Source organism: Moorella sp. E306M, from assembly GCF_006538385.1.
In the GTDB taxonomy this organism is placed as follows: Bacteria; Bacillota; DSM-521; order Neomoorellales; family Neomoorellaceae; genus Neomoorella.
Window position 1 is genome coordinate 285564 of the sequence record NZ_BJKO01000001.1, and the last position, 56821, is coordinate 342384.

Annotated in this window: 64 protein-coding genes, 5 pseudogenes and 1 riboswitch (2 of these 70 only partly in view); of the genes and pseudogenes, 9 read left to right on the forward strand and 60 right to left on the reverse strand. The window is 52.1% G+C overall.

The window, feature by feature from the left end; all coding sequences use genetic code 11:
- The 9 genes from FLZ89_RS01460 to flgB all read right to left on the reverse strand — a co-directional run.
- Window positions 1-764, reverse strand: the beginning of a protein-coding gene (locus FLZ89_RS01460) for a flagellar hook-length control protein FliK (RefSeq protein ID WP_141304183.1). It extends 778 nt beyond the left edge of the window; only the first 764 of its 1542 coding nucleotides appear in the window; it begins with the start codon at window positions 762-764; its stop codon lies off the left edge, out of view.
- 39 nt (window positions 765-803) lie between these two features.
- Window positions 804-1238, reverse strand: coding sequence for a flagellar export protein FliJ (gene fliJ / locus FLZ89_RS01465; protein ID WP_141304184.1), 435 nt, complete (start codon window positions 1236-1238; stop codon window positions 804-806).
- Between the two features lie 61 nt (window positions 1239-1299).
- Complete coding sequence (fliI, locus tag FLZ89_RS01470) at window positions 1300-2610, reverse strand: flagellar protein export ATPase FliI (protein ID WP_141304185.1); 1311 nt, start codon at window positions 2608-2610, stop codon at window positions 1300-1302.
- Window positions 2607-3431: a FliH/SctL family protein gene (locus FLZ89_RS01475; protein WP_172613388.1), complete on the reverse strand. Its 825-nt coding sequence runs from the start codon at window positions 3429-3431 to the stop codon at window positions 2607-2609. The genes fliI and FLZ89_RS01475 overlap by 4 nt, the downstream gene beginning before the upstream one ends.
- Window positions 3421-4431, reverse strand: coding sequence for a flagellar motor switch protein FliG (gene fliG / locus FLZ89_RS01480; RefSeq protein ID WP_141265624.1), 1011 nt, complete (start codon window positions 4429-4431; stop codon window positions 3421-3423). The genes FLZ89_RS01475 and fliG overlap by 11 nt, the downstream gene beginning before the upstream one ends.
- Window positions 4432-4442: 11 nt before the next feature.
- Window positions 4443-6020, reverse strand: coding sequence for a flagellar basal-body MS-ring/collar protein FliF (gene fliF / locus FLZ89_RS01485; protein ID WP_141265623.1), 1578 nt, complete (start codon window positions 6018-6020; stop codon window positions 4443-4445).
- Between the two features lie 178 nt (window positions 6021-6198).
- The gene (gene fliE / locus FLZ89_RS01490; RefSeq protein ID WP_141304186.1) at window positions 6199-6510 is read right to left on the reverse strand and encodes a flagellar hook-basal body complex protein FliE; all 312 of its coding nucleotides are present in this window, start codon (window positions 6508-6510) and stop codon (window positions 6199-6201) included.
- A gap of 338 nt (window positions 6511-6848) precedes the next feature.
- The gene (flgC, locus tag FLZ89_RS01495) at window positions 6849-7274 is read right to left on the reverse strand and encodes a flagellar basal body rod protein FlgC (protein WP_141265621.1); all 426 of its coding nucleotides are present in this window, start codon (window positions 7272-7274) and stop codon (window positions 6849-6851) included.
- Between the two features lie 2 nt (window positions 7275-7276).
- On the reverse strand, window positions 7277-7675 hold the full coding sequence (flgB, locus tag FLZ89_RS01500; RefSeq protein WP_141265620.1) for a flagellar basal body rod protein FlgB: 399 nt from the start codon (window positions 7673-7675) through the stop codon (window positions 7277-7279).
- 161 nt (window positions 7676-7836) lie between these two features.
- Window positions 7837-7972, reverse strand: a riboswitch (cyclic di-GMP riboswitch).
- Window positions 7973-8255: 283 nt separating this feature from the next.
- On the opposite strand from flgB, the gene FLZ89_RS01505 reads away from it, so the two are divergent.
- On the forward strand, window positions 8256-8825 hold the full coding sequence (locus FLZ89_RS01505; RefSeq protein ID WP_141265619.1) for a Uma2 family endonuclease: 570 nt from the start codon (window positions 8256-8258) through the stop codon (window positions 8823-8825).
- A 40-nt stretch (window positions 8826-8865) separates the two neighbouring features.
- Here FLZ89_RS01505 and FLZ89_RS01510 read toward each other — a convergent pair whose 3' ends face one another.
- The 5 genes from FLZ89_RS01510 to FLZ89_RS01530 all read right to left on the reverse strand — a co-directional run bounded on the left by FLZ89_RS01510 (window position 8866) and on the right by FLZ89_RS01530 (window position 11960).
- On the reverse strand, window positions 8866-9069 hold the full coding sequence (locus FLZ89_RS01510) for an AbrB/MazE/SpoVT family DNA-binding domain-containing protein (protein ID WP_141265618.1): 204 nt from the start codon (window positions 9067-9069) through the stop codon (window positions 8866-8868).
- A gap of 41 nt (window positions 9070-9110) precedes the next feature.
- Entirely contained in the window at window positions 9111-9599 is a 489-nt protein-coding gene (flgN, locus tag FLZ89_RS01515; protein WP_141265617.1) for a flagellar export chaperone FlgN, read from the reverse strand.
- Between the two features lie 2 nt (window positions 9600-9601).
- Complete coding sequence (gene fliS, locus FLZ89_RS01520; protein ID WP_253256373.1) at window positions 9602-10045, reverse strand: flagellar export chaperone FliS; 444 nt, start codon at window positions 10043-10045, stop codon at window positions 9602-9604.
- Between the two features lie 90 nt (window positions 10046-10135).
- A complete protein-coding gene (fliD, locus tag FLZ89_RS01525; RefSeq protein WP_141265615.1) occupies window positions 10136-11584 on the reverse strand; it encodes a flagellar filament capping protein FliD in 1449 nt (482 codons plus the stop codon).
- Window positions 11585-11597: 13 nt separating this feature from the next.
- Window positions 11598-11960: a flagellar protein FlaG gene (locus FLZ89_RS01530; RefSeq protein WP_141265614.1), complete on the reverse strand. Its 363-nt coding sequence runs from the start codon at window positions 11958-11960 to the stop codon at window positions 11598-11600.
- 150 nt (window positions 11961-12110) lie between these two features.
- Between FLZ89_RS01530 and FLZ89_RS01535 the strand changes: the two genes are divergently transcribed.
- The 3 genes from FLZ89_RS01535 (at window position 12111) to FLZ89_RS01545 (ending at window position 13897) form a co-directional block, all read left to right on the forward strand.
- Window positions 12111-12365, forward strand: a complete 255-nt coding sequence (locus FLZ89_RS01535; protein WP_141265613.1) for a type II toxin-antitoxin system Phd/YefM family antitoxin — start codon at window positions 12111-12113, stop codon at window positions 12363-12365.
- A gap of 173 nt (window positions 12366-12538) precedes the next feature.
- The gene (locus FLZ89_RS01540) at window positions 12539-12796 is read left to right on the forward strand and encodes a type II toxin-antitoxin system VapC family toxin (RefSeq protein ID WP_141265612.1); all 258 of its coding nucleotides are present in this window, start codon (window positions 12539-12541) and stop codon (window positions 12794-12796) included.
- Between the two features lie 210 nt (window positions 12797-13006).
- On the forward strand, window positions 13007-13897 hold the full coding sequence (locus FLZ89_RS01545) for an endonuclease (protein WP_141265611.1): 891 nt from the start codon (window positions 13007-13009) through the stop codon (window positions 13895-13897).
- Here the strand turns inward: FLZ89_RS01545 and FLZ89_RS01550 are convergent.
- The 26 genes from FLZ89_RS01550 to FLZ89_RS01685 all read right to left on the reverse strand — a co-directional run bounded on the left by FLZ89_RS01550 (window position 13878) and on the right by FLZ89_RS01685 (window position 44459).
- Window positions 13878-15794, reverse strand: coding sequence for a motility associated factor glycosyltransferase family protein (locus FLZ89_RS01550; protein WP_141265610.1), 1917 nt, complete (start codon window positions 15792-15794; stop codon window positions 13878-13880). The genes FLZ89_RS01545 and FLZ89_RS01550 overlap by 20 nt on opposite strands.
- The gene (locus tag FLZ89_RS01555) at window positions 15791-16390 is read right to left on the reverse strand and encodes a hypothetical protein (RefSeq protein WP_141265609.1); all 600 of its coding nucleotides are present in this window, start codon (window positions 16388-16390) and stop codon (window positions 15791-15793) included. Before FLZ89_RS01555 ends, FLZ89_RS01550 begins: the two co-directional genes overlap by 4 nt.
- A gap of 71 nt (window positions 16391-16461) precedes the next feature.
- On the reverse strand, window positions 16462-17574 hold the full coding sequence (locus tag FLZ89_RS01560; RefSeq protein ID WP_141304187.1) for a flagellin: 1113 nt from the start codon (window positions 17572-17574) through the stop codon (window positions 16462-16464).
- A gap of 357 nt (window positions 17575-17931) precedes the next feature.
- On the reverse strand, window positions 17932-18984 hold the full coding sequence (pseI, locus tag FLZ89_RS01565) for a pseudaminic acid synthase (RefSeq protein ID WP_141265607.1): 1053 nt from the start codon (window positions 18982-18984) through the stop codon (window positions 17932-17934).
- Between the two features lie 34 nt (window positions 18985-19018).
- Window positions 19019-20617 carry a UDP-2,4-diacetamido-2,4,6-trideoxy-beta-L-altropyranose hydrolase gene (gene pseG / locus FLZ89_RS01570; RefSeq protein ID WP_307722598.1) on the reverse strand — a complete coding sequence of 533 codons (1599 nt, stop codon included), beginning with the start codon at window positions 20615-20617 and terminating at the stop codon, window positions 19019-19021.
- On the reverse strand, window positions 20572-21303 hold the full coding sequence (locus FLZ89_RS01575) for a cytidylyltransferase domain-containing protein (protein ID WP_141265606.1): 732 nt from the start codon (window positions 21301-21303) through the stop codon (window positions 20572-20574). Before FLZ89_RS01575 ends, pseG begins: the two co-directional genes overlap by 46 nt.
- Window positions 21294-22523, reverse strand: a complete 1230-nt coding sequence (gene pseC / locus FLZ89_RS01580; protein ID WP_141265605.1) for a UDP-4-amino-4,6-dideoxy-N-acetyl-beta-L-altrosamine transaminase — start codon at window positions 22521-22523, stop codon at window positions 21294-21296. The genes FLZ89_RS01575 and pseC overlap by 10 nt, the downstream gene beginning before the upstream one ends.
- Window positions 22520-23551 (reverse strand): UDP-N-acetylglucosamine 4,6-dehydratase (inverting), encoded by a 1032-nt coding sequence (gene pseB, locus FLZ89_RS01585; RefSeq protein WP_141265604.1) that lies wholly within the window; start codon window positions 23549-23551, stop codon window positions 22520-22522. The genes pseC and pseB overlap by 4 nt, the downstream gene beginning before the upstream one ends.
- A gap of 282 nt (window positions 23552-23833) precedes the next feature.
- Entirely contained in the window at window positions 23834-24805 is a 972-nt protein-coding gene (locus FLZ89_RS01595) for an NAD-dependent 4,6-dehydratase LegB (protein ID WP_141265603.1), read from the reverse strand.
- 277 nt (window positions 24806-25082) lie between these two features.
- Window positions 25083-25709, reverse strand: coding sequence for a Uma2 family endonuclease (locus FLZ89_RS01600; protein ID WP_141265602.1), 627 nt, complete (start codon window positions 25707-25709; stop codon window positions 25083-25085).
- Between the two features lie 97 nt (window positions 25710-25806).
- Complete coding sequence (gene csrA / locus FLZ89_RS01605) at window positions 25807-26046, reverse strand: carbon storage regulator CsrA (RefSeq protein WP_141265601.1); 240 nt, start codon at window positions 26044-26046, stop codon at window positions 25807-25809.
- A gap of 159 nt (window positions 26047-26205) precedes the next feature.
- On the reverse strand, window positions 26206-26631 hold the full coding sequence (gene fliW, locus FLZ89_RS01610) for a flagellar assembly protein FliW (protein ID WP_141265600.1): 426 nt from the start codon (window positions 26629-26631) through the stop codon (window positions 26206-26208).
- 18 nt (window positions 26632-26649) lie between these two features.
- Window positions 26650-28299 (reverse strand): S-layer homology domain-containing protein, encoded by a 1650-nt coding sequence (locus FLZ89_RS01615; RefSeq protein WP_172613389.1) that lies wholly within the window; start codon window positions 28297-28299, stop codon window positions 26650-26652.
- Between the two features lie 83 nt (window positions 28300-28382).
- Window positions 28383-30911, reverse strand: coding sequence for an S-layer homology domain-containing protein (locus FLZ89_RS01620; RefSeq protein WP_141265598.1), 2529 nt, complete (start codon window positions 30909-30911; stop codon window positions 28383-28385).
- Between the two features lie 3 nt (window positions 30912-30914).
- On the reverse strand, window positions 30915-36950 hold the full coding sequence (locus FLZ89_RS01625; protein ID WP_141304189.1) for an IPT/TIG domain-containing protein: 6036 nt from the start codon (window positions 36948-36950) through the stop codon (window positions 30915-30917).
- A 54-nt stretch (window positions 36951-37004) separates the two neighbouring features.
- The gene (gene flgL / locus FLZ89_RS01630) at window positions 37005-37883 is read right to left on the reverse strand and encodes a flagellar hook-associated protein FlgL (RefSeq protein ID WP_141265596.1); all 879 of its coding nucleotides are present in this window, start codon (window positions 37881-37883) and stop codon (window positions 37005-37007) included.
- Window positions 37884-37983: 100 nt separating this feature from the next.
- Window positions 37984-39252, reverse strand: a complete 1269-nt coding sequence (locus FLZ89_RS01635) for a uridine kinase family protein (RefSeq protein ID WP_253256376.1) — start codon at window positions 39250-39252, stop codon at window positions 37984-37986.
- The gene (locus FLZ89_RS01640) at window positions 39242-40294 is read right to left on the reverse strand and encodes a GNVR domain-containing protein (RefSeq protein ID WP_141265594.1); all 1053 of its coding nucleotides are present in this window, start codon (window positions 40292-40294) and stop codon (window positions 39242-39244) included. The genes FLZ89_RS01635 and FLZ89_RS01640 overlap by 11 nt, the downstream gene beginning before the upstream one ends.
- A 127-nt stretch (window positions 40295-40421) precedes the next feature.
- Complete coding sequence (locus FLZ89_RS01645) at window positions 40422-41669, reverse strand: SEC-C domain-containing protein (protein ID WP_172613390.1); 1248 nt, start codon at window positions 41667-41669, stop codon at window positions 40422-40424.
- Window positions 41670-41760: 91 nt separating this feature from the next.
- The gene (locus FLZ89_RS01650) at window positions 41761-42204 is read right to left on the reverse strand and encodes a type II toxin-antitoxin system VapC family toxin (protein WP_141265592.1); all 444 of its coding nucleotides are present in this window, start codon (window positions 42202-42204) and stop codon (window positions 41761-41763) included.
- The gene (locus FLZ89_RS01655; protein WP_141265591.1) at window positions 42201-42437 is read right to left on the reverse strand and encodes a FitA-like ribbon-helix-helix domain-containing protein; all 237 of its coding nucleotides are present in this window, start codon (window positions 42435-42437) and stop codon (window positions 42201-42203) included. The genes FLZ89_RS01650 and FLZ89_RS01655 overlap by 4 nt, the downstream gene beginning before the upstream one ends.
- 126 nt (window positions 42438-42563) lie before the next feature.
- Window positions 42564-42941, reverse strand: coding sequence for a hypothetical protein (locus tag FLZ89_RS01660; RefSeq protein WP_141265590.1), 378 nt, complete (start codon window positions 42939-42941; stop codon window positions 42564-42566).
- A 174-nt stretch (window positions 42942-43115) separates the two neighbouring features.
- The gene (locus tag FLZ89_RS01665) at window positions 43116-43313 is read right to left on the reverse strand and encodes a hypothetical protein (protein WP_141304191.1); all 198 of its coding nucleotides are present in this window, start codon (window positions 43311-43313) and stop codon (window positions 43116-43118) included.
- A complete protein-coding gene (locus tag FLZ89_RS01670; protein WP_141265589.1) occupies window positions 43303-43701 on the reverse strand; it encodes a type II toxin-antitoxin system VapC family toxin in 399 nt (132 codons plus the stop codon). Before FLZ89_RS01670 ends, FLZ89_RS01665 begins: the two co-directional genes overlap by 11 nt.
- Window positions 43689-43961: an AbrB/MazE/SpoVT family DNA-binding domain-containing protein gene (locus FLZ89_RS01675; RefSeq protein ID WP_141265588.1), complete on the reverse strand. Its 273-nt coding sequence runs from the start codon at window positions 43959-43961 to the stop codon at window positions 43689-43691. The genes FLZ89_RS01670 and FLZ89_RS01675 overlap by 13 nt, the downstream gene beginning before the upstream one ends.
- Before the next feature lie 309 nt (window positions 43962-44270).
- Window positions 44271-44459 carry a hypothetical protein gene (locus tag FLZ89_RS01685; protein ID WP_141265587.1) on the reverse strand — a complete coding sequence of 63 codons (189 nt, stop codon included), beginning with the start codon at window positions 44457-44459 and terminating at the stop codon, window positions 44271-44273.
- A 131-nt stretch (window positions 44460-44590) separates the two neighbouring features.
- Here FLZ89_RS01685 and FLZ89_RS01690 point away from each other — a divergent pair, with 131 nt between their 5' ends.
- From FLZ89_RS01690 to FLZ89_RS16260, 4 genes are read left to right on the forward strand one after another with little or no spacing between them, the layout of a single operon-like run.
- Window positions 44591-44863: a YlcI/YnfO family protein gene (locus tag FLZ89_RS01690; protein WP_141265586.1), complete on the forward strand. Its 273-nt coding sequence runs from the start codon at window positions 44591-44593 to the stop codon at window positions 44861-44863.
- On the forward strand, window positions 44851-45075 hold the full coding sequence (locus tag FLZ89_RS15830; protein WP_216363809.1) for a PIN domain-containing protein: 225 nt from the start codon (window positions 44851-44853) through the stop codon (window positions 45073-45075). The genes FLZ89_RS01690 and FLZ89_RS15830 overlap by 13 nt, the downstream gene beginning before the upstream one ends.
- A gap of 46 nt (window positions 45076-45121) precedes the next feature.
- Entirely contained in the window at window positions 45122-45262 is a 141-nt protein-coding gene (locus tag FLZ89_RS15835; protein ID WP_146127160.1) for a type II toxin-antitoxin system VapC family toxin, read from the forward strand.
- A gap of 35 nt (window positions 45263-45297) precedes the next feature.
- Complete coding sequence (locus FLZ89_RS16260; protein WP_256369482.1) at window positions 45298-45420, forward strand: hypothetical protein; 123 nt, start codon at window positions 45298-45300, stop codon at window positions 45418-45420.
- A gap of 128 nt (window positions 45421-45548) precedes the next feature.
- Here the strand turns inward: FLZ89_RS16260 and FLZ89_RS01700 are convergent, their stop codons facing one another.
- Genes FLZ89_RS01700 through FLZ89_RS01710 form a run of 3 tightly spaced genes read right to left on the reverse strand, consistent with a single transcriptional unit; the run spans window position 45549 to window position 46510 of the window.
- On the reverse strand, window positions 45549-45938 hold the full coding sequence (locus FLZ89_RS01700) for a putative toxin-antitoxin system toxin component, PIN family (protein WP_216363920.1): 390 nt from the start codon (window positions 45936-45938) through the stop codon (window positions 45549-45551).
- Between the two features lie 28 nt (window positions 45939-45966).
- Window positions 45967-46314: a type II toxin-antitoxin system Phd/YefM family antitoxin gene (locus tag FLZ89_RS01705; RefSeq protein WP_253256377.1), complete on the reverse strand. Its 348-nt coding sequence runs from the start codon at window positions 46312-46314 to the stop codon at window positions 45967-45969.
- Window positions 46289-46510: a hypothetical protein gene (locus FLZ89_RS01710; protein WP_172613391.1), complete on the reverse strand. Its 222-nt coding sequence runs from the start codon at window positions 46508-46510 to the stop codon at window positions 46289-46291. The genes FLZ89_RS01705 and FLZ89_RS01710 overlap by 26 nt, the downstream gene beginning before the upstream one ends.
- Before the next feature lie 144 nt (window positions 46511-46654).
- Between FLZ89_RS01710 and FLZ89_RS01715 the strand changes: the two genes are divergently transcribed.
- Window positions 46655-47611, forward strand: coding sequence for a DUF4351 domain-containing protein (locus tag FLZ89_RS01715; RefSeq protein WP_141265584.1), 957 nt, complete (start codon window positions 46655-46657; stop codon window positions 47609-47611).
- Between the two features lie 133 nt (window positions 47612-47744).
- Here FLZ89_RS01715 and FLZ89_RS01720 read toward each other — a convergent pair whose 3' ends face one another.
- The 17 genes and pseudogenes from FLZ89_RS01720 to FLZ89_RS01795 all read right to left on the reverse strand — a co-directional run.
- Window positions 47745-48371 (reverse strand): hypothetical protein, encoded by a 627-nt coding sequence (locus FLZ89_RS01720; protein ID WP_141304193.1) that lies wholly within the window; start codon window positions 48369-48371, stop codon window positions 47745-47747.
- Between the two features lie 256 nt (window positions 48372-48627).
- Window positions 48628-48972 carry a hypothetical protein gene (locus FLZ89_RS01725; RefSeq protein WP_141265581.1) on the reverse strand — a complete coding sequence of 115 codons (345 nt, stop codon included), beginning with the start codon at window positions 48970-48972 and terminating at the stop codon, window positions 48628-48630.
- A gap of 371 nt (window positions 48973-49343) precedes the next feature.
- Window positions 49344-49445: pseudogene (locus FLZ89_RS16465) on the reverse strand (NAD-dependent epimerase/dehydratase family protein); the annotation flags it as partial.
- An 82-nt stretch (window positions 49446-49527) separates the two neighbouring features.
- Window positions 49528-49878 (reverse strand): annotated as a pseudogene (locus FLZ89_RS16025) (YdcF family protein); the annotation flags it as partial.
- Window positions 49879-49900: 22 nt separating this feature from the next.
- Window positions 49901-50422: pseudogene (locus FLZ89_RS01735) on the reverse strand (polysaccharide biosynthesis protein); the annotation flags it as partial.
- A gap of 166 nt (window positions 50423-50588) precedes the next feature.
- Window positions 50589-51020, reverse strand: coding sequence for a protein-export chaperone SecB (locus FLZ89_RS01740; protein WP_141265578.1), 432 nt, complete (start codon window positions 51018-51020; stop codon window positions 50589-50591).
- Entirely contained in the window at window positions 51017-51250 is a 234-nt protein-coding gene (locus FLZ89_RS01745) for a hypothetical protein (RefSeq protein ID WP_106005760.1), read from the reverse strand. The genes FLZ89_RS01740 and FLZ89_RS01745 overlap by 4 nt, the downstream gene beginning before the upstream one ends.
- Window positions 51240-51755: a hypothetical protein gene (locus FLZ89_RS01750; protein ID WP_062283222.1), complete on the reverse strand. Its 516-nt coding sequence runs from the start codon at window positions 51753-51755 to the stop codon at window positions 51240-51242. The genes FLZ89_RS01745 and FLZ89_RS01750 overlap by 11 nt, the downstream gene beginning before the upstream one ends.
- Window positions 51756-51940: 185 nt before the next feature.
- Complete coding sequence (locus FLZ89_RS01755; RefSeq protein ID WP_141265577.1) at window positions 51941-52189, reverse strand: hypothetical protein; 249 nt, start codon at window positions 52187-52189, stop codon at window positions 51941-51943.
- 66 nt (window positions 52190-52255) lie between these two features.
- Window positions 52256-52480, reverse strand: a complete 225-nt coding sequence (locus FLZ89_RS01760) for an HD domain-containing protein (RefSeq protein ID WP_256369483.1) — start codon at window positions 52478-52480, stop codon at window positions 52256-52258.
- Between the two features lie 342 nt (window positions 52481-52822).
- The gene (locus FLZ89_RS01765) at window positions 52823-54109 is read right to left on the reverse strand and encodes a GumC family protein (RefSeq protein ID WP_141265575.1); all 1287 of its coding nucleotides are present in this window, start codon (window positions 54107-54109) and stop codon (window positions 52823-52825) included.
- Window positions 54110-54138: 29 nt separating this feature from the next.
- Window positions 54139-54300 (reverse strand): annotated as a pseudogene (locus FLZ89_RS01770) (polysaccharide biosynthesis protein); the annotation flags it as partial.
- Between the two features lie 62 nt (window positions 54301-54362).
- Window positions 54363-55109, reverse strand: a complete 747-nt coding sequence (locus tag FLZ89_RS01775) for a hypothetical protein (protein ID WP_141304196.1) — start codon at window positions 55107-55109, stop codon at window positions 54363-54365.
- 37 nt (window positions 55110-55146) lie between these two features.
- A complete protein-coding gene (locus FLZ89_RS01780) occupies window positions 55147-55725 on the reverse strand; it encodes an HD domain-containing protein (protein ID WP_141304197.1) in 579 nt (192 codons plus the stop codon).
- Entirely contained in the window at window positions 55700-56143 is a 444-nt protein-coding gene (locus FLZ89_RS01785) for a hypothetical protein (protein WP_141265572.1), read from the reverse strand. The genes FLZ89_RS01780 and FLZ89_RS01785 overlap by 26 nt, the downstream gene beginning before the upstream one ends.
- A 134-nt stretch (window positions 56144-56277) precedes the next feature.
- Window positions 56278-56640: pseudogene (locus tag FLZ89_RS16265) on the reverse strand (polysaccharide biosynthesis protein); the annotation flags it as partial.
- A gap of 133 nt (window positions 56641-56773) precedes the next feature.
- A protein-coding gene (locus FLZ89_RS01795) for a hypothetical protein (protein WP_141304198.1) crosses the window boundary here: on the reverse strand, window positions 56774-56821 show its end. Its footprint extends 138 nt past the window's final position; the window shows 48 of its 186 coding nt (coding positions 139-186); its start codon lies beyond the right edge, outside the window — the gene reads right to left on this strand; its stop codon occupies window positions 56774-56776.

The following is a 56821-nucleotide window of genomic DNA, read 5'->3' on the forward strand; positions in this document are numbered from 1 at the left end:
CCCCTGGCCATGAGTACACCTTCCGGCGCAAGGCTTGCCTCTTCCCCCGCTGCTCCGGAGGTACCGGCGGCAGCCAAGACCGCCGCTCCTTCCCCGGCCGCCAGCGCAGCCACTTTTTTGCCCTGGGCAGCTGTGGCCGCCGACGCAGCGAACTTGCCGGTGACAGCCTCAGAGCCGGCTGCTTTCCGGCCGGGAAAAAGGATACCGGGTCCCTCTTTGCTTAAGAGATTAACCTCACCTGCCGGTGCCCCGTTACCCGCCGGCATGTTGCTCCGGTGCGAGTTGCCGGCCCTGGCGGTGGCAGCGGACGCTTTACCAGCAGCTGCATCAGGCTCGCCTGACGCGACAGGATCTCCTGCCGCCTTTTTAGCTCCCTGCTGTCCCGCCGGGGCTTCCTCCTGCTTCAAAGCAACAGACTGGTTTTCGCCTTGCCGGGATTTCACCCCGGACGGTGTCCGGTCTTCACCGGCACCCTCCGGTCCTGTTTCGCAAACCTTGTGGCCCGCCCGGTCCTCCGGCATGGTAGCGGCTTTGCCCCTGCCGGCGCCCCCGGGTCTTACAGCATCGACCTCTTTACCGGCCGTTTCTAGCCAGCCCTCATCTTGCCCGGACAGTTCCTGCCTGCCGGCAAACTGGGTTAAGCCAGGCCGGTGCAGCACGCCGGCCAGGTAAAGGGCAAAATCGCTTCCTGCGCCTGAACGCCAATCCCGTTCCCGGACCGGGGCTTCCCAGCCGGCAGTTCTTGTTACAGCCTGTACGGTCATTTTTTTCACCCCCTTCCGGCGATGTATATTATTGAAAGGTTATTCACCCGAGCAGCGATGGCAGCGGCTGCCTGCCACCTCATCTATTTGTTTTTGTTCCTCCCGGGCCAGGTCGTAGCGGTAGATAGCCAGCTGGCGGTCGCGCAGGCGGTCCAGGACTTTCCTCTCCCGCATGGCCACCTGCACCTGGTCGCATTTCTCCCTCACTGCCAGCCGAGCCCGGGCCACCTTTTCCTGCTGGCCGGCAATGCGGCTGTCCAGGGCTTCCAGCAGCGCTGCTTCCTGGAGTAAATCACCTGCCGTTAACTCCCCCTGAAGGGCCTGGCGGCAGGCCCGCAGCCGGCGGTAATGTTCCAGGCGCTTCTCTTCTTCTTCCTGGCGGCGGCGGGCCGCGGCCAGCTGCAGTTTTAGCTGTTCCTCCAGGGATGCCTTGTAGGAATGTACCCTTTCCAGGGAAAAGCGAAAACCGGCCACCGGGTAACGCCTCCGAAAATGAAATGGAGAAAATGAGAAGTTAGAGCTGGGATATTATTCTTTAAGTAAATATAGATGACAGCCCGGCCAGGGTGGCGTTAAAATCATAGTATTCATCTACGTCCTGGCGCAGAAAAGACTGGATGGCATCATAATATTGCAGCGCCGCGTCTACCTTCGGGTTTGACCCGTGCTGGTAAGCCCCTATCTCAATTAAATCCTCCGCCTCCTGGTAGGCAGCCAGCAACTCCCGCAGGTATCCCGCCTTATCCTGTTGTTCCCTGGAAGTAATTTCCGGCATAAGGCGGCTGATGCTCTGCAGGACGTCAATGGCCGGGTAGTGGTTCCTGGCCGCCAGCTTCCGGGAAAGGACGATGTGGCCGTCCAGGAGGCCGCGCACAGCATCAGCCACCGGCTCGTTCATATCATCGCCTTCCACCAGCACCGTGTACAGGCCGGTAATGGAACCTTTGGCCCCGTTGCCGGCCCTTTCCACCAGCCGGGGCAGGGAAGCAAAGACGGAAGGGGTATATCCCCTGGTGGCTGGCGGCTCGCCAATGGCCAGCCCCACCTCCCGCTGGGCAATGGCAAAGCGGGTGAGAGAGTCCATCATCAAGAGGACGTTTTGCCCCTGGTCGCGGAAATACTCGGCAATGGCCGTCGCTGTAAAGGCACCTTTAATGCGTACCAGGGCCGGCTGGTCGGAAGTAGCGACCACTACCACAGAACGGGACAGGCCTTCCGATCCCAGGTCGCCTTCGATAAAGTCCCGTACCTCCCGGCCCCGCTCGCCGATAAGGGCAATGACATTGATATCGGCAGTGCTGTGGCGAGCAATCATCCCCAGGAGGGTGCTCTTGCCCACCCCGCTGCCGGCAAAGATGCCCACCCGCTGGCCGCAGCCGCAGGTGAGGAGGCCGTCGATAGCCTTGATCCCGGTGGCCAGGACCTCTTTAATCCGCCGCCGCGCCAGGGGATGGGGAGGAGAATTGTTGACCGGCTGGAGAGCGTCCCCTGCAAGGGGCCTCCCATCCATCGGCCGTCCGAGGCCGTCCAGGACCCGGCCCATCAGCTCCCTTCCCGCCGGGATGAGGTGACCGTGGCCGGCAGCCATCACCCGACAGCCGGGTCCAATGCCCTCCAGCTCCCCCAGGGGCATGAGGAGGGTTACTTCTTCCCGGAAGCCGACCACCTCGGCCACGACAGGGGCCGCACCGTTGTTATAAATATAGCAAAGCTCGCCTACGGCAGCCTTGAGGCCCCGGGCTTCGATGGTGAGGCCCGTCACCCGGGTAACTTTGCCTCCCCGGCGCCAGAGGCTGGCTGATGCCAGGCGCTGCCGGTAGGTAGTGAGGTCGATGGCCAGGCTCACGGCCGACCACCCGCCCGGAAAAAGGCCTCTCCTGCAGGTGCTGCATGAGCAGCACGGGCGTCCAACCGGAAGATCTTTTTCAGTTCTTCCAGCTGGCTGTCGACGCCGGCGTCGATAAAGCCGTTTTCCGTCTCTACCCGGCATCCCCCAGCCTTAAAGCTCGGGTCGGCAATTACCTGGAGCCGCGCCCCCGGCGCTGCTTCCGCCAGGAGTTCGGCCCGGCGCTGCCGGATAGTCCCGGCTGCCTCCGGGGAGGCGTAAATTATGTAATTCTGCCCCTCGGCCACCTGGCGGATTGCCTGGCGGGCCATTTCTACCACCAGGTCCGGCCGCAGTTCTATTTCCTGGCCTATTATTTTACTGGCAATGGCCAGGGCCAGTTCGATAATGTCACCCTCAGCGGCGCTGATTGTTTCCTGATAAGCCCTCTGCGCTTCTGCCAGAACCTGCCGGGCTTCTTCCCGGGCGGCTTCGGCCTCCCGGCGGATACTAAGAGCTTCCTCCTCCGCCCGGGACAGACCCTCCTGATAGCCCTTGGCCTCCCCGGCAGCACGCCCCTCTTCCAGGGCTTTCTGCCTCTCCTCCAAGGCTGCCTCCCTAATGGCCGCCGCCTCCCGGCGGGCCTGCTCCAGGATGGCGGCCGCCTTTTCCCGGGCAGCAGTCACTTCCCGGGCGGCAGCTTCCACTACGGTCCGGTCTTCGGGGCTACCTGTCTCTTGCTCTCCGGTTAAATCTGTAGCTGAATCCACCTGCAGGGTGCGCAGGGGGATCTCTCTTTCACCCCCATCAGTTCCAGCTTTTTTGAGTATCCTAGACAACAATGGCGTCTTCGCCTCCCCGGGCGATGATAATCTCGCCGGCTTCGTCTAGACGCCGGATAATCTGGACAATACGCTGCTGGGCTTCTTCCACATCCCGCAGGCGCGCCGGCCCCATGTACTCGATATCCTCTCTGAGCATCTCGCCGGCCCGCTTGGAGAGGTTGCGGTAAATGCGGTTGGCCACTTCTTCGCTGGCCGCCTTGAGGGCCAGGGCCAGGTCTTTGAGATCGACTTCCCTGAGAACCCTGCGGATTGAGGTATCATCCAGGGTCAGGATGTCTTCAAAGACAAACATGCGCTTGCGGATCTCGTCGGCCAGTTCAGGGTCATCCTGTTCCAGAGCTTCCAGGATGGTCCGCTCAGTGCTGCGGTCGGCCCGGTTCAAGATGTCCACCAGGCTTTTTAAACCGCCGGCCACGGCAAAGTCCTGCTCCACCAGGGAGGACAAACGCTGTTCCATGATGCTCTCCAGCTCCCGCAGCGTTTCCGGGGAAGCCCGCTCCATGAGGGCAATCCTTTTGGCCACGTCGGCCTGTACCTGGTCCGGCAGGGCACCCAACACTATCGCTGCCTGCTCGGGTTCCAGGTAGGCCAGGATCAGGGCTATAGTCTGGGGATGCTCGTTGTAAATAAAGTTTACCAGCTGCTTGGGGTCGGCCTTGCGGATCATATTGAAAGGCCGGATTTTGGAAGTGGCCATAAGTTTTTTTATAATTTCCGAAGCCCGCGCCGGCCCCAGGGTTTTTTCCAGCACCTCGCGGGCATATTTCATCCCTCCCTGGAGGATGAACGTATGGGCATCGCTTAGCTGCAGGAACTCATCGACAATCTGCTGCATGGTTGCCGGGTCGATAGAGGTAGTGTTGGCAATCTGGTAAGTAATGCGCTCAATATCTTCCTGGGCCATTTGTTTTAAAATTAAAGATGATAACTCCGGCCCGATGGTAATCAAAAAAATCGCTGCCTTTTCCAGGCCGGAAAGAGCTTTCTGCTTCGCCAATCAAGCCACCCCTAGTCCTCCGCCAGCCAGGCCCTGATAAGTAAGGCTGCATCCTCCGGCCGCTGGCGGATGATTTCCCGTAAGCGCTCCAGTTTGGCCTTGCGTTCGGCTTCCTGGCGTTCTTTTTCCACATCCACCGGTTCTACCGGCTCAACTACCAGGGGTTCTACCGGTACACCAGCCTGCATGCCAGCTGTTAATGCCGCGCCGGGGAGCCCCGCTTGTAAAGTCTTCTGTCGCCGGCGGCGTAACAGAAGCATGACCAGCACCACCAGTAAGAGCAAGCCCCCCAGCCCTGCCGCTCCCCAGAGAAGGTACTGCTGGAGCAGTTGCTGGCGCTGCTGCCGGGCCTCCATCTCCGCCGCCATCTGCTGCTGCAGGGAGTTGTCAAAGGGTATTGGTTCAACGTTAATCTGATCGCCCCGGGCCTGGTCGAAGCCTATAGCAGCGGCGACGATATTTTGTATTTGGGTTCTCAGGGCCGGGGTCACCGGGCCGTTGACAGCCACCGCCGTAGAAAGCCGCCTTACCTGGCCGGGAGCCACGATGGTATGGGTCTGGGTCTGGTCAAGCTCATAGTTATGAACAGTATCGGATTTATTATAATTCCCCGTTGCCGGGTTAAGGGCCTGGTATACCGGAGGCTGGGTGTTGGCCGGCGTCCCCGCCGGCCCACCGGTGCCGCCGGTACTGCCCTGCTCCGTTTTAACTTGCTCGCTCCTCAAAGCGCCTTCCTTGCCCCACACCGTCTGCTTAATTTCCTGCTGGTCGAAGTTCAGGTCGGCGGTGACCATGGCCACAGCTTTACCTGGACCCAGGATCTGGGTCAGCATGGCTTGCAATCGCTGTTCCAGGTCCCTTTCATACTGTCTCTTCAGTTCCATCTGGATTTGTTGCTTCTGGCTTAAGGGCGCCGCGTCGCTGCCGGCCAGGCCGTCACTCAAGACGTTGCCGTACATATCAATAACGCGGATATTCTCGAGCTTGAGGCCCGCTACGCTGGCCGCCACCAGCTCCATGATGCCCTTGACCTGTTCCGGTTTTAAACGGGCCAGGGGTTTAAGTTTTAGCATTACCGCCGCCGAAGGCGGCTGCTGTTCCTGTAGAAAGACGCTGGGCTGGGGAATGACCAGGTGCACCCTGGCGTCTTCCACTTCGTCCAGGGCAACGATGGTCCGCCGCAGCTCTTCCTGGAGGGCGCGCTGGTAATCTAGATTGCGCTCAAAATCGGTCATCCCCAGCTTGTTCTGGTCAAAGAGTTCAAACCCCTGGCCGCTGTTTAAAACCCCGGCACTGGCCAGGTCCAGGCGCAGCTGGTAGAGCTGGTCCTTGGGCACCAGGATGGTCGTCCCCTCGCCGGCCAGCCGGTAGGGCACCTTCATTTCTTTCAACTTTTCCACTACCGCCGCCGCATCACGCTGCTGCAAATTGGTAAACAGTGGTGCGTACTGGGGCTTCAGCAGCCACTGCAGCAAAAAGGCGCCACCCAGCAGAGCGGCTATACTGATGGCCAGGAGGGCCGAACGCCGCCCGGGAGTTAAACCCTGCCAGAAATTTTTTATCCTGTCCAGAATTTGTTTAAGCTTCATTTTGAGCTCCCGGAAGGCAATATTGCTTTGCTAACCATAATTAATATCACTACCAGGAAAAAATGCCTCCCCTGCACCTAACTTTCACCGCCTGCCGCACCGCCCCCTGCCGGTCCAGGGCAAGCAACTGCTCTCCCCTCAAGTGCCGCGCTGCTACCGACCCGGCTCAAGGACGGCACTAGAACTGCATGCGGGAGATTTCCTGGTAAGCCTCCACGACCTTATTGCGCACCTGCACGGCCAGCTGGAGGGAAAGGTTGGCCTGTTCCAGGGCCAGCATGACCTGGTGAACGTCCTCGATTTTACCGGCCAGGTACTCCTGGGTGAGGGCATCGGCCTGCTGCTGCAGGGTATTGATTTCCCCCAGTTTTTCCATCAGGATTTCTGCAAAAGACCCGGCTACGGCTCCTGTACCCTGGGGAACGGGCCGGGACTGCTGGCTCTCCTGAAGGGGAGCCGGCATTAAAAGGGATACAGGTGAATAGAGCATGTGCATTTTCCTCCTGAAAGTTATAACCCAGCTTCCTTCAGGCTGGAGGGTACAGCCTCCGGGCTCCGGTGGTTCTCAGCTAGCAAACTTAGCGCTCAGCCTTGCTCGGCGGCGGGGGTGGCTAAACTTTTGGCGTTTCAATCATGCATCACGGGGTGTGCTACTTCTTATTCCTAAGCCACGTTACGATCCCCATCCCGTTCACCGCCGCCTCGCTACGGCTTCGCTGAGTTTGCTGACGCCTCGAACCAAGTCGCCCTCCGCCTGTACCCTCCAGCCCCTTTTCCCAGCCATATATTTTCATACTTCATGGCTGGGGCGGCAGCCATACCATACCTCTAACGCCCGATCTCCAGGGCCTTCATGGTCATGGCCTTGGCCGCATTAAGGACGGTGACGTTGGCCTCATAGGCCCTGGTGGCGGTGATCATGTCCACCATTTCGTTAACGATATTGATATTGGGCAATGCCACATAACCGTCAGGGTCGGCATCCGGGTGCGACGGGTCGTATACCAGGCGGGGCGGCGTGTTATCCTCAACAATAGCCGCGACCTCCACTCCCCTGCCCGGAGCCTGGTCCGGCGACTGTCCCAGCGCTTCCCGCAGTTTCTCCGCAAAAACCGGCACCTGCCGCCGGTAGGGGCCGCCCCGGGGTGTCCTGGTGGTATTGATATTGGCTAGATTGTTGGCAATGAGATCCAGGCGCAGGCGCTCGGCCGTAAGGCCGGAAGCGCTGATAGCCAGGGCCGGCAATAATTCCACCCCTACCGCCTCCCTTCGTTAATCACATAGCGCAGCATGGCCAGCCGGCCGTTTAGCTGCTGGACGGCAAAGTTAAAGTTCAAGCTGTTCTGGGCCAGGTCGACCATCTCCCGGTCGATATCTACGTTATTGCCGTCCTGACGCATCGTGGTGCTGTTATCCTGATTAACCTCCGGGGTAAGATCCAGACTGGCTGACGGCAGATGATAGGGGTTCGTACGGTACAGGGTTAGACCCGGCTCCAGTCCCAGGGCCTGGCCGAGTTTCTCTTCAAAGGAGACATCATAGCGCTTGAAGCCCGGGGTATTGACGTTGGCGATGTTGTGGGCGATGACCCGCTGGCGTAAAGCCGCCGTGTCCAGGGCCTTTTCCAGGACATATAAAGCCGGCGTCATAAACATCCAGGTTTCCCCCTCTTTCCCGGAAAAACGATATTTTTCTCCAGCGGTTACCACTTTAGCATTTCTATGGGAATTTGGGTATCGGGCTTAAGGCCCAAATTAGTCTGGGACTTTAGTCCTAAAAGAAAAGCCCGTTTACCGGGCGTCTCAAAGGAACCGGGAACGGCGGCCTGGCAGTCATAGTCCTTCACCCCGGGGCTAGAAACAAGAAGCGTACAAGCCCTGCCCCGGAAGACACGGACCTTAGACCCATGGCTTTGCGCGCATCCCCTTTCGGAGAGCTTGCCCTTGACGCCCGGAGTAAGAAAATTTTACCGTTGTATTTTCGATATTTATTCAACACGATTTGCCAAATTCCTGCATGTCGGGAGAAAATCAACCAAAAAAATGAGCCGTTCCACCCCTCCGGGAACAGCTTCCTATTTTTCTTTCCTCTAAAGATTTCGCTTCCAACTGTGGTATAATATAGCCATCCCAACCGGCCTGGGATTCGGTATAGATACGACAATCATCCTGGAAAGGATATAGGGCTATAATATATAACATTAAGGGAAGGACAGAAGAAAGGGGGGTCTAAAGAATGGCGGCAGTCGAGGTTCCTCGCCGACGTTTTACTGTTGAGGAGTTTTACCAGATGGCCCGGGCAGGCATCCTGGGAGAAGACGACCGGGTAGAGCTGATCGAGGGGGAGATTATAGAGATGGTGCCGATAGGGACCAGGCACGCCGCGTGTGTCAGACGGCTGCTTCATATCTTTAGCACCAAAATAGGCGATAATGCCCTGGTAGACACCAACAACCCTTTACGCCTGGACCAACACTCGGAACCCCAGCCTGACTTGATGTTGCTTAAGGCCCGTGATGATTATTATGCTTCTTTCCACCCCCGGCCGGAGGACGTATTGTTGTTAGTCGAGGTGTCCGACACTTCGATGGCTTATGACCGCGAAGTAAAGGCAAACCTCTATGCAAAGGGTGGGGTTAAGGAAGTATGGCTGGTTAACCTGCAGGCGCAGCAGGTGACTGCCTATCGCCTGCCTTCGCCCTCCGGGTATAGAGAGGTTAAAGAATACGGGCGCGGCGACCATATTTCACCGCTGGCTTTCCCGGGGCTAAACATTCCCGTCCAGGATATTTTACCGGGAGATTAGCCCCGGGCTTTTACCGCTTTCCCCGCACCCGTTTCTTCATCTACTTGATTAAACTCATCCTCACCTGCTGGTGCCTTTCTTGCCGGCAGCTTTCCAGCTGCAGGCGCCGCAGGATTACCATATCCCCCTGCACTTCCACAGCCACGTGATCGCCCGTTTCCCATCCCAGCTGCTGCCGGATCTCTTTCGGGATAACTACCTGCCCCCGGCTTGATAGTTTTGTTATTTCAATCTGCTTGCTCATGGTCTTCCTTCTCCTGCCCCCGCTCGCTGCCCCTTCTTAACTCATAGCCGCCGGTCCAGACACCGGGGTACAGCGGTTTTATTTTCCCGTCTGTAGGCCCGGGCCATTTGCCGGGCTGTTTGTACCTGCTCCAATTCCAACTTAATCGCTGCCATAGCTTTTTGTATATTTTTTAGATTAGCTTCCTGCAAATGCCGGCATTCCTCCCAAAGGGATCGCACCTGCCGGGTAGCCCCGGCCAGCTCCTGGCGGGTTGCCTCTGGCAGGAACTCAATCTTTTCCCACTCCAGAGCTTCACACCCTGAAACTAATACCAGGAATTCTTCAAGCTGCCGGGTAGCCTGCCGCGCCCGGGTCAGCCTTTCCCTCCAGGAAGCGGCTTCTGCTATGAGATTATTTAATTCATCCCAGACGCCGGCTTGAATGGCTTGCTGTTGTTGCTCTAAGTTTTGCTGCCATACCTGCATCAGTTCTATTTCCTGATAATACGCCTGCAAAAGCCGCCTGGCCACTATTTCTATCTCGCTCATTATCAGCCCTGCCAGTTCATCCCAACTCTGGTGCGATAATCGTGGGACTGGTATTTTTTTGTCGCTTCTTCCCAGGTGTCGCGCAGCTGCTGTAACAGGTCGATTACTTCATTAATCATAGTTGCGCTCTTTTTTACGTTAGCCTGGACCAGGTGACGATACATGAAGTCGTAAAGCTTATAGAGGTTCTCTGCAATTTCTCCTACATCCCTGTTTAAGGTCGCCATCAGTTCGCTCAGGATATCCTGGGCCCGGCCCAGGCTATTGCTTACTCCGGCATAATCCTTTTTTTCCATAGCAACCAGCCCCTGGCGGCAAAAGCGCAAGGCTCCATCATAAAGCATCAGCACCAGCTTTTCCTGGGACAAGGTTTGGACAAGGTTTTGTTGATAAGTCTGGTACGGATTATTTACAGCCATAAGTTGCACCTCGTTCTCTATCCGCATTTCGGCGTATACTGCTGTTCAAGCCTGTCATCTCTGCGGGCAGGGTTGCAGAGCCTTCTCTTATCCGTATCTTTTACTTCAATAAAAACACTACCTTACCTGGTAAGCGCTCAGGGACGCAATCTGCCCGGCCAGCCAGTTCCCCTGGCTCTGCAAAGCCGCCAGGGCCTGCTCCATAGCCGTAAACTGCCGCCGGAGCTGCTCTTCCTTTATAGCAAGCCGGTCTTCCATGCGGGCGATCTGGTCGTCAAGGTCGTCCATAATATCTTGCAAAGACTTTTCCCGAGAGGGAATAATGCCATCTCCGGAGCGGACAAGGGAAGTAAGATAATCATCCAGCCTGTCAACCAGCCCGGTGCCGCTGTCATTGGTAAAGACAGCCATGACGGCTGCCGGGTCATCTTCCAGAGCGGCCGTCAGTTTTTCCGTATCCAGGGTTAATTTACCGCTGCGGTCGAATGTTAACGAAGCACTGCCCACCGTGGCCCCGGTGGAAATGCCGATGCTCCAGGGGGTCTGGTAAGGACCCGTTATGCCTGCTATTTCAGCTGTCATCAGTTGCCATAAATAACTCTGCACCCGCGCCAGGGTAGGATCACCCTGTAAATCGCCTTCATCCCCGGCTTTGGTACTGATAAAATCCATAACCGAGTTATATTGATCCACCATAGCTTTAACAGCATCGACGGCTTTTTGGGTATCTTTGCCTATATCCAAACTCAAAGTTTCCGCCGCTTCAATGGTACCATTACCATCGGTGTCAGTTACAGCCAGGAGGTTCAGGGTAACCCCCTGGATGACATCAGTAATGGTATTGGAGGAGCGGGTTATAGTGAGGCCATCGATGGTAAATTCGGCATCCTGGGCGCGTGCAATCTCTGCACCTGCCAGGAGCTTGGTAGTATCGGTTGCATCTATTATTTTAAGGCTATTCAATATATGGGTCGTAGCATCATCATTAAACTGTATTCCCCCATTAGCGCCGCTTGTTTTACTCGCAATGACAAGCCGGTGGTCAATGACGCTGGCCGTCACAATGTCCCCCGCTCCCCCTTCATCAGGGCTCTTATTGATTTTAGCGCTGATAGAGTTCAGGCTATCACCGGCATCGACGGTAATCGTCCTTACAATTCCATTTACTTTAATGGTAAAGGTACCACTAAAACCCAGGCTGTTATTATCGTCCGCCGTTAACTGCTCCACGCTCGCCACTTTATGGGCCTGGGCTAACCGGATAATACCTACTTTATAACTTCCGGCCACAGCGTTGCTGGCTGCAGAAGCCGTCAATGCAGAGGTATTGCTGGAGGTGGCTTTCATGCCAGTAAAGGTGGAGGCAAGTTTAAGATCGGTGAGTTTGCTCTGCAAGTTGCTTAACCGTGTATAAATATCGTGCCAGGCGTTTTTCTCCACGTTATACTGGTCTTTGCGCTGCTGCAGCCTGGTCAGGGGTATTCTTTCGATGTCCATTAACTGGTTGATGATAGAGTCTGTATCCAGCCCCGAAGCCAGGCCGGAAATATAAAGGCTTCCCACCATATTAGAACACCCCTTATATCAGCTCATCCAGGAGCAGTCCCACCAGCTGTTGCATCTGGCTGGCTACTTTCAGAACGTTTTCCGGTGGAATGCGGCGGATAATCTTGCCTTCTTTGGCATCTATCACCAAAACATATATTTCGCCCTTCTCGTGGTCAAGCTTAAAGCGCAGTTTAATGTTGAAAAGCTCCGTGGCAGCGTTTAGCTTTTCTACTGCCTGCTCTAAATTACCCTGGGAATACCCGGCCTGCCCCTCTTGCCGGCGCTTTTCCTGCTCGCTGTCTACATTAATCTTTTTAGCATCCTGCACTGCCGGTTTCTGTGTCTGGCTCTGGACCTGGTTTAGGATTAAAGGATCGACTCCTTCGATCCGCAATACTGCCACCCCCGCGGGTAAAAATAACTCCTAGAGGATTATATCGACAGATAAGTGTCCTGCTTGAGGTTTAAATTTGAACTAAAACTAATTACAGCTTGATTTCATTTTCTAATAGTCACATAATATGGTTAGTGGAGGTGTCCAATCATGCTGACTATGAATGTGAGCCAGGCTAAAGAACAGTTTCTTGAAGTAATACGTCAAGTGGAAGATCGGGAAAACGTGGTATTGGAAAAAAGTGGTAAGCCGGTAGCTGCCCTCCTTCCTTACGAAGAATATGCCAGCCTGCGCCGCATTAAAAATTTTCTTGCTATGCAGGAACTCTACGCGGCCATGGAGGATGCGGGTATAACAGCTAGAGAAATATATCAAGACTCGCGCAAAGAGTTGGAAACGAGGTAGGAACATTGGACATCGTAGCAGATGCCAGCGCTATTCTCTGCGCCTATTTTCCTGACGAGCTTTCCCCAGGGCCAAGAAATTAATGCTGGACTACGCTTTAGGCCGGATCAGCCTTTGCGAGCCAAGATTGCTGGTCCTCGAGCTAATCAATGCTTGTTTGGTAGCTGCCAGACGTGGCAGGATTAGCGAGGAAATTTTATTTAAAACAGCAAAGGAATTTTTTTTCCTTGCAAATCATATGGATAGATATTGAAAAAGAGGCGGAAAAAGTTTTTTCTTTAAGCCGCAAATATCAGATTACCGCCTATGATGCCGCTTATATCGTTGCGGCCCAGTTGAAAGGATGCGAGTTTTTTACTGCTGATCAGCGTTTGTACAATGCCGTAAAGCATGACCTTAATTTTGTACGCTTATTGAGTGAGTACCAATAATGAATCTTCCATAATATAAGCAATACAATTAAGCTGCCTTTTCATCTGCAAAAGCTAGTCTTACCTTGCGGAACTTTAACCCGCCTCGATGCTGGTCAAGCTGTGAGATGATTATTACGTTTTTTCTAGACTACAAGAGTATTGACGCACATTAGTTCGTATGGTATATTAAAAATAGCCTTTCTCTACCTGATAAAAGTAGGTGCGAGGATGTCAAATGAAGACTTGCAAGCCTATTTAGCCCAACATTACCCCGATACCGATAATAAGCTCTTGGCAGAAAAGCTGGGAATAACCGAAAATAAGTTGCGCAAACTCGCCTCTCGTTATGGTATTAAAAAAAGCGATAGCTATAAGAAAGAGCTACATAAAAAACTGATGCAAGCCAAGGAAGAAAAATATTTAAATAATCTACCGGACCTTGAGCTAAACTCGTATGAACTAAATATCATCGTCGGTAGCTTAATGGGCGATGGCTGCCTAAGTTTCGCACCGCGTAGCCGCCAGGCATTTTATCGCGAACATTTTGCCCCATCCCAACGGGACTACCGGGTTTGGAAAGCCAGACAGCTGAAAGGACTGGGTTTTAAAATTTCAAAGGACAACCATTTGCGTAGCCCATCCCTGCCTGTTCTTACCCGGTTATACAACATCTTCTACATCAATAATCGCAAATGCCTCACACCAGAAAATATAAAATTACTTACCCATCCAGTAGGCCTGGCCTGCCTTTTTATGGATGATGGCAGCCTGGTTATAAACTATAGCCGTAAAAAAGACGGCTTTTATATCTTCCCGCGCCTTACTTTTTATACCTTTGCCTTTACAGCACAAGAAAACGATTTACTACGCCAGCATCTGGAAAAGATATTTGGCCTGACTTTACGCTTAAAACCCTTCCCTTACGGCCATGGATACGGCCTTGACAGCGGGCGGCAGGCGACGATTAAACAATTAATCGCTTTGATTAAACCTTATACCGATATGATACCCTCCAAAGCAAAGCGGCTGGACATAACCCGGCGGCTCTTAGCCAAGGACGCGGAACTGCGCAGGCGTTTTGGGGCAAACTGCCAGAACACTATCGCTGATTTTGATTAACCCGGTCCCCCGTCTCACCCTCTGACAGTCTTGGTTCCCGTTCTTCAAGTCCTGCTGCTATTTCTTTTAACAAAGCCTCAGTATAGCCGGCGTAACGTTCGACCTCGGTGAAGAATGTTAAATATAAAGAAGCTAACTTTCCTCCTTTGGCGGGCAAATCCTTTTCTTCGTTCAGCCTTTCACTAAGGACCCGGTTAATGGCATCGATACGGGCGGCCAGGCCCTGGATAATAAATAAGCGGTAAAAAGTATTTTGCGTTATGCGTCGGTCTAAGCTCGCAAATTTTCTCCTTGCCCTCTCATAATTGGCTGGTTTTACCGTTCTCTTCTGGCATTTTTCCAGCAAGCTTTGGGCTACCTTTATCCCCTCTTCAAAACAGGACCGCAGGTCTTTCCGGGAGGTCCCGAGTTCATCCAGCGCCTCCCGTAACCGGCGCATTTGATCAGGCCCGGGCGGCGAGTAACCGGCAATCCTTTCCGCGATTATTTTTGCTGGGGCAAACTCCTGTTGCAAGTAACGACCGGCAACCTCCTGGAGGGGCATAACTTCTGTCCCTCGGATGCGGGCGCCCCCTTCGGTAGCATCAATCACCAGCCTTTTCCCCTCTAGAGCCCGCAAATACTGCTCAAACCAAACCAGCATAGAATAAAAAGCCGTAGTGGTAGGCACCTTGCCACCGTAAATATCTTCTACCCAGATATACTTACCCTTTTCAGGATCGATGCTCTTTTGATGCCTGGCGCCGTCGGCATGGGTTTTATTATTGGTAAAGGCCAGGTCCTGCCCCACAAGGATAATAGGGTTGGCTCCCAGTTTCACTGCCAGGTCGAGGCAAACGTTGGCTACCGAAGGCCCGCTGATGAGGATGCCTTTTCTGTCGCCTATTTTCTCGTCAAACCACTCAATAAAAGGGGATACATTTAGTTCGCAGCTTAAAAGCGGCCCCGGGTACTCCTGGATAATACGGGGGTAGATGACCGGCGCGTAAACCAGGGGTATATCGCTCCCATCGAAACCGGCAAAGTGCTGGTAATTAGCTTCTCCTGGATCAAAAGAAACCAGGAGGTGGGGCTTAATACCGTTTTTCTCCAGAACCCTGATAGCTGACCCGGCTGCCAGGATAAGGGCTTTTTCCTTGAGTGACGGCAGGAGGTGGATATTTTTTTCCAGCGATGGCCCGGCAGCAACGATTATCGCCGGCCTGCCGGCAAAAGAATCAAAAAGGCGGTTCACTCCCGGTGCATTTATATAGGAGAAAAAATTATGGCGATAATTATACAACCACTGGTACATAAAGTTTTCCGTAGTGGCCCAGTTGACCCGACGCTGCCGCAGCCTGTCGGTGACCTCCTGGCAAACACGGTGCCAGTATTCTTTATAAATCCTCTGGTAAGCCGGCAGGGCCTCTAAAGATATCTTTTTACCGGCGTTTTCAGCCAGGATGGCGGCTAGTTGGGCCGCTGCATCCCCCGGGTCAGGTACAACCAAGAGATAGAACTGGCCGCTTTTAAGAAGGCTGCTCATATCTCGGGTGGCAAAAGCGAGCTTGACAGCCTCCAGCTGCGGTTCCAGCACCAGAATGGTTTTCCGGGGATGCAACCGCCGCAATGCCTCCAGGTGATAGCCCAGGCCAAGGCCCAGGATGACCAGCATCTCAGCATCGGCGTTAATACTCCCGGCCCAGGTTTCAGCCTCCCGTTTCGGATCATAGCGGCTATGCAGGGCGAATTCCTGGTCCGGGGTAATAACTATCACCGTGGGTTCCCCGCTGCGGGACAGAATGACTTGCCATTTGTCAGGTAAACTTGCCTTTTCAAGGTCGCGAAACAGCTCCGGGCTATACCTTTGTAACAGGCGAGCGTTTTTGCGATAAATCAGGCTGGCTGTTGGATTCACCGGCGCTCCCCCTCGCTGCTTAATGAGGTAAAAAATGCCAGGCAGTCATCTATTAATGGTGCCAGCCGGTACTCCAGCGCATCAGCCAACCCTACCACATCCCCCTGTTCCCAGGCAGCCGCCATTTCCCTTAGAGACTGCCGCAATTCTTCCGCCAGGAAAGAAACTTCTTTCTTTTTCGGCTCACTTAAATGATGGTGCTGCAGCACGCCAGCAAGCAAAGAGTTCAGCCAGTCCAGCCCCTCCAGGAATCGCGCCCAGGAATCGCCGCCGATATTTTGCCCTTGAACTAGTTTTGTGGCCTTCTGCAGTATATCCTCGTGCAGAGACGGAAGAAATGTAAGGGCAGTATTTATCGCCTCGCTTACCAGGGCGGTGGGGGTAAGGGTGGTAATCTTAATAACTTCCGGCGGCGGGTATATGCGCCCCCGGAGGAAAGCCTCCAGATCGGCTACTTCCTGGCCGTCCACCAGGGTACGGGCCACAACACGGCCCCCTTCATTAGCCTGGCGAGTAAGAAGGGCCACCTCTTGTAACACTTCTTCAATGGTCGCTTCTGTTAGGGTTATTTCCGCATCATCAAATATTAACCGCATCTTTCCCCCGGCTTTCAAAGAAAGCCGGCCCTGCAGGCCGGCTTTCTTTATTATATAATTTTGCTTCAAGATTACCGTAACAGTTGCAGTACGGTCTGCGGCTGGGCGTTGGCCTGGGCCAGCATAGCCGTACCAGCCTGGGAGAGGATCTGGTTCCTAGTGAAAGCCATCATTTCCTGGGCCATATCTAGATCGCGGATGCGGGACTCGGCCGCCGTCAGGTTTTCCGCGGCTACACTAAGATTGGCGATGGTATGCTCCAGGCGGTTCTGATAGGCACCAAGTTTGGCACGCTCGGCAGAGACAGCTTCGATGGCGTTATTTATAATTGTAATAGCATCATTGGCATTTTCCTGGGTGATGACACTGATTCCTTTATTCTTCCCTACAACATATACTTTTGCTGTACCTTCAGCAATTCCGGCATTACTAAATCCGCCGGAGGCTTTAATAGTTAAAGTTGCACCACTAACAACTAAATTAACTGAACTGGCAGTGCCAGTGACATTCGCGCTTGTCTTAAGAGTTCCTTCGCTATCCAACAACTTAAAAGTATAGGTCCCGGAAGTTCCGATACTTACTTCTAACTGATAGGCACCATCAGCGAAGCCACTAGCAACTGTAGCGCTTGCTAGCTTGGTTACGCCGCCGTCCAGAGCTAATGCAGCCGCTCTATTCTGTGTATTTAGTTTTTCTGACGTCATCCCGTTGATCTGAAGCGTTATACTCTGCCCTTGATTGGCCCCAATTTGGAATGTACCATTAAAATTGCCGCCTAAAAGGTTCTTGGTGTTGAATTCAGTCGTATTGGCAATACGGGTCAATTCTTCGGAAAGTTGGTTTATCTCCTTCTGGATCTCCCAGCGGTCAGTAGCAGTGTTGGTATCGTTGGCCGACTGCACCGCCAGTTCCCGCATACGTTGTAAAATACTATGGGTCTCATTTAATGCCCCTTCAGCCGTCTGGATCAAGGAGATACCATCCTGGGCATTGCGCACCGCCTGGTTTAGGCCCCTTATCTGGCCGCACATCTTCTCGCTGATGGCCAGCCCGGCGGCATCGTCGGCGGCCCGGTTGATCCGCAGGCCCGAAGACAACTTCTCCATGGATTTGGTTAGGGCGTTATTGGTAACTGTCAAGTTCCGGTAAGCATTGAGGGCCGAAATGTTTTGGTTGATACGCACCTAAAGTCATCCTCCTTGACATTAATTTTGGCATCCCTGCCGTTACCTTAGTTCAGCAATAACTTCTGGATACATGATAAAAAATGCTCTAACAATAAGTATCCTTTTGCTTTTGGTCACCTACCACCCCCTAAAAAGGATCTTTCATGACTTCCGTTCTCGCATCTTTTAATATCGTCAATCGGACAAAATTATTTAGTTCCTTTCAGAGTTTTAGATGTTCACTCATATGTCTATATAAAATTTAAATAGTTATGCATTTTTTGCATGCCAAAACCAAATGGTTAATAAATCTAAACAATAGCCAAAATATGCGTAAATAATGAAAAATGGTTAGCACCCACGGTTGACCACCGTTCAACCCACCATACTCCAGGTTAGCGGGGTGCCCGCAGGAATATCTTGTGTGGCCCTACGTCCCAGTACATCTTTTAAGTACCGCGGATGCAGGCCATGTCCTGGACGAATGGAACGTATATTTTCCTCGGTAAATACTTCGCCAGCCTTCATGTCTTTCACCACAAAAAGCGAGCGTCTGAAAACTCTGCTCCTGGCTTCTCGTTCGCTCACGCCGTAGTGAACTTTACCCAGGGCCTTCTCTGCTGTACGGATAGCCTCCACCATTGCCTTGAACTCGTGCGGTCCTAGTGAAAAAGCGCTGTCAGGCCCCGGTATGTTCCTCGAGAGCGTAAAGTGTTTCTCCACGATGCAAGCACCCAGGGCTACCGCAGCCACGGGTACGGCCATCCCAAGAGTGTGATCGGAAAGACCTACAGGAACACCGAAAGACTCAGCTAAATGCGGAATGGTACGCAGGTTCATTTCTTCAGGCGGAGAAGGATAGGCACTGGTACATTTAAGCAAAGCAATCTGGACCGCCCCGGCATTACGGGCAGCTTGGACAGCTTCTTTGATCTCTCCCAGGGTGGCCATGCCTGTAGAGATAATCAGGGGCTTGCCGGTACGAGCCATCTTTTCTATGAGGGGGATATCCACAATCTCAAAAGAGGCGATCTTATGCACTAGTACTCCTATTTCTTCTAGAAAGTCTACAGCCGTGGGATCAAAAGCGGTAGAAAAGAAATCAAGCCCCAGGTTTGCGGCCACTTCCTTGAGTTTAGGTTGCCATTCCCAGGGAGTGTACGCTTCGGCGTAGAGGTCGTAGAGGGTTTTGCCATCCCATAACGTTCCGCCCCCAATGCGGAATTCCGGCCTGTCGCTCTTGATGGTCATGGTATCAGGTGTATATGTTTGGAACTTGACCGCATCCGCACCGGCTTCCTTAGCAGCTTTGATGAGTTCGACAGCCTGATCGAATTTTTGGTTGTGGTTGGCAGATATCTCCGCCACAATATATACCGGATGATCAGTACCAATCTTTCGGCTATTAATCTCAATGTAGGATTTCAAAAAATATCTCCCCTAAGTTATTGACAATGCATGTTTAATGCGTAACATTATTGTCTATTGCTAAACTCAGATGTATCGCCACGTGTCCACCACGGACTACCTCTACACCATGTATCTTAAATCCAGCCTTTTCAAAGGCACGAATAGATGCCTGATTTGTAGGTTTTACGTAGGCATGAACAGTTACCACAGACGGGGTGATTCGAAAAAGCTCGCCAACAGCTAAACGGATCAATTTGGTTCCAAAGCCTCGTCCCCGAAAAGATTCACATAAACTCAATGAAATCTCAGCTTCTGTTCCATGTATATCGAATCTTACTTGCCCAATAGGGCAAGATTCCTCATTTGTGGCGATAAAATGCACGGTATTAGGATCTTTCCTTCTACTTTGGAACCATTTGAGATGCTGAATCCAGGGTATAGGCTCAGACGAGAAAGAACAGGTACGTACTACAGGATCATTTGCCCACTCCCATAAAAGAGAACAATCCTCAGGAAAGACCGGACGAAGATGGATATCTTCTACTGCTTGCCCCAAAAGAACATTTGCAATGCGCAGTACACCACACCCATCTACTAGTTGTCTACCACGCAGTGACAGGAGAATACGAATATCATTATCCAAAATAATGCGTTGCAGTCTTTCGTAAATTAGGCGACCTACGTCTATACCGATTGCATCTTGAAACCAATTTAAACCCTTTAAACTCTCCACGAAACCCCACTCGTTCAATACCCTCGTAATTTCCCGTTGATTATTAGCGATTGGCAAAGTAAGTGTAGGAACACCCAAAAACAAGAGTTCCCATACAGTAGTTCCCCCTGCCGAAATAGCTATATCTGCCCACGCCATCAGTTCAGGCATATTTGCAGCATTCTCAATCAGACTGATCGAGAGCGGGCTGGATTCGGCCGCCCGGTGCAGCGTCTCCCTGTGTAGGTTGGACGGGCCGACGACAACCACCGCTTCCAAATCGGGTATATCTATCTGAGCTAGAGCCCGGATGACCTTCAGGGTGATATTATCAGGGTCACTTCCGCCCATTGTCACCAGAACCTTTTTCGCTACTTCGGGAACCTCTCTCTTGTAATTCCGCCATGGCCAAAACTCTCGCCGTAACAGCACGTACTTCGTACCCAAAAGCAGCCGGGTGTAAGGTTCGCAGATATAATGCAGTTTATGAGCATGAATGTTCTGATTCAGAACGATGTCAGCATAATAACGGTCAAGATGGGCCATGTCATCAATGACCAGCAACCGATGGCCTGCTTCTTTAACCAGTCGCTGATAGGTAGAATCAAAGTGATAGCCGTCCAGCACCAGCCAGGCTTCGGGATGCGCTGCCAGCACGCTCATTGTTGTTTTTAGGTCTGCAGGATCCGGATGCGCGCACTGCAATTCCACTACGTCAAACCCTTCATTCCGAAGCCGCTGCTTCAAAGCAGAGCTGTTACAAGCAGTAATAAAGACTGCCTTCCCGCCATGCTCCTGCCAGGCTTGCGCTAGAGCCAGGCAGCGCATTAGATGGCCGGTGCCAATCCGGGTATTAGCGTCGGCACGAATTATTAGCGTTCGGTTCTCAGTGCTCACGGCACCACCTTCTGTTGAACGTGCCTGTTGATTTTTAACCACTCCGGATGTTCATTGAGCACATAGAGCACATCTCGCCAGGTAAACCCATTGTTCCCGAAATACTCGAAAATCTTGCGAACAAAAGTCAAATCCTCTAGAGTATCCACCGTCCAGCGCATATACGAATAATCTACATTATTGGTTATACCTTGAAGCTGGAATTTCTCCGGATGGCGATAAACGTAGGGAGTTACGTGTTCTCTCGTGGCCGGGTTGGCATCTTCCCTCCACGCGCGTTCAAGAGTAGATAGAGAAAAAACCTCTGTATCCAAGCCGCGCGGGAAAGTTCGCGGGGGCAATGTATTGCTGGAGTAATCCAGCTTTGGTTGTCCTTCTATGAACGTCTTTATAACCTGATCGATCACTTCGGAATCGATTAACGGGCAATCCGAGGTGATGCGCACAATAACATCAGCGTGATATTGCTTTGCGGTTTGATAATACCGGTCTAAAACATCTCCTTCACTGCCCCGGAAATAAAGCCAGCCTTGCGCCTGGCATAAGGAAACGATGGCTTGATCCGCCTCGTTCGTGGTCGTAGCGACAACCACTTCCTCTACTAGCTTGGATTGGGAAGTTCTTTGAACTACATGCCAAAGCACTGGCTTGTCTAAAATATTCATTAGTACCTTTCCAGGGAGCCGGGTTGATCCTACCCGAGCCTGGATAATGGCCACTATTCGCATTCCACTTTCTCTCCAGCACGTTTATTAATTACTTCCACCAAACATCTAACTACAGTATTGACATCGTCTTCAATCATCTGCGGAAATAGGGGCAGTGAAAGAATTTCTTCATACGCGGCTTCTGCCACCGGGCAAAGGCCCGGGCCCGTACCGAATTTTTCCCGGTAAAATGGGTGTAAGTGAACCGGGATGTAATGCACGTTTACTCCGATACCTCGCTCTCGCAGGGCCCTGAAAACTCCGGCGCGCTCGACGCGGAGATACTCGCGATCTAAACGCACAACATATAGGTGGTAAGCATGCGAAACTTCCGGGCGTACTTTAAGCGGGCTAACGCCTTGTATAGCGGCGAGGGCTTCGTCGTACTGGCGCGCCAATTCCCGCCGCCTGGCAAGCCAGGCCGGAAGTTTGCGCAACTGGCTTATGCCAAGAGCACACTGAAAATCCGTGATGCGGTAGTTATAACCCAGGTCGACCACTTCGTAGTACCAGGTGCCCCGGGTTGCTCGCTGGTGGTGATCGGCGGTTATGCCGTGGTTACGGAAAATACGCATCCGCCGCGCCATAGCGGCGTCGCTGGTGACAATCATGCCCCCCTCGCCTGTGGTTATGTGCTTTGCAGGGTGGAAGCTAAACACTGTGAGGTCAGCCAGTGTTCCAACCTTTCGGCCCTTATAGGTGGCTCCCAAAGCATGACAGGCGTCGGCCACCAGGGCCAGCCCATATTTATCGCATACCTGCCGCAGAGCATCGTAATCACACGGCTGTCCCGCATAATCCACCGCTATCACGGCCTTGGTACGTGGCGTAATTTTGGCGCGGACCTGCTCGGGATCAAGCAACAGGGTTTCCGGGTTCACATCGGCAAACACCGGGGTCCCACCCTGGAAAACGACGCAGTTAGCGGTAGCCGCAAAAGTCATCGGAGGGACAATAACCTCATCTCCCGGCCCTATGCCAAGGGCGTACATTGCCGCGTGAAGCGCCGCCGTTCCACTCGACACCGCTACGGCTTCTCTCGCACCTACAAAATCTGCAACCGCTTCCTCAAAACGCCCCACCATTGGTCCCGTAGTCAACCACTCGGAGGATAACACCTCTAATACAGCCTCTATGTCTTGTGCGTCTACCCAATGCCGCGCATAGGGAAGAAAGCGATCTCCTTGAAGCTTCCCATCATTTACTTTTGTTCCGTCAAATTGCTGTAAACCGTCTTTCATTCCAGTTTGCCTCCGTGAGGCGTTCTTTCAACATCTGGTGCAAATCCATATGTTGCGATTAAGTCTTGCAGCTGTTCCACCCTAAGCCACCACTCATTCTTATCACTCGAGAAACGGAAACCATCTGGTAAGGGTGTGCCTTCCGACCAGTTGCCTGTTTGCCACCATGGGTGTAGTGGTTTAATTACGTACATATCGCCCACATCTACAGTATGGCGGGCCTCATCTTCGGAAATCAACACTTCGTGCAATTTTTCTCCCGGCCTTATCCCGATATACTCAACTCGACACCCAGGGGCCACTGCCTCTACAAGATCCATGATGTTCATGCTCGGGATCTTGGGCACAAAAATCTCCCCGCCACGCATTAGCTCTAGACAGCGCAAAACAAAGCGTACACCCTGTTCCAGCGTGATCCAAAAGCGTGTCATACGGGGGTCCGTGACGGTAACCACACCGTTTTCACGCTGGCGTGCAAAAAGCGGAATAACACTACCCCTGCTGGCTACCACGTTGCCGTATCGACAAACCGCAAATCGTGTCCCACCTGCCCCGGCATATGCATTCGCCTGAATAAACATTTTTTCCGCACAAAGCTTGGTTGCTCCATATAGATTAACTGGGTTTACAGCCTTATCGGTACTGATGGCTATAACTTTCTTTACGCCCCTGTCTATAGCCGCTTCGATAACATTCTGGGCACCTAAAACATTTGTTTTTACCGCTTCAAATGGGTTATATTCACAGGCGGGAACCTGTTTCAGCGCTGCGGCGTGTACAACAATATCTACTCCAGCAAAAGCTCTGTATAGTCGCTCCCGGTCCCGCACGTCTCCAATGAAGTACCTGATCGGGGAACCGGCTGCCTTGTCATCATAAATCTGACGCATTTCGTGTTGCTTTAGCTCATCGCGACTAAAAATGATTAACCGCCTAGGTTTATACTCCCTTAAAACAATTTCTACAAATTTCCGTCCAAAAGAGCCTGTAGCGCCAGTGACTAAAACGCTTAAGCCATGCCACTCCACCTATAACTCACGTCCTTTAGTAAAAAGATTACAATTTTTCTAGCACTATTTTTCTCCAACAGTTAAGGATAGATGGGTAAATATCGTTTTCAGAGGATAAGTAGGAAACAGATTTCTCCTCTAAAAATTCCCAGCACAACTTCGCTCAAATTCCCTCACCATGGGCCCGGCCGAAGAGACATAGCCGCTTGCTAAAACTTTTAAGATATAGTCACGCTCTAACTCACTGATATTAGGCCAGTCCAACGGTATCTTAATTTCCTGCATCAAAAAGGCGCCGCCTTATACGTTATATTGTCCGGCTTTATATAAAGCCAGGTGATTTTTAAACCAATCGATTGTTATTGCCAGTCCTTCCCTCAACGAGTATTCCGGCCGCCAGCCTGCCAGCCGGTTCGCTTTGCGGTTATCACAGCATAAACGCTCTACTTCGCTCGCTTCAGGGCGGTAACGTTCCGCATCAACCCGGTCTTTCACCTTTATCCCGATCAATTGTCCTATCAGCTCAACCAGCTCGCCGATGCTTATTTCCCGGCCGCTGCCGATATTTACCACTTCACCCACGGTATGGGGGGAAAGGCCGGCTGCGATAAAGCCGCTCACCGTATCTTCAATATAATTAAAGTCCCGCGTCGGTGCCAAATTGCCCAGCCGTATCTCCTCCCGGCCACTTAACAGCTGGGTGATAATCGTAGGGATAACGGCCCGGGCTGACTGGCGTGGCCCGTAGGTGTTAAAGGGCCGGATTATAGTTACCGGTAAATCAAAAGACCGGTAAAAACTCAGGGCCAGCTGGTCGGCGCCAATCTTGCTGGCAGCGTAAGGTGACTGGGCTTGTAGGGGATGGTTTTCATCGATAGGGACATACCGGGCCGTTCCGTAAACTTCGGACGTAGAAGTATGAACTACCCTTCTCAGACCCTCTTCCCTCGCTGCCTGGCAAATATTATACGTGCCTTCGATGTTCGTCCTGATGTAAGCAACCGGCGTGATATAAGAATAGGGAATCCCTATTAAGGCCGCCAGGTGGAATACTACCTCTATCCCCCTTAAGGAGGCCCTGACGCTGTCATAATCGCGGATATCACCCGCAAAGACTTCAACATCGTCTTTGACTTCACTCTCCTCCAGCCAACCCCATGTATTGCGAGCATCATAATGGACAAAGGCCCGGACTTTATGTCCCTCTCTAACCAACCTCTCCGTAAGATGCGAACCGATAAAACCGCCGGCACCGGTTACTAAAATGTGCAATGGGATATACCTTCCTTTGATCCATATTAAGTTATTTTGGGTGCCTTATATATTATTTCTTCACTTCTATTTACTTTCCATGACATTATATCGACATTTTACCGCCAGGCTGGAGGGGTTAAAGTAAGATTTTCTTTCAAGATTATGACCCTTTAACTTCGTCTAAAATGCTTTTAACAGCATTAGAGGGCCGGCAATAATGACCCTGGGATTTCCGATAGACACAAAAATACCCCCGTTTGTAGCAGGGAGAAGTGAACAGGGTCACGAACACTGGTCACTGTACCTCTTCCCACAATTTGTTTAAGTTAAGCCTCAAACCCGGCAGCACCCGGGAGGTATAAATCCCGTCTTCATCCGGCCGTATCTGTTGATACCGGCCATCCTGGAGCTGGAAAAACTCGGCCTGGCGAGTATCGGGGTGAATAAGCCAGTATTCTTTCACGCCTGCTTGTTCGTATTCCTTAAATTTAATGTTCCGGTCGCGTTCAAGGCTTTCCGGTGAGGTTATCTCGATTATTAAATCAGGCGCCCCGTTCAGGTAAGCAGGCTTAAGCAAGTGCAGGCGCTCCCTGGCTACAAAGATTAAGTCAGGTTCACGTGCACTTTTTAATGGGTCCGGCAGGCGTACTAAGAAAGGTGCAAAAAGCACTTCCCCCAAATCATGTTGGATGACAAATTCCCTGATAAGCATATAAAGAAAGCCCGCCAACCTTTGGTGGTTCAGTGATGCCGGCGTCATCAGGACGACCTCTCCCTCTACCCATTCGGCCAGGGTGTCTTCATCGGCCCAGGTAAGGAATTGTTCAAAGGTCATTTTGCCGGGCGGGAGAGGGCGGGCATCGGCGACGGCGTACCGGGTACAGGCCTCTTTGAGCAGGTTATGGTTATCCTGTCGGCTCATTTCAGTTTCACCTGCCGTCATTACGTAGTTGACATGACTGCCGCTTTACACCAATTTGCTGAATTGATCATATCATACAAAAGGTTGGTTCTCAATGTTACTGCTGCTCACCCGGCTTTGTTTTCATGGGCAGCTCCCCGATCGCTATGGCCGGCATCCTGGCGGCGGCTTTATTCTCATCGCGGACGGCAGCAAGCAGCTCCTCGCGGACAATGGGCACCTCCGGCGGGGCGTCGATGCCGATGCGGATTTTATCGTCTTCAATGCCAACAACGGTTATTTTGATCCTGTTGTCGATAACGATGGTTTCGTTAACCCGCCGGGTCAAGACAAGCACGGCTTACCCGCTCCTTCGCCGGGGCCAGTCAGGGATAATGGCTCCCGGCCCCCGTCTTTATTATTTCCCTTAAAAGACGAACTCCTTTCCACCGGCGCGCCCGCCACAGCACCTGCTTTGTTCCGTCTTGCCTTCCCGGCAACGTTACCTGGCCGCAGCTCACCGGAACAGAGGGTGCCGGGTGGTATATCTGGTGCCCTCCATGACAAACTGCCGGCCCAGGCGGGCGGCCCTGTTGATGATCATTGGAGCCACCAGGTTGGCCGTCATGCGCCGGACGTCGCCGTTGGGGACGGTCACTACGGCCAGGACCAGGACGTCGGCAGCGGCTTTAATCTCCAGCTCTCTCTGCAGGCCATCCGGGATCTCCACTTCATAGCCGGGGAAAAAGAGAAAGGGGTCGACCAGCAGGAAGGCTACTTCCGGATCCCTTACGGCCTGGAGCCAGGTAAAGGCCGGGTTTTCCGGGATGGGGTGAAAGAAAAACTCTCTCAGGTGTTCAAAGGCCGGGATGCCGTTAGGAAAGGTCAACACTTCCGCCGGATCGATCTCTACTACCCCAAAACGTGACGTCTGTACCCTCACAGGTAAACCCGCCTTTCACTAGTTAAAATTCAGCACCCGCTCCCGGTAATCGGCGGTCATTTCCTCCTGGAGATAGTGGATAAAACGGTTGAGAAATACTGCCGCTTCGGCCCGGGTAAGGGTTTCGTTGGGCTTCAGGAAGCCGTACTCGTCACCCTGGATCAGGCCGATTTTACTGGCCACGTAGACGGCAGCTCGTGCCCAGGCAGGTATATCCCAGTCATCCTGGAAGGGAGTCCGCACATAGCCTGCCGGCGCCAGGCCTTCCAGGCCCAGGGCCCGTACCAGGATGACCAGGGCTTCGGCCCTGGTCAGGGGCTCGGTAGGGCCAAAAAGGCCCGGCCCCGTACCGGTCATTACTCCGGCTTCATAGACGGCTTTGTAATACTTATAGGCCGGATCAGTCGTGGCGACATCGGCAAAGAGGGGTTTTTCCTGGGGCTGGGCGGCCTGGCCCAGCCTGCCGGCTAACAGGGACGATTGCCCGGCCCGGCCCGTAAGGTTCGGCCGGGTGTAAGTCGTGCCGCCCTGACCCGTCAGGATGCGGCCGGTGGTCAACCCCCTGGCACCCGGCAGCCGGGCTGCTCCCGAATCTTCGTCCGGCAGGGGCAGGTCCAGCACTGCGACCAGGGCCCGGGCAAACTGGCCGCGGAAGAAGGGCAGCGACGGCCGGAAATAATCCCCTTCTTCCTCAAAGGCGCCTAAACCGTAGATCTGGCGAATATCCGCCTCGGCCCAGTGGCCGCGGATGTCGGCCAGGTCCGCCACCCACAACCAGTTTTTGCCGGCAAGGCCATTTAATTCGTAACTGCCCTCTTTCTTCAGCCAGCGGCTGCTGGCCAGTACGCCGTTCTCCAGGTCGGGAAAACTGCCCCGGTAATGCAGGGTTTCGGTGGTCCGGGTATTCTCGACGTAGCCCCCCGCAAAGCTGATGGCCAGGGGCTCGTTGGCCTGGTATTCCAGGTAGCGGGTGCGCCGGTAAGAAAGGTCCTGGTGGAAACTGCTGCTCCACGTAGTGGAAACAAGGGTTTCCTTATCCAGAGCCACCTTGCCGCTGAAAAACACCGTGCCTTCTTCCTGGCTGGTCTCGGTGCTTCCCCAGGCATGGCTGTAACCTACTGTTTGCCCCCAGGTTTCCACAGTCACCCTGGCCTGGTCGTTATTAAGGCTGTAGACTTTCCGGGCCGTCCAGTTGCCGCTTTTATAATCAACCGCCGGCTGGTGGTCCAAAAGCTCTGACCGGGAGAATTGAAAGTCATGCAGGGTGTACCTGTCCTTTCCCACAGTGATTGTTTCGTTGAAGCGTTCCAGGGTGGTAGTGTTTACTTCCTGCCTTCCATTTTTTTCTACTTCCGTAGCAAAGTTCAAGCTCCGGTTCAGCTTGATGCCCTTTTCTTTGTTTTCCAGTTTAAAGGTAACCCTGCTGGTGATTTTACCGTTCCTGGCCGGGCTGGTATTTTCCTGCACCGTACCCTTCAGGAGTACCGGCTCGCCGGTAAGGTAAAGGACTTCGGCATATTCCTTTTCGTTCTTGATGCCGCCCTGGAAACGGTAAAAATCGACGGCAGCGGCCGGGAGGGCATGCAGTAAATATATAGTGAAGAATGCACCCCAAAAGATGAGCCAGCAAAATTTGTCCCTCAGCCGGTTTTCAACCACACCAACCACCTCTACCCTCACCTGAAAATATTACGGCTGGTACCTTCTTTTTCCCAGGAAGTCGCCGGACGCATAGACGGCTATTTCCATACCTAATCCATTGCCACTACCACCAGGGCCTGCTTCTGGTCGTGGATGACATAGACGTTATCGCCGGGGAGCAAGTCTTCCAGGGCCGCCATGGCCCTCCCCTTCACTACCAGGGCCGTCCGGGCATCCAGCTCCAGGGAATAATCACGATCCTGCCACTGGCTGTAGCCCGGGCTCCAATCCCGGACGGCCGTCAAGGTCAAAGTTCCATTATCCGGGTCTATTTCCTGCAGGCGGCCCAGGCTGGTCATGGTGGGGCCTACGGCACTCCGGGGCAGGACCAGGAGACCCCGGGCCTCTTCTTCCCGGACCAGGGTATAGGCCTGGTAGCCATCATACTTCCCGGTAAATCGGGCCTCAACAAACTCGTCCAGGCTCAAAGTCCCGCTTTCGTCCATGATAACCGGTTCCCAGTCCAGCTGGAACTCCATGCTGTAATCCTCGGTTTCTTCCCAGTCGTAAAGCCGGTCGTCCTGGCCGCCCATCTCTTCCACGTCTTCCAGCTCAAAGCCCTCTTTGGATACGGCTTCTACCCGCCCACGGTAGAGCCGCCAGGAGGAAGGTAAAATATCTTCACTGAAGATCAGCACTGCCTGGCGACCGCCGGGAACCGCTGCCGCTACCGTAAACAGGTAATCGCCAAGCTCCAAGTCGGCTGCCTCAACCTGCCGGCCGTTTTTAATGATTATACTCTCCCGGGTAAAGGCAACAGGGTCTACGGCACCGGCCAGCAGCATTTCCCTGCCCCCCAGGGAAAGATAATCCAGATAGCCTTCCAATAACCTGGTAGAAGCATCCACCTTTACGGCCTTAACGCCAACCTCACCCTGGGGACCTCCCGCCAGGACTACAATCACTTCACCGGTATAGGGGCCGTAGGGTACCAGCAGGTCGCGGGAAGTCCCGGCCAGGGAAGCTGCCGCTTCCCGGGTCAGGCTCACCACCCGTAGGGGCTCACCGGGCAGCCAGGCACCGTAGTAAAACTCACTGGTATCCCGGAGGACAATCTTGTTGTCAAAGGAATTTATCCGGTCCAGTTTTCCTTTCAATATCTTACCCAGACGGCCGGTACTGTTCCCTACCTGGATCCCAAGAGCCTGCCCGGCGGCATCAACCTGCACTTTGACCGGGTCACCGGTCTTCAGGTCGGCGAGCATTATCGCGCGCCCGGCCCGGCTAATGGTCGTAGACCCCGTTATTTTGAACGTTTCTTCGTTTCCGGTCGCATCGACTATTACTATCGCACCGGCCTCTGCTTCCCGCACGTAACCGGTAACAACCCTGGTGTCGCCCGGGATGTATGCCGGTGTACCTGTTCCATCCAGGGGGACTATCCGGGTAACGGTGCCGTCCTGGACCGTGAGGCTGACTACCTGGCCCGGCAGGGGGAGGTCGCTGCTGTACCCCCTGCTTTCTACCGCCAGGTGGGGGCTGACGGCATAGCGGTACTGCCGGCCCTGGTCGTCCACCAGGAGCAGTTCTTTTTCCCCGGCTGCCAGGACCATACCCCGCAGGGACCCGGCCATGGCAGTGCTTTCCGCCAGGAGGACGTATTCCCCCTGGAGGATGAGCCGGACGGCCTCGCCCCCGGACAGCTCTTGCCCCAGGGTTAAACGTCCGGCTTTATAGAGTATAAAATCTGACAGGGAGTTCCCGCCGGCATCTTTTTTGATCTCCAGGTTGATGACGGGGCCGGCAAAGGTAGCTACCCGCAGGGTGATGATCTTCTCCCCGTTGCCCGACCAGGTTTCCACCCGGTCCATTACCTGGCCTTCTACCCGCCGGGAACCCCTGCCGGCAGCCAGCTCGTTGTCGAGGCGGTCCAGGAGGGCTGCCATTTCCCCCCTGGTCATTGCCTGCCGGGGGGCAAAGGCACCTGCCCGTACACCCGTCATCAGGCCCCGCTGCAGGACGGCTTCCACCATGGGAGCTAGCTCATCGTCGACTTCATCCCCGTCGCTAAAGGCGCCCAGGCAGGGATATAATCCAGATGCTGCCGGGCTCACGCCCAGGGCCCGTCCCACCCAGGCCGCCACCTCCTGGCGTGGGGCCGGCTGCTGCCATTCTTCCGCCGTAAAGGCCTTTTCCCGGTCCGTTAACAGGTTCCAGGTCGCGGCCGGGACCACGGCGGCAACTGCCTGACCTGCCGCCGTGGCGGCCGAACCTTCCCACCCCGCCGCCCGCGCCAGCAGTATCAGAGCCTCCGCGCGGGTCACCGCCGCCTCGGGGGCAAACAGCCCGCCGCCGCGGCCGTGGACAATGCCCTGGGCCGCCAGGCGTAAAATGGGCAAAAAGGCCCAGTGGCCCCGGGTATCGGTAAAGCGCACCGCCGCCAGCCGCTTTTGCGGGTAGGGTAGGCCGCGAAAGGTCTGGCCGGTAACCAATTCCGCCGTTACATCTGAGCCCTGTCCCGTTAAATATGTCCCCTGGGAACCTGCCCCGGTTATTTCCTGGGCCGCGGCCGCCGGCACGGCGGCGGCAAACAATATCAGCAGGCATAGGACTGCGGCAAGATATTTATGGTATGGCATCGTTTACTCCCCCAAATCAACCAGGGCATATTTCCCCGGTAAATGCAGCCGGGCAACGCGCGGCGCATACAAAGTGCTCACGGGCTGCCAGTTGACGTTATAGGGAGTACAGAAATACATGACGGGTTTGCCGGCTGCCGCCGGCAGTAACGTAAAGGAGAGAAGGGTTCCCGCCGGGAAATAAAGCAGAGGATAAAGGTGGCGCCCGACCCGCCCCTGGAGCTTGATGCTCCAGACGCGGGACACAACCCGCGCTCCCGGCGGCAATCCTTTCAGGAGGGCTTCGGCTTCTCCCTGACCCTTGTCCTCCAGGATAATTTCCACCCAAGCATCCTGTTCATCGGAGCCTGCCAGGGTGCTCCGGTAGACCTCAGTGAGGGCCGTACCCGGCAAAGCCATGCTAATCTCCCCGGTGTTAATGCTCAAACTGCCCCTGGCCTCCCCGGCCACCGCGGCAGCTACCCTGACGATGTACAGCCGGCTGTTCCTTGACCCGTCAGCAGCCAGGTCCAGCCGGTAGTCCCGGGATAAAAGCCCCTCCCGGTTTAAAGTGGCTTCCACGGTGCCCCGGCCGGTAATAATTTTTACGCTGTCTACCTCTCCGGGGTACGATTGTTCGCCATCATTTTCTTCGTCGGCATCATCTTCTTCCTCAGCCTCGGCGTACTCTTCTTCGGTAAAATCCGAATAGCCGAGCTCATTGACCGCCCTCACCCGGAAGAAATAGCCGGCTTCCTCCGGCAGGGCCTCGCTATAAAAGGTCGTCTCCCTGGTGCGGGTTAAAAATTCATAGGGGCCGCCTGGTGTCTTGCTGGCCCAGATCTCATAGTAGTCGGCAAATTCCACCTCGCTCCAGGTCAGTTTTATGGTCTTCCCGCCGTCAACCTCCCTGGCCCTGAACCCCGAGGGCGCGTCCGGCACCCCCCTGGGTTTGAGGTAGCGAAAGCCCTGCTCCAGGGCACCCCAGCCCCCGTCGGAATTAACCACCCGCACCTCCTGCCACCCGGCGTTTCCAGGAGGGGTGGTGGCTTTAATCAGGGTATCGCTCACCCATTCAACAACCAGGGCCGCAGTACCGCCGATGAGGACGGTGGCCCCCCGGGCGAACTTGCTCCCGCTGATGCTAATGACCGTCCCGCCGGTGGCCGGCCCTTCGCTGGGGGTAATGGAGTCAATAACCGGGGCTTCCACGTGATAATAGGTAAAGCCTTTCGGCAGGGTATAGGTGCCTGCATCGGGATTGACAACCGTCACGTCGGCCGGTCCTTCGGTCCCGGGCGGGGTCACCGCCGTGATGGTTTTGTAGTCCACCAGGCGTACTTCCTGGGCCGGCGCCCCGCCGATATAAAGCTTTAATCCCTCGCGGAAATCCAGGCCGGTAACGGTGATGGCCGTGCCGCCCATCTGAGGCCCCCGGTTGGGCTCCACCTTTTTAATCACCGGCTGGCTTTCCGGCACTTTGTAGGTATAAGCCGCCGCCAGGGTAGCAGTACCGCCGTCATAATTGGTTACGGTAACATCTTTGGGTCCTTCGCTGTGAGGCGGCGTTTTCACCCGCAGGGTCTGCCCGTCAACAAGCTTTACCTCCAGGGCCGGCTGGCCGCCGATGAAAACTTCCGGGTCCTCGCGGAAGTCCTCGCCGGTAATAGTGACCCAGTTGCCGCCCAGGGTGCTGCCGCTGGCAGGTTCAATGCCGGTAATGACCGGCCGGCTGTCTGGAACTACATAAGTAAAGGCTTCCGGCAGCACTACCTCGGCGCCGTCGCCGTTTACGACCCTGACATCTACTGAACCCAGCCGCCCCTGGGCCGCCGGCGGCAGGGTCGCCGCAATCATGCTGCCGCCTTCGCTTACCACGGCATCTGCCGCCGCTACCGTGCCAAAATAGACCTGCACCGGCGCTATAAAATCGGCGCCGCGGATGACTACTCTAATGCCGCCTTCCCTCGGGCCGCGCTCCGGCACCACGGCATCGATCCGGGGTACCGAACTCTGGTAGGTAAAGGCCTGACGCAGGGTATATGAACCGGCATCGGGATTGACCACCGTAACGTCCACAGTCCCGGCGGCGGAAGGCGGGGTGACGGCCGTAATGGTCTGGTAATCAACCCGCATAACGCTGGCAGCTTCAACGCCGCCAAAGAAGACTCTGACCCCGTTACGAAAATCCTCGCCCCTGATGGTCACCGCCGTGCCGCCCAGGACGCTGCCGGCCTGGGGTTCTACGCTTTTTATCACCGGCTCACTGCCCGGTACAAGGTACTCAAAAGCCCTGTAAGCCACGGCCACGCCGCCGTCCTTGTTGACCACCGTCACGTCCACGGCGCCGGGATCATGGGCCGGTGTCACCACCTCGATGGTGCCGGCGGTAATCTTTTTGACAGTAGCGACGGCACCCCCAAAATATACCTGCAGGCCCTCCCGGAAATCGCTGCCGCTGATGGTCACCGGGGTGCCTCCCTTAGTCGTCCCTGCTGCCGGGCTGACGCCGGTTATGACCGGCTGGCTATCGGGGAGTTTGTAGGTAAACCCGCCCCGCAGGGTAGCGCTACCCCCGTCGGGATTGACAATAGTTACGTCTACTGGCCCGACAAGGTAGTTATCCCCTGCTTTCGGTCCTTCAGGGGTGTGGACATAAATGGCCTTGCCGCCGGAAGCCACCAGGGGACTAATAATTTGTGTCCCCATCTCTTTTGGTACTATCTGCCCTTCGTTATTTACATAAAGGAAGGCTTCGTTAGTCCCGACAAACACCCGCACTCCCGGCCAGAAATATTCCCCGCTGATGGTCAAAAGGGTCCCGCCCTGGGCCGGCCCCTGGGATGGAAAAACTCCGGTAATCCTGGGTGAGGTCAGGGGCTGGCGGTATTCGTAGGCATCTTCTTTGATAAAAATACCTGTATCGTAAACATTGACTACCGTGACATCGTATAAGCCCGGGGCGTTGGCCGGGGCGATGACCCGGACCTGATTGGGAGTCACCTCCAGGACCCGGGCTTCTTCCCAGCCGAAATAGACTTTTACATCCGGCTGGAAACCGCTGCCTGTAAGCAGGACTTCGTTGCCGCCCTGGGCAGGACCAAAATTGGGCGTAACCTGGTCCACCCGGGGGGAGGTTAAGGGCTGGAAGTAAGTGAAGATATCCCCGGCTATAAAGCTCCCGCCGTCGCTGCTCAAACTGGCATCGCTGTTAACTACTGCTATGTCTACCTTTAAGCCGTCTTGCGGATCGACGCCCTCCGGCCATGCCGGGAGGCGGACCTTTGCCGTTTGTTGGTCGATAACCTGGACGTCCGCCTCCGGCACCTGGCGGAAAACATCACCGTTTACCGTACCGTAAACCACTTCGGTGATGCTGCCGAAATACACCTGCATGCCGGGATAAAAATCGGCGCCGTGCAGGGTGACAATGGTGCCGCCGGCGACACTGCCGCGGCCGGGTGAGACGCCGTCCAGCACCGGATGGCTGATATATGTAAATCCTTCAGGCAGGGTAGCCTCCCCGCCGTCGGGGTTGGTGACAACAACATCTTGTTTCCCGGGCAGGCCTGGTGGCGCCAGAGCGCGAATTTCCATAGGACTGACTACCTCTACCCCGGTTGCCGCCTGCCCGCCGATAGTAACGGTAGCCTTCGCCTGGAATCTATCGCCATAGATGGTGATGGGCGTTCCCCCGGTGGTCGGCCCCAGGGATGGATTTATTCCTGCTATCACCGGCGTACTGGGCGACACATAATAAGTAAAGGATTGGGGCAGGGTGGCGCTGCCAAAACGGTTGCGCACCACCACGTCCTTGGTGCCGGCGGTGGCAATGGGCGTCTCTGCCGTGATGGTAGAGCCGTCCTGGCTGACGTTGATATTGGTAGCAGGTAAAAAGCCTTCTTCCTGGGTACCTATTTCTACCACTATGTTAATATTGCCCAGCTCGTCCTTATCCTGATTGAAGTTGGCGCCGGTAATAGTAATCAAAGTCGGTCTGTCTACCGGCCCCCTGTCGGGGGTAACGCTGACAATCGTCATGGCGTTAGCGACGTAGGTAAAGCCGTTGAGTAAAACCGCTGTGGCTAAATCCGGGTTGATTACGGTAACATTTCTGATGCCCGTTGCCGGTGATGCCGGTGTGACAGCGGTAATCCGGGTATTATCGATCACCTGGACATTGGTGGCCGGCAGATTGCCGATATAAACCTGGACCGTTTCCCCTGCCTGCGGCGCCCGGAAATCACTGCCGTAAATGGTAATCAAGGTGCCGCCCGACAGGGGGCCCCCGGCAGGTTCTACTTTAGTAATACGCGGGTGGCTTTCCGGCACCTTATAGGTAAAGCCGCCGGGCAAAACAGCCTTTTCTGTTATTAAATTGGCGTCCTGCCAGCGTTTGATTATTAAAATAACGTCCTGGGTACCATAGCCTGGAGGAGTAACGGCTTGATACGCTTTGTTTTCCGGGTCCCAGGTCAGACTTTTTACCGCGTTGCCGCCAATAGTGAGCTCAATGCTTTCGACGGCAGGATCGGCGGGATCGATAAAGTTGGCTCCGTTAACGATAACCGGTGTATTACCTTCCATGGAACCCTGGTTCGGCGTTATGCTGGTTATCAGCAGCACCCGTTCCGGCGCCAGGTAGGTAAACCCGTCGGGCTGGGTGAACTTTCCTCCATCAGGGTTCTCTACCGTAACATCTACGGGCCCGGTTACCGGGCTGGGAGGGGCAATAACCAGAAGTTCGGTAGTACTTTTTACCGTCACCTGTTCCGCATAGATATTGCCGAACTTAACCTTCAGGGGGACGTCAACGCCGGCGCGAAAGTCGCTGCCGGTAATGGTAACCGCCGTACCCCCGTCTTTACTGCCCGCGCTGGGAGTGATGCCGGTAATAACCGGGCTGCTCGTTTCCGTCACATAGGTAAAACCCTGGAATACCCTGTAAGCCTTATCTATATCCGCCGTGTCATATACCACTACATCCACCGCACCCGGGGCGCCGGCGGGGGTGGTCACTTTAATATATCCATCAGCCACCTCGGTTACCGTGGCCTCTATGCCTCCGAAGGTAACGCCGACCTGCCCTGCCGGCGGGAAATTGCTGCCGGTAATGGTTACTTCCGTCCCCCCCAGGGGGCTGCCGTAGTTTGGTGTAATTGCGTCAACAACCGGGGTGATGATAAATTCGAATTTTGTATCGCCGGTAACGGCACTTGTCTGGCCGTCGGGATTGGTAACAGTGACATCCTGGATGCCCACCGAACCGCGAGGCGTCACCACCACCAGCTCTGTAATGCCGTTGGCCTGTTTAACAACAGCCGGTGTGCCGCCAAAACGGACAACACCTGCCGGGCTTAATTCCTGGCCCCGGATAATTACCTCCGTACCGCCCATCCAGGTGCCCCTGCCGGGAGAAACACTGGTGACGGCCGGCTGGCTCAAGCGGTAGGCGAAGGTTTTCTCGTCGGTTTCCGGTAAAATCCCGGTACCGCCGTCAGGATTGACCACTTTAACTGCTACTTTCCCCACCGTTCCCGGCGGCGTCAGGGCGGTGATGGTTGTGCCGTCGGAAGAAACAGTCACTTCCGTTGCCTGGTTGTTACCAATGTAAAGGGCCAGGTTATTTTGAAAACCGCTGCCCTTGACGGTAACTGCCTGGCCGCCGACGGTACTGCCTGTGCGGCCTTCCGCTGTTGTTACTTCGGTTATAACCGGGTCGTAGCGAAAACCTGCCACTTTTATATTTTCCTGGCCGTCAGGATTGACTACCTTGACATCTACCGGGCCGGAGGTTGGACTGGAAGGGGTCTTAACATCGAGTTTGCTTGAGCTGCGAAAAATTACTTCCGCAGCCGGGTTGGAGCCGAAATAAACATAAGCGCCAACGGCAAAATCGGATCCGCTGACGCTAATCCAGGTGCCGCCAGTAATAGGTCCGTTGGCCGGGGAAATAGCGGTTATCTGTGGTGCTGCGGCAGCCATGGCCCTCCCGCAGGAAAAAAATATTGCTACCGCTGCCAGCAGCAATATAAGACCGGTCCTTCGTCTATAATTCAACGCCGGTTCTCCTTCCCGTTTTACGCGACTAAAAGCAAGGGCTAAAGGCAGGTTTTACCGCAGGTAATCAATCAAGCTTGGCTGCAGGACCATGGCGCCTGTGGCCAGGGAAGCCAGGTAGACGTTTTCCTGGTTTTTATAATTCATAACGGTTTCGGCCAGGTCGATATCTGCCAGCTTGGACATGGTTTTGGTAAGGTTGATCTGGGTATCATCCAGGCGCGCAGTGGCCATCTCCAGGCGGTTGCTTTTGGCACCCAGGACGGCGCGGATGTCCAGGATGTGGTCGATGGCCCTGTCGAAGCGGTCGAGGGTATCGGAGACGGCATTATTATCGTTAGCCTTCAGGTAATCGCGTAAATCTGCCAGCAACTGGAAGACATCGTTGCCGTTTTGCTTGAAGACTGCCGCACCGTTTTCATTTACCGTCAACACCACCTGGGGGGCAACTTCCCACTCAAGGGCGTCAGTATTCCCCTTATAACTGCCCGCGCTATCAAAGGGTGCCTCCGTTGTCACGCTACCGCCGAAAAGGAAACGACCACCGTAGGAAGTGTTGGCTATCTGCACCATCTCACCGATGAGCTGATCTACTTCTTCTGCCAGGGCTTTCATGGATTCTTCCGGCATGGTCCCGTTGGCACCATAGACGGCCAGCTCACGGGCGCGCTGAAGGGTCGAAGTGGCCATGTCCAGAGCCCTTTCCGAGGCATCAAGCCACCCCCTGGCGTCTTCCATATTCTTTTTATACTGCTCATTGGCGGCGATAGCGGTTTTAAAGGCCAGTACCCGGGCGACGACGATGGGGTCATCGGAGGGGCGGTTAACCCTCTTACCGGAAGCCATCTGTTCCTGGGTGCGGGACATGATCTCCAGGTTGCGGTTGATGTTGCGGATGACGTTCTGCCCGAGCATGCGGTTGGTGATGCGCACCTAATTCACCCCATAAAATATCCTCATCCCAATATATCGGCACCAAGGGGGTGAACTTTACCGGCCGTGCAATGAACCGTTACGCACAAAGCCCCTTACGTTACTCAAAACAGCTTCCACCGATAAACTCCCTTATAATTGAGTTGTTAGGTATCGCATTTTCTTCGGCTTCCAGGAAATAACTTAAAAAAGTCAATAACCTTTTAGCCTCCAGATAGGCCGGGCTGCTCACGGGTATCTCCCTCAGGAGAGGTGCAGCATATTTCTTTAAAATACACATTTCATATACCAGGGCAGAATTAAACATAATGTCGGCTTCTTCCTGGTAAGGAAAAATATTTTTCTCTTCCCCTGCCCTGACCTGCGGCCAGGTAAGGATGGTTGTTGCGGCATCACGGCCCCGGTACAGGTAATCCCTAACAATTCTCCTCATCAGCCTGCTGTCAGTAGTGGGTATGCGGTTATGGTTATCTATATTTAACTGGGTCAGGGCGCTGATATAGATTTTATATTTGTTTTCGCGCGGCACGGATGAAGTCAAAATTTCATTTAGCCCGTGAATGCCTTCAATCACAAGTACGGCATCCTTTTCCATTTTATATTTCCTGCCGATCCATTCCCTCAATCCCGTGCGAAAATTAAACCGCGGTATTTCTACTTCTTCGCCATTTAAAAGGGCCGCAAGGTGCTGGTTAAAGAGCTCCAGGTGCAGCGCCCTGATAGACTCAAAATCGTAATTCCCGCTTTCATCTTTTGGCGTATGTTCCCTGTCGACAAAGTAATCGTCCAAAGACAGCGGGTAAGGTTTTAATCCTAAAACTCTTAGCTGTATTGACAACCTCCTGGCAAAAGTAGTCTTACCTGAAGAAGACGGGCCGGCAATAAGCACAATTTTTATTTTATCTTTGCCCGCGTATATCATGTCGGCGATATTGGCAATCTTTTTTTCATGCAGGCCTTCATTTACCAGGATTATTTCATTGATTTCTCCCGACACAACTTTATCGTTCAACGCTCCAACATCGCCAACGTCTAGGATGTTAGCCCATTCCTCGGCCTCTTTAAAAATCCTGGCGAGCTTGGGGAGGTCATGAAAGGGTGGTATGTGAAAAGGGTCTCCGGCCTGGGGATACATCAAAATAAAGCCGGGGTCATAATAAAGCAGGTCGAATACTTTTAAATAACCCATGGACGGCACCATAGGCCCGTAAAAATAATCATATAAATCGCCGCATCGATAAAGATTGATGCGGGGAAGATTTATATACTTTAATAACCTGAGCTTATCGGTCATGCCCTGCAAAGTAAATATCCTTACACTAAAGCAATTCTCAGTATCTACCATCACACGGGCGGCTTTATTCAACAATTTCCCCTTTCCTGTAGACCGGTGCATTCCACGCTTCCAAGAAAAAGGCGGTAAAAACTCCTACCATAAGGCCCAATACTACGGCTATTGCTGTATTCAACAATTTTCTCGGCTTTACAGGACTTGTGGGTGCGACCGCGGGAGCAATTAAACGTGTTTGGACGCTGGTATCCAAAGAACCGGCTACACGTGCATCTTCACTGCGAACCATTAGGGAACGATAATTTTCCTGCAAGTTTTTGATTTGAACCTGGTACTTATCATCTATCAATTGTTTTTCGGCCAATTCGCCATGCAGTTCTTGTAACTCCTTTTCCGTTTTTCTGATTTGTTCCTGCAGCGAAGCAATTTTTTCCTGTAATTGGGCTACCTGCATCCTATATGTATTGGCCTGCGTCGCCAAAGAGAGATAAATTGGATTGGGTTCTTCATCTTCCAGCTTAAGACCGGCTACTTCTTGAGACGGACGGCCGGTTTTACTTTCAGTTATATTCAACAGTAACGGATCATCACCTACCACCTTTACGGTCTTCAAAGTGGTAGGCGTTTCTGCCAACTCCTTTTCTGCAGCTTCCAGGGCACGGCGTGTGCCTTCCAGCTCCACCTGGGTTTTGCTCAGATTTGTTTTGAAATCTGTCAACAACTGGACTTTTGCTTCCAGCTCGGCATTTAACTGTTTTACGCTACGCGGCTGGGCCAGAAACTGCCTGTATTCCTCCATGACTTGATTTAGCTTTTCTTCTTCTTTATTTTGCTGGGCTTCAATGGTGGAACTCACCTGGTTTAGCCTCTGAGCTTGCATATTTTGCTTCCCAGGTATAGGCAATTCTTCTAATTCATGTTTTAAAGTTGCTAGAATAGATCCCTGTACAGGCATATTGGTATTATACCCTACATCATAATCAGAGTAAGGATCGGCAGCGCCACTTACTTGAGAGCCAAAAAGAAAAACGTCCGCGTCGATGTTTTTAAAAGCTTCCAGCACCAGCCGACGGATAGCCTCTTTTTCATGGAAGATGGTAATTCCGTCGGGTTCAGCCACCCGGTACCCCAGCTTTTTCCACTGGCGCCACTCAGCCCGGCGTTCCTGGGCTGTTTTTCCTTGCAACTGGATAAAAGGCTTGAGACTCACCCGCTTGTCCTCACCCCTGTACAAGGGTCCTGCCTGATTATAAATAAGTCCTAAACTGGGCCAACACGTAATCCGCTTCCTTTTCTAATCCCCTCGCTTTTAGGGCTTCCGCGTAGCGGATAACCTTTTCTTCCTGGTACAAATCTTCAATACTGGTAAATACCCCGCCTGTATCCGGAGCTGTTTCAAGGGGATTCTTGAGGAAATTATACACGCACAGATGATAAAGTTTTTCGATTAATTCCGGATTATTTATGACCACGCCAACCTGCGAAGCAAAGATGAATTTTTCTAGAGATTCCGCTAGGGCTTCATCTTTTAAACTCGCCCTGTTTTCTTCTAATACCTGGTAAATAGCGGGCAAAAAGTGTTCGGCCTCATTCTCTTCCCACAGGCACTCTGCTATCCAATCGTTTTCAAACAGGCCAGGAATCTTTTTTAGAGTATAGACACCGCGGGCCAGAGCATAAAAAGGAACGTTTAACTTTATCTCTTTTTTTATAATGGCCTCCATGGCCGTTATGGAACCCCTGAGGAGTTTGGTGTAAAAATAATCGCCAAAGGCTATATGATCTTCTAAAATCTCCATCAGTTTCTTTATAAACTCCGGATCTTCTTCGCTGGTAGAATCCTGCAGGGCCTTTATTTTCTCCATAGTTGCATCAAATTCTTCCATAGTGACGCTCATGATAGCCTCGATAAATCCCTCACGGGTATCTTTGTTAATAATCATGCCTAAACCGGAAAGGAGGGTTTTCATTTCCTCGTCCGTATAACTGTCGTAGTGCAGCGAATAGGCTATGTCGATGATGCAACCGCTTATAAAATCATCGTCATTAACCATTTCCGCTACGACTTGCGCCAAACACTCCTTTAGTTCTTCCTCCGATTCCTGATGGGCTTCGATTTCAAGGAGGATGTCGGGAGGGATGCGCGTCATGCGTAACCGCGGCTTTTCCTGCAGCAGGCGTATATAATTATTTCTGATGTTTTCCAGAAAATCTCCAAAAGCTTTTTCCGAAGCATTATCCTCTTCTTCCCAGGCTTCTTTCAGAAGCCGTCCCACTCGTGAGAGTTCAAGGGGTTTTATATCTTCACCCCATTTTAAGCCGCAGATAAATCCAACAGTAGCCAAAACCTCTTGGCCGTGAGCAGTAAGGCCCTGACCTACTTCGCGGCCGACAGCCCGCGTGGCTTCCTCTACAGCCGGAAGGCAGCATTTCTTGTACTTGCGCCCGCTGCCGCAGGGGCAAAAATCATTTCTTTCAACCTGATAAATCTGCATTCCAATACCCCTTTTCCTACAACGTCTTTTCAAGCCGCTGCTGGTGCAAACTGCTATGATCACCCAGGAAATTATAACTGATATTATCGCTCTATAATAGTCCATTATCCTGCAAAAGCCGGACATACGGCCCCAGGGAAATGGGTAACAAAGCGTTGGCCAGCTTTTTATCTACCGTAATAAACACCGCATTTTTGGCCACGGCCAGGGCGATGTAGAGGCTGTCGTATAAAGAACGCCTGTAGCCATTAGCGATCTCAAAAGCGGCAGGAAGAAGAGGCTGGATCTCAGCGACCCTTGCAGGGAATTTTTGAGTTATCGCCGCCAATATCCTGCGTGCGTCTTCCGTGTCGATCTCGCCGCGCGTGCACTTTTTCCAGAGGACATTCCCTATTTCCGCAAAAATCAATTCCGGCGCCCACAAACGGCATTCGCCTTTACCCGCTCTCTCCAAAAGCTCAACAGCCGCCTCCCAGTGAGGTTCCGGGATATACCACTTTACGGCGACGCTGGCGTCTACGACAAAGATTTTCACCTTTCCCTGTCCTCTCTGATCAGCTCAACGCTGTCGCTGTAACTTTTTCCTCCCGCCAAAAGCTTTTTCCTTATATCGGCCGCCATTTTCACCCCATCCAAATCATTTTCACCTGCAGCCTCTTCCAGAATTTTATGCAGTTCCACCTGCAAAGACCTGCCTTTTGCCGCTGCTCGCTGCTTCAAAGTTGCCAAAACCTCTTTGGAAACATTACGGATAAGGACGTCAGGCAAAGCCAACACCCCTCTGCTATCATTCTGATAGCATCATTATAACATTAAGCAATGTAATAGTCTAACATAAGCTTTTATGTCAACAACTGGACTTTTGCTTCCAGCTCGGCATTTAACTGTTTTACGCTACGCGGCTGGGCCAGAAACTGCCTGTATTCCTCCATGACTTAATTTAATTTGCTTGCTCGATAATGATAACGTATAGTTAACCACCTGTCTGATACCGTTAATCCACGTTGTAAATCCGCGGTAGATATGAAATTGCTCAGCACACTCCCACGTCTGGGCATCACCGACTACGGCCAGAAAACGGCCTTTGTGATCCTGGCCCTCCGGGCTACGCGTAAGAACAAGCCGCGTAAAGCCAAACTTTTCTTCCTCGGTGAGGCGCACCGGCTGCGGTTTAAAGGCCTGGATCACTTGTTTGGCTGCGTCATAAAAACGCTCCCATTCCACCGCCCCGATTGCATCTGGCAAAACCCTCAGCCCCAGATAGATGCCCATCAGTACCCCCCTCGGGAATATCAAAAAACGGGTGCCACACTGGCTAAAAGCGGTCGTACAAAGATAGCTACTACAAACTGATCCTACGTTTTTACAGCTTGTTTGCTCCATGAAAGGTGCCGGTTATATCCAACTCAAGGCAATAAATATAACAAGGTATCAGGGCTCAATCCTCTAAATTTCCGGAAACTTATCAAAATGACGATCGTAAGAATATATCTCCATCCGGTTTCCAGCTTCCATTCCGTCGGCAATAAAGGCATCCGTCCAATCAACGTTCTTTCTACATACCACTCCAACGCTTTCCTGGTCACCGACTTGCTGGAAAGCCGCATACTTACATATGAGTTCTGGCTCTTCCTCAAACGTCAAGACACTGCCAGCCAAACTGGGTAAAATGGTTATCAAAGGCCAGAGCTACATTCAGCTTTAGTCGTTCCATAACAGCAAAGGTAGTAGCATCGGTATAAGAAAAAGACTTATCTTTATATGCAATTATGATTTCCCTGGCTCGCTTCTCATCTTCTTCTTTAACACGTTCAATTTTCCAAACCAAATTTTTTACCCATTCACGGGCCAGTTCATGACCTATACGGCTCAAAATTAAAGCATGGGTTTCAGCCAAAATAAAGTTTGTTAATATTAAATCAACATCCTTTTCGCTTAATTTCTTAAAGAGATTCTTAGCCTTCTCATGCAAATCGTCCGAACGGTCAATAAGGGCATAAACAGCACTGGTATCTACCATTATTTTTTCCATCTTTCTACTTCACCTTCAGCCAGGTAATGATCATGTTTGGCAGCGACATCTTTAAGGCCACTGTTACCGGCACCAACTAATTTCCATATAGGGTCTTCTTTACTCAAGGGCTTCACTGGCTGGACTTTTTTCAAACGTATCTCATCTTCATCAACCACGATGGTCAAATAATCGCCTGCCTTCAGGCCCAAAGTTTCTCTGATACTTTGGGGAATAGTCATCTGCCCTTTACTAGTTAAGCGCACTAAGGGGTTGGACATGAAGCATCCTTCTCCTTACTTCCAGAAAGATTTTCTTACCAGAAGTATACCATTACTAGCACTATAATTACAAGCAAAATCCAAGTTTACTGTGGAGGGCATCTCCAAAAAATACTACAGGGCCTAGCAGGCCGGGAGCGACAGGCTTCACACGGTCGCTTTCTACATGATCCTAATCTTAGGACTATCCTCTTACACGCTGGTCTCTTACTCGCTGGTCACCGCCTGGGTGAAATAGTCGCGGGCCTAGCCGGGACGCTATTCCTCTTCCGCTCCCACTGCCAGGCGGAGTAGATGATGCCCTCCAGGTCATCGTGGACCGGCACCCAGCCGAGGCGCACGCGGATTTTCCTTCTTCGCCCGGAAGCCCGACAGCGCCAGGAACAAAAGCTCTTCCACCCTGGCCTGCGCCTGGAACTGCCGCCAGACGGCTCCCCTTCCCTTTCCCGGTCTTTTTCCTTCAGGTAACCAACATAAACGGATAAGGATGACGGGCAAAACCAGCACCCCCTGTGCTATCATTTTGCTAGCATTATTATATGGTAATCCTTAAGCCAGACAGGCTAAATTACATGTTGTCTCTATTTCTATAATCTGTTATATTGTATAATAACAGGAGGTGTTATAAAATGCCCGAAACAAAAATGATCCATATAAGGTTTCCCGCAACAGTGATAGATAAAATGACGGTCTATCTTAAAGAGCGCGGCCTAAACCGCAACAGCTTTATCGTCGAAGCTGTAACCGAAAAACTGCGTCGGGAAATGCAAGTTAAAGCCTTCAGAGAAACCCGGGGCGCTTTGGCGCATGAGGATGCTCCCGAATGGACGAAAACTGGAGGAACAAAATGGGTTCAAGGCTTGCGCGGTAAAGATAAGGAGACGTCTCTATGGAATATTTGATAGACACCTGTGTTTTAATCGATCATCTTACCGGCAGACTTGCCGCGAAAGTCAGTAACTGGTTGGAAAAAATAATTTTATCAGGCGCAGCGGTTAGCAGTGTGATAGTCTATCATGAGCTTTTAACAGGAGCACGAACGCCTAAAGCCCAAAAAATCGTGAAAACTCTTCTTGAAAATTGGGAACTTCCCCGTCGACAGTACAATTGCTGAATTCGCAGCAACGCTAAGGCGGGAATGGGCCGCAGAAGGAAAAACAATGAGTATGGCTGATAGTCTTATCGCGGCCACTGCAGCAATAAAAGGTGTGAAGGTAATCACATCAAACCTTAAAGATTTCCCTCCCTCTTTAACCTTAAGCCTTGAAAAAGCGATACAAATCTCTGCTCCAGAAATATAGTCCAGTTTTACCGCTTCCGCTCCCACTGCCAGGCGATGGACGTTGTTGACCGGACAAATGGGCCAAGCGAAGTGGGCAGCAGGGCGTTGACCAACCTTTCGTCAGCGGAAATGGCCGTTCTGGGGGCAGAAATCCGCGCTAAATACCGGGTGCGTTAGCGGCCATCAAGTCATCGTCATTGTACACATTATTCTCAAGAGGCATCAGTAGATGCTTATCTTCCATATGGGCCAATTCTTCTGCGGTTAGGCCGGTAGCAGCGAGAAATTCCTCCGCTCTTTCCCCTTTATGTTGCCAACTCTTCAAAAGAAAATGTTTCTATAAACTGCTTCGGGGTGATTATGGGGATCCCTTCATATTCCCCCAGGGCAAGCAGATGGCTGTCACCAGAGATGAGGCAGTTGGTTTTCCCCGACTTGGCGCACTCTAAAAAACGGTTATCACTTGGATCTGCGTTAATAGCGTTAACTTCTACATCAGGCAATACCAAAATTGTGTTATCAAGGTTAATAAAACCTTCTAATAATTGCTGCCTTTCTTCCACGGTGCCGGCCTTGGCAAACTTTGGTCTGAGAAAAACCCCCATATACTCCGTTATAACCGCGGGGCTGACTACAACTTCGATTTTCCCGTCTGCCCAAAGGTCGGCGGCCCTACCGGTGCCAACAGGCCTGATATAACTACATTCGTATCTAAAACTACTTTCATTTGCCCTCTCTGTACTCCTTAATTTCTTTTTCTATATCCGCCTGGGTAAGACCATTTGTAGCTGCTCTGGATCTAATCTTAGCCAGGGCTGTTTTTAAGGCCAACCTTTTGTTTTCTTCGGCGGTTTTTTGCAAGAGCCGGTATTTCTCGTAATCCAGGAGTACAGCTTTAGGTTCACTGTTGATTGTAATAACTACCGGGGAATCATTTTTTAGAGATTCAATGAAGGAAGTTAATTTCGGGCGGACTTCATTTATGCCGGCAATGCGTTCCATTTTAACACCCCCATTAATGGTTACATTAACATTTTCTTTAAGCTTAGTATATATTTTTAATCCGGTCAAGGCTGGAGGAAAAAACGAAGTAGGGTACGCCGCAGTGTAGAGCCGCCTGGAGGAGAGTCAAGCCGCCGACGTTATTCAATCCGTGCAGGGCGTGCAGAAAAGGACGATTATCTATCCAGCTCCAAGGAAGCAGGCCGTTAAAGCCTGGCGGCAGAGCCTGCTCGCCGATGCTAACCCCTGCCAGGTAACGTTTCATCGCTTTTTCTGCATGCCAAGCGCTGCGCCCATCTCCCAATGACCTAGGACACCGCATGCCCCAGCTCTCTCCCTGCCAGCTACAAAAAAGCGCTCTTGCCCCCGCGATAATCCACTGGTAAAATTAAATCAGGCGGTGGTTTGTTTGCAACAAAAAAGCGGTAACCAGTACGATACCATAATTAAAGACCTGTTTGCCGGCGGGACGGAGGAACTCATCAACTTCTTCAGCGACATCCCAGCAACGGTAGTCAGCGACTTGAAAATCGAGTTCCCCCAGGTGGAAACCAGGGTTTCCGACCTGGTGGTAAAGGCCAAAAGCGATCAGGGTGCTATGGTCATCCACCTGGAGTTCCAGAGCCGCAACGACGACGAGATGCCCTACCGCATGTTGCGCTACGCCCTGGAAATCCACAAAACCTACCGCCTGCCGGTCTACCAGATGGTTATCTACTTCGGCCAGTGGGAAATGAACATGGCCGGCCAACTGCACTACCGCCTGGGAAACGAAAACATGCTGGACTACCGTTACCGCCTGGTCGACCTGGGTAAAATAACCTATGAGGAGCTAAAAAACCACCCGCATCAGCAGCTGCGTTCCTTGCTGCCCCTGGCGGACAGGGAGAGGCGCAAGAAAGAGGGGGAGAAATTTCTCCGGCAGTGCGCAGAGGATATTTTAAACAGCGACCTGGACCGGGAGACCAAAAAGGCCGTGCTCCTGCGGGCAGAGATATTCGCCGGCCTGGTTTACGACCGGCAGGTGATCGAGCTTATTTTCCGGGAGGTGGAACAAGTGCTGAACATCGAAGAGTCCGCCGGTTACCAGAGGATATTTGAAAAGGGCCTGATAAAAGGCCGGCAGGAGGGTTGGCAAGAAGGCCGGCAAGAAGGCCGGCAAGAAGGTCGACAAGAGGGCCGGCAAGAGGGCCGGCAGGAGTCTCTGGTAGACGTAGCCATCAGACTCTTGAGCAAAAAGTTCCGCAGGCTTCCCAGGGAGTACGTGGCCAGGATCAAGGAGCAGGACGCGTACGTACTACAGCAGGTGATCGACAACATCTTCGACATCAACGACCTGTCCGAATTGGAAGACTACCTGCAGTAAAAGGTCCTTTATTCCACTGAAGTTATTGCAGGTTGCTTCCTCCCCAAAGATAGCAAAAAGAGTAAGCCAGAGACTTTAGAATCATATATCATAACATATAATCAACGTATAGTTAACCACCTGTCTGGTACCGTTAATCCACGTTGTAAATCCATGGTCGTCCACTCTTCCAGCACTGCTTGATCTCGCCCAGATTGGCAAAAAGATGGCATAACATTTCTCTCTCCGCTGCCGAACCCTGATAACCATGGAGAAGAAATGGCAAGAAGCCCAGGATGTCCGGATCAGTTTCAGAATCCAATGCCGCCCACGCTTCTTCGGGAAGCATAATGCCTGCTTTGGCCATCATGGCCAGCATCAGGCGCCTCAGGTGCGTCTCGTCCCAACTGAAACCCTTGCGAATCATCTCCTCCCTTAGTCCGCTGATTAGTTGCTCAGGGTAGGGTATCTCCACCTTTGCCTCTTCCAGGGGAAGTTCCTCCCCGGCATTCCTCCCTGTCTTACCTCCCCGTACCTGTCCAGGGATCATCCGCGCCGCTTCTTCGCGTTGTATTCGGAAAATGATCTCCTCAATGTCGATTACCGGGCGCCCGATGATACCGGCCACCTGGCGCGCGGCTTCTTCCGGCTGCACGTAAAAGTTAGTGCAATAGAAGTCCGGACGAAACTCGGCCGGGAGAAAACCGGCGGCTAGACCGCTTTCTTGAGCCCGTCCCTGGGGTGTAAAGGCCCCCAGGGCAACGACAAGCGCTAAGGCCAAGTTGTTACGGGTTTGTATGATTTCCTCCTTTCATTAGCAAGAGCACTATTCATGATGCCCCCCTACCAAGGCTATAATGGGATATTCGACAAATTATAGAAGGTTCCTTCGTGGCGGTTTCCATACGAATGGAAAATGTGGCTTGATATCCTGCTGGTAAAGGCAATGACAAGCGCTCCTGCACAAGGAAGGCTTTAGCCTGCAGTGGGGAGAAGCGGCAAGACATCTGGCCCTGCCGCTTCCACAGCTTAATCTTTTAGGATTGCTGCTGGCCCGGAGGTAAAAAGGGTGTGGCCGGGGCCTGGCCGTTATGGCTGAATAGGTACTTGATATACTGGGCCAGGTAGTAATTCATCCCCGTCAGCGGCCGGCCGCGCACGGCCGCGTTCCACATGGCCCTGGTCTCAGGGCTCTCTCCCTGCCAGCTGGTCACCGCCTGAGTGAAGTAGCTGCGGACCCTTTCCTGGTTTTCAGTATTGGGGTTCATGGGCACAAAATAGCGCCGGGCGTAATTGATCCCCTTCCATTTGGCAAAAACCAGGGCCTTCCCCAAGGCGCCGCTGGCATCCAGGGACATCAGGGGCGCCGTCACTTTGGCCATGATGCCCACCTCTTTCGCACCTCATTCTACCAGGGGCTAAAGGAAGTGGCTATTTTCGTAAGCTGCCGAGAATACAGCTACCGGTATACGTTACCATCAGGATGCAAAGGATTTCTTACCAGTTTAAATTCCCTCCCTGAAAAAAGTTTCCCGTAGCGCGAGAAAATATTAAACTTGGTACAGAAGTAAGGCAGCGGGATGCACGGCTGGCTGCCGGTACAACAGAACTTATTTCCGGCATTAAATTGCACTTAACCGCTCAGGACGAACATCACCGCACCATCGCCGTACCCACTCCGTTTAATGAACGTAGCAACCATAAAGCTATATTTAAGCACCTGCCCTATTTTTCCCAGCCGCCTTGCCCGGCAACCATATCCCGCCGCATCTGCTCCCCCATGATGGGCTTCCAGGGCCAGGACGTGGGCTGCCGCCAGGTCCTCGACGTGGATGTAGTCCCGCACCGCCGTGCCCAATATCCCCTGCTGGCGACGCCCCGGCGGCGTTGAAATAATGTACTGCTCCTGGAGCCATAAGGCTACAAAGGACGTTTTCATAGGTGCTGGCAGCCCGCTTTTCCAGGATGATATCCTTTTCCGGTACCCCCAGGAATTTTGCCTGTTCGGCCATGATGTCAGCCGCTGCTACGTTCCATTCTACGGTGCCGCCGGTCATCAGAAGCCTTGGAGCCAGGCCTTCCTGGTAGAGCTTTACGCCGGTCGCCACCCGCTCGCCCTGCTCACCCGAGAGGACAATAATCACATCTGCAGGCTGTAAATCTTTGTCTCCTACCATCAGCCAGCTGGCTACAAATGGTAACCAGAAACTTTTCGTTGTCAACAAAAATAAAGAGAGACCTGCGGTAATAATTAACAGTCCCAGGCCTTTATGTTTTAGTGCTTTCATATTGTGGTACACGGTACACAACCTAACCCACCTGCACCAGTTCCTGTCCCTTCTCTACCCGGAAGTCCGGCAGGACCAGGCGCAGCAGTTCTTCCACCCCGGCCATGTCGGCCCGCCAGCCGGGCTGGGAGACCAGCGCCAGGAAGTGCTCCAGCCTGGCGGCGTCGAATTCCTCCGGCCGGGCGATGAAAATCCGCTCGTGGGAAGTGGCGTTGACCCCCTCCCCGGCCGTCAGGAGCTCTTCATGGAGCTTCTCTCCCGGCCGGACGCCGGTAAAGACGATTTCAATGTCCTTCCCGGGTTCGTAGCCGGACAGGATAATCATGCTCCGTGCCAGGTCCACTATTTTCACCGGCTCCCCCATATCCAGGACAAAAATCTCCCCGCCCCGGACCAGGGCGCCGGCCTGGATGACCAGCTGCACCGCCTCGGGGATGGTCATAAAGTAGCGGGTCATCTCCGGGTGGGTCACCGTCACCGGGCCGCCGGCGGCAATCTGGCGCTGGAATAAAGGTACCACGCTGCCCCGGCTGCCTAGGACGTTGCGCTTTACGCCTCTCCCTCCGGCGATAGCATGCCCCACTCTTGCATTTGTAAATAAGCTCTCTCAATCTGCAGGATAGTAAATTTATTCCCTTTCGCCTGGCGAACTTCCATAACGACTTCTTGTTTCTAAGTGCTATTTTAATTCAGTGACCATTGCGCGATTATTATTGTTTTTGAAGCTCATTTAAACGATTGATGTTAACTAATGGAAGTATTACTGGTGGAACATTTGCAGCCATAGTAATACTCGAAACAACTGTTCTCAAGAAGGGAAAAAGAATAGCCGGCGCGTTAATTTCTGCATAACGATACAACTCATTCTTTTCAACAGTAGAGTTAGTTTTAAACCAGCCCCGTAAATTAACTTCTAAGTGAAATGGATTATCTTTTTCGGGGCTTTCTTCAAATATATTACAAAATAAATCAACGGTAATCTCATTATTTGTTTCATCAACAGTTGATTCAGTCCGTACTTTGAAGTCAAGCGGTATAGACTTATTCTTCTGTGATTTAAAGTTCTGATTCAACTTATAAGATAAATGTAAAACTTTATACCCCCGAAAAATCAAATTGCTCTCTATAGACTTGTCTATCATGCCGCCTCACCATTTGCAATAGCAATATAACCATTTGTTAAGTCGCTATATGGTTCCTCAAGAATACTATATTCAACGATTAACCTTTCTGGTTGCCATTCACTATCTGCTTCCTCCCCAATATCGGGACATTGCTCAATACCAGCCCTCTGTAAATCCCTTTCAAATTGTTCAATAGTTACCTGGGCAAGATATTGGTTTATCTGCTCAACTACCTCTTTAAAATCCACCGTTACTGCACCTCCATTGTTCAATAGATTTTATACACCGTTCTTCTTTTACGCATATTTGAATTTGTACCGGGGGAATATTAGTAATGTCGTACGGATAACTCCGGCCGGGCACAAGAAAAACAGCTCTAACCACTTCATAAGGAAATTGTTGGCAGATAAAATTTATAGCCACACCATTTAAAAGGCGTTTTCCTTTATACTTTGTCTGCTTCATTTTGCCCTGTAGTTGTTTTATTATCGACAAAAACATATCCCATTCCCGTTTTCGTGTTAAATCAAGAACCTCCTGGGCTTCAATAATAGTTTTTAAGATAGCCCATTCTTTATATTTCCTGGCGCGTACACACCAATCAATAGCCTGGTCAGGATCATCCTCAAAAAAGTATATACCCTTCCCCAACCATTCATCTTCTCTATTTGAAGGTAAAAATCTTTTATCCAATAATATCATATCAGCACTTGCTTTACTAGTACCATGAAAACCTATAAAAACCCTTACCATATTATGCCCCCGATATAGGTTAGATAACCTAATGGAAATAGGTTCTAGCTTAACCGTAGAAATCCTGCTATTTTGAGTTTATAAACTTCATAACCTGCCAGGCGGCAGGAAGGGAGCCTGACAATTAACACCCTACCCCACCTGCACCAGTTCCTGCCCTTTCTCTACCCGAAAGCCCGGCAGGATCAGGCGCAGCACCCGATGGAACCGCCGGCGCCGGTAACCAGGATCACTTCCCCCGCCAGGTAACCAGCCATGGCCGCCAGGTCCACTTGAACCGGCTCCCGGCCCAGGATATCTTCTAAAATGGTGCAAGTGAGAATGCTTGAAATCCTACTGGCCGGTAGTCTATTGGGCCAAAGAAATATTAATAGTTCTTCTCGATGCATAAAGGGCAAAACTGAACCACAGTTCCGAATGGAGATCTCCTGCAAACAACGGCAGTACCTGCTCCGCCCACCCTTCAGCTTTTTGCAGAGTTGCAGCCATAACCTTTGAGCCTATGAAGCTTGACAGCGTGACCGATAATTTGTAACAAAGATTTTATCACCTGCTCTGGTCAAGGCACTTTCTCCAAAATCGGGTGTTTTCTTTTGAACAACTTGCTCTTTCTCGAATTGAATGCGCATAAAAACCGCTTCACCTACGTGTGAAAGGGGGTAATGACCAATATCATGTAAAAGGGCAGCCATGCGAAGTTTCCTCAAGTCATCCTCTTCCAACACACCTTATACGTTTCGACAAATCAGACAGAATGGGATCCGGACTGGACTGCCACATTTTTAAAGGGCGCCGTCACTTTGGCCATGATGCCCACCTCTTTCGCACCTCATTCTACCAGGGGCTAAAGGAAGTGGCTATTTTCGTAAGCTGCCAGGAATCACGTTTGTATTATAACAGAAAAATCTTTTCGAATAAATCTAGGCTCTTATCCCGTTATTAGAGTGTTGAATCCATGGGCGGATTGCGGAATGTTTAATCGGCGACAATGGGCTCGGGTTGGGCTAAAAAATGAGAACTGGCACTCGTATAACTGCCATACCACCTTCCAATCATAGATGTGTAGGTTATCCCTTAATATTTTCAATTCCAGGCACCGGCGCGTTCCACATTTCCAAGAAAAAGGCCGCCAAAACTCCTACCATTAGTCCCAGCAAGGTGGCCACCGCCGTATTCAACAATTTTCTCGGCCTGACGGGACTCGAGGGCTCCACGGCCGGGGCGATTAGACGCGTCTGGACACTAGTATCCAGGGAACCGGCAACGCGCGCTTCTTCACTGCGAACCAGTAAGGATCGGAAATTTTCCTGCAAATTTTTGATCTGGACCTGGTACTTATCATCGATCAATTGTTTTTCGGCGAGCTCTTCCTGCAGCGCCTGCAGCTCCTTTTCCGTGCTTCTTATTTGTTCCTGCAGAGAAGTAACTTTTTCCTGCAGCTGGGCTACCTGCATCCTATAAGTATTGGCCTGTGTCGCTAAAGAGAGATAAATTGGATTGGGTTCTTCGTCTTCCAGCTTAAGCCCGGCTACTTCTTGAGACGGACGGCCGGTTTTACTTTCAGTTATATTCAACAATAATGGATCGTCCCCCACCACCTTTACAGTCTTCAGGGTAGCAGGCGTTCCTGCCAGTTTCGTTTCGGCAGCTTCTAAAGCACGACGGGTGCCTTCCAACTCCACCTGAGTTTTTCTTAGATTTGTTTTAAATTCCGTCAACAACTGCACTTTGGCTTCCAGCTCGGCATTGAGCTGCTTGACGCTGCGCGGCTGAGCCAGAAACTGCCGGTATTCTTCCATGACTTGATTCAGCTTTTCTTCTTCTTTGTTTTGCTGGGCTTCAATGGTGGAACTCACCTGGTTTAGCCTCTGGGCCTGCAAGTCCTGCATGAAAGCTATGTATTCCTGGGCCACAGTGTTGGCCAGATCCCTGGCCAACCTGGCGTCAGAGTTATTTGCATGTATTTCCAATAAATTCGTATTCTTGGGATTTTCCACCTTGATGATATTTGCCAATGCCTGAAGGGAATAGACTTGAGGGTCGAGGGCCAGCTTCTTCTGGACACGTTCCAATACAGTTGGGTTTGTCACCTGGTAACGGTACGTTTCCAGGGAAGCCTGATGGCTGGCAACAGCCAGCGATTGGAGCAGGGCTTCGAGCGGGCTGTTCCCTTCCGGGGTTTTGGGCACCGCAGGAAGATCAACCTGCAGGGTAGCCGTGGCTTCATATACTGGAGGCAAAACAAAGAAGCTCAGAACGCCACTGGTAATGAGCGCCACAACTGTAATAAATATTATAACCCGCTTGCGTCTTATTAAGATTTCTATAAGTTCTCGTAAGGATACTTCTTCCATGAGGCAACAGCTCCTTTTATTTTATTCTCGCCACGGACCAGGGCGCCGGCCTGGATGACCAGTTGCACCGCCTCTGGAATGGTCATAAAGTAGCGGGTCATCTCCGGGTGGGTCACCGTCACCGGGCCGCTGGCGGCAATCTGGCGCTGAAAAAGGGGTACCACGCTGCCCCGGCTGCCCAGGACCCCTCCCGGTTTGAGGTACCAAGGAAAAGCTGGTGAAAACCAGTGTCAACTAGGGGGTGACACATTTTTTACAACAACCGCCCCTCATTTAACCTGTTTATTAAAATATTTCTTACCTGATCATTCTTTACAAAAATGTAAGGGATCTCACGAAAAGGATTTTGATAGATACTTTCCTGAAAGATCTCCTGGAACCTCTTACGTTTATCACCAAGCATAATATAAACCGCCTTGCCAGCAACAGGAACAAAGGGTTTAAAATCAGCAACGGCAATATAGAAATCTCCCTTAGTAAGGCCATTATTTGCTTCTATAATCCTTCGCTCAAGTTCTTCTAACCCGTCTTCTTCTTTGCGAAACTGGCCAACAAGCCTGATGAACGCATCCTGGTGAGCAGGGTCCTTTATTATTGCTTCGAACTCAAAAGGTGTTTTCCAGAGCGATTTATAAAAAGCCCGGTTAAATAGTTGATTATATAGATCCCGGGCGTAATCATCAATACTCATATATTTACGAACAAAGGTAATCAAATCATAGTCATCTGCTAACTTTTCCGCTATTGATTCATAGGTAAATAACTCTTCCCGCCCTTCAGGTACTGTATTAATCAAGTATTTAATAAGACGCCGGAAAAGAAAATCAGTATAAACAGTGATATGATGGTTATACACCCAAAAATAAAGTGCATTCCTTCCATATATAAGGTTGCCTATAGTACTGAGGGCTTTACCAGAGAACGCCAATGTTCCGTTATGAATTGTATATGCCGAAATAAGCCGTTCAGCGTCTATAGCTATTAGCTCAGCGCCGGACATAAAAGCATCCCGTAAAACGTAATCAAGCTTATCTACATCAATAATCAGAATTAAGAATATCTATGAGACAATCTTCTGTAAATTTATCCGATGTATTATACTTTTGCCCCGTTATCATTCGACAAAGTAAATCCAGGTCAACGCCATAGCTTAATAACCTGTCGGCAAATTTATTCAAGACTATTGCGCAACTACATAATTCATGTGGAGATCCCATTGAACCCATTATAGTATTTGTTAGCCCTACATTATTAAGACCAATGTTAAGCCAGTTAATAAGCTCTTCTTTTGAATAAAAAGCCTCCCCGAGATGAGAAAAAGGGGCATGCCCGATATCATGTAATAGACAGGCATATCGTACTGTGTTGGATATCCTTTCATCCGCATCAATACCTAATGATTCCAAAACTTTGATGCCTAAATGCATAACGCCTAGCGAATGCTCAAAGCGGGTATGATTAGCTGAAGGATAAACAGAATAGGCACCTGTTTGCCGGATACGCTTTAGACGTTGAAAAAGTGGTGTATCAATTATATGTAGATCATTTTCGCATAAAGATATATACCCATGCACTACATCGCGGATTATTTTAGAGGTTTTCCCGCCATGGTTCAAGAGAAATAACCTCCCTTAATACTCTTAAAAAAATCTGCCTTTCTTTTTCAGAAGGCCATCCTATCTCCCTTAAATTTTGCGATATCCTATCCAAACGATATTCCTCAAAGGGTTTGCTTGCTTCAAAGCATATATCATTTTCGCCTGGGTCCGGGCATTCACGTAAAAAATGATTAGAAAGCCAATACCATATTTCCTCATCTACTGTTTCACTAACAATGGCATCACCAGTCCCGGATATATTTCCCCTAAATACAGCATTTATATGAATTGTCGTCTCTTCCAACCGCTTAGCGACCTGGAAAACAACCCTCGTTACTTCTTTCCTGGTACCTCTTTTCTTCTCAGCAAAATATGCCAGAACAATGGGTGTAGGACCAATTACTACTCCTTTCTTTGCAGATACTACGCTCTCCACAATTATCCCTCCGTGAAGGTTTTTATTCTAAAACTATTTTATTCCACTTAGCATAAAAAGACCAGTCCCTACATTTCCCTTAGCCACCAGGAGAAAATATCCCGGATCCGTGACAGGCCATTTGGAAACGCTGCCTACCCCCACCTGCACCGTTCCTGCCCTTTCTCTACCCGAAAGCCCGGCAGGACCAGACGTAGCAGTTCTTCCACCCCGTCCATGTCGGCCCGCCAGCCGGGCTGGGAGACCAGCGCCAGGAAGTGCTCCAGCCTGGCGGCATCGAATTCTCCCGGCCGGGCAATGAAGATCCGCTCATGGGAAGTAGCATTAGGACCAGGGGCGCCAGCCTGGATGACGAGCTGCACCGCCTCGGGGATGGTCATAAAGTAGCGGATCATCTCCGGATGAGTCACCGTCACCGGCCCCCCGGCGGCAATCTGGCGCTGGAATAAAGGTACCACGCTGCCCCGGCTGCCTAAAACATTCCCGAAAAGCACGGCCGCGAAAAACGCCTGGGTACCACTTCTCCTGAAGTTGTAGCAAAGATAAAGACTTTATACTTAACCTCCACTCTGGGCTTAAGGTCGCCCTAGCATCAAAGACCGGCCAGGTTTAACCAGGCCGGTCTTTAAGTTATCCTTTAAATCCCCGCGGCCTGCGGCGGTGCCACTGCCAGGCAGT

Excerpts from the sequence above, each read along its gene's own strand:
- fliF (WP_141265623.1), bottom strand. The coding sequence starts at position 6,020 with ATGAAGCTTAAACAAATTCTGGACAGGATAAAAAATTTCTGGCAGGGT.
- fliE (WP_141304186.1), bottom strand. The coding sequence starts at position 6,510 with ATGCTCTATTCACCTGTATCCCTTTTAATGCCGGCTCCCCTTCAGGAG.
- flgB (WP_141265620.1), bottom strand. The coding sequence starts at position 7,675 with ATGTTTATGACGCCGGCTTTATATGTCCTGGAAAAGGCCCTGGACACG.
- FLZ89_RS01505 (WP_141265619.1), top strand. The coding sequence starts at position 8,256 with ATGGCGGCAGTCGAGGTTCCTCGCCGACGTTTTACTGTTGAGGAGTTT.
- FLZ89_RS01510 (WP_141265618.1), bottom strand. The coding sequence starts at position 9,069 with ATGAGCAAGCAGATTGAAATAACAAAACTATCAAGCCGGGGGCAGGTA.
- flgN (WP_141265617.1), bottom strand. The coding sequence starts at position 9,599 with ATGAGCGAGATAGAAATAGTGGCCAGGCGGCTTTTGCAGGCGTATTAT.
- fliS (WP_253256373.1), bottom strand. The coding sequence starts at position 10,045 with ATGCGGATAGAGAACGAGGTGCAACTTATGGCTGTAAATAATCCGTAC.
- fliD (WP_141265615.1), bottom strand. The coding sequence starts at position 11,584 with ATGGTGGGAAGCCTTTATATTTCCGGCCTGGCTTCGGGGCTGGATACA.
- FLZ89_RS01535 (WP_141265613.1), top strand. The coding sequence starts at position 12,111 with ATGCTGACTATGAATGTGAGCCAGGCTAAAGAACAGTTTCTTGAAGTA.
- FLZ89_RS01545 (WP_141265611.1), top strand. The coding sequence starts at position 13,007 with ATGTCAAATGAAGACTTGCAAGCCTATTTAGCCCAACATTACCCCGAT.
- FLZ89_RS01555 (WP_141265609.1), bottom strand. The coding sequence starts at position 16,390 with ATGCGGTTAATATTTGATGATGCGGAAATAACCCTAACAGAAGCGACC.
- FLZ89_RS01575 (WP_141265606.1), bottom strand. The coding sequence starts at position 21,303 with ATGCGAATAGTGGCCATTATCCAGGCTCGGGTAGGATCAACCCGGCTC.
- pseC (WP_141265605.1), bottom strand. The coding sequence starts at position 22,523 with ATGAAAGACGGTTTACAGCAATTTGACGGAACAAAAGTAAATGATGGG.
- FLZ89_RS01600 (WP_141265602.1), bottom strand. The coding sequence starts at position 25,709 with ATGAGCCGACAGGATAACCATAACCTGCTCAAAGAGGCCTGTACCCGG.
- FLZ89_RS01620 (WP_141265598.1), bottom strand. The coding sequence starts at position 30,911 with ATGCCATACCATAAATATCTTGCCGCAGTCCTATGCCTGCTGATATTG.
- FLZ89_RS01645 (WP_172613390.1), bottom strand. The coding sequence starts at position 41,669 with ATGCAGATTTATCAGGTTGAAAGAAATGATTTTTGCCCCTGCGGCAGC.
- FLZ89_RS01660 (WP_141265590.1), bottom strand. The coding sequence starts at position 42,941 with ATGGGCATCTATCTGGGGCTGAGGGTTTTGCCAGATGCAATCGGGGCG.
- FLZ89_RS01670 (WP_141265589.1), bottom strand. The coding sequence starts at position 43,701 with ATGGAAAAAATAATGGTAGATACCAGTGCTGTTTATGCCCTTATTGAC.
- FLZ89_RS01675 (WP_141265588.1), bottom strand. The coding sequence starts at position 43,961 with ATGTCCAACCCCTTAGTGCGCTTAACTAGTAAAGGGCAGATGACTATT.
- FLZ89_RS01690 (WP_141265586.1), top strand. The coding sequence starts at position 44,591 with ATGCCCGAAACAAAAATGATCCATATAAGGTTTCCCGCAACAGTGATA.
- FLZ89_RS15830 (WP_216363809.1), top strand. The coding sequence starts at position 44,851 with ATGGAATATTTGATAGACACCTGTGTTTTAATCGATCATCTTACCGGC.
- FLZ89_RS15835 (WP_146127160.1), top strand. The coding sequence starts at position 45,122 with ATGAGTATGGCTGATAGTCTTATCGCGGCCACTGCAGCAATAAAAGGT.
- FLZ89_RS16260 (WP_256369482.1), top strand. The coding sequence starts at position 45,298 with ATGGACGTTGTTGACCGGACAAATGGGCCAAGCGAAGTGGGCAGCAGG.
- FLZ89_RS01710 (WP_172613391.1), bottom strand. The coding sequence starts at position 46,510 with ATGAAACGTTACCTGGCAGGGGTTAGCATCGGCGAGCAGGCTCTGCCG.
- FLZ89_RS01725 (WP_141265581.1), bottom strand. The coding sequence starts at position 48,972 with ATGGCCAAAGTGACGGCGCCCCTGATGTCCCTGGATGCCAGCGGCGCC.
- FLZ89_RS01740 (WP_141265578.1), bottom strand. The coding sequence starts at position 51,020 with ATGATAGACAAGTCTATAGAGAGCAATTTGATTTTTCGGGGGTATAAA.
- FLZ89_RS01750 (WP_062283222.1), bottom strand. The coding sequence starts at position 51,755 with ATGGTAAGGGTTTTTATAGGTTTTCATGGTACTAGTAAAGCAAGTGCT.
- FLZ89_RS01765 (WP_141265575.1), bottom strand. The coding sequence starts at position 54,109 with ATGGAAGAAGTATCCTTACGAGAACTTATAGAAATCTTAATAAGACGC.
- FLZ89_RS01775 (WP_141304196.1), bottom strand. The coding sequence starts at position 55,109 with ATGTCCGGCGCTGAGCTAATAGCTATAGACGCTGAACGGCTTATTTCG.